Origin of the sequence: Microcoleus sp. EPA2 (assembly GCA_020882975.1) — a bacterium.
Lineage (GTDB): Bacteria > Cyanobacteriota > Cyanobacteriia > Cyanobacteriales > Microcoleaceae > Microcoleus.
In genome coordinates, this window is record JAHRFD010000014.1 from 1 (window position 1) to 57671 (window position 57671).

Below are 57671 nucleotides of genomic sequence, written 5' to 3' on the forward strand. Positions count from 1 at the left end.
GCATTGTTGAGTTTGAGTTCTAGCTTCAGGGCGTACATAGCCAGGGAGCAAGTCAGGAGTGCCAACATTGATACTTATTTTACCAGTTACAGACAGCGATTGCGACAAGAACACCGTGTTTTTTGGACCTGATGTCTTTAATGTCAGGAAAAGTCTATGAAACTGCCGTTTAGTATCATCTCTTGACGCTCTCGAACAGATTTAGTCAGCAAGTACGTTGCCAAACTGCTAACGGATCTGCTTTCTTCTTCTGCCCATTCTTCCAGAGCTTTTTGAATTTCCTCTGGCAGATATGCGGTAACTCTTCCCCGTGAAGCCATTCGTTGCACTACAAAACATATCAACACAGTCCATCTTACGCTGTGCCCATCGCTTAAGTGCGATCGCTTTCTGATTCTTCCTTTTTCTGCTCTTGGCGATCTCTGACTGCTTTAGCTGCCACATGGGATAGCAGGTTTGCAAGGGTTCTATCTTCTTCTTCTGCCCATTCGGACAGGGCCTGATGAACGTCTTCTGGCAGTGTAACTGTAACTCGCATTCGTGAAGGCATGGGCTGGCACGGTTTTACTTCAATTGTCTTTAATTTTACACTCTAACATCATTTTATATATTTTTATGTTATCTGCATCTTATAACATCAAATGATGCTATAAGTGTATATAGGGTTCAGACCCTAAAAAGTCAGAAGCCAGCCCCTTACTGTCCAAGGTTCCGGGCTGGCTCTGGCTCCAAAAATATCAATGGAGTGTATTCAATTATGACTTATAAAGACCGCTTGCACTGTTGGGCGATCGCCCGTTTGTTACCGACTCAGCAATGGATAATTGTCGCCCGCTTCCGCAGTCGTTCCGATGCAGAGGGGCATTTTCAGTTTTTGCGACAAACTATACCCCACGTTAAGTTTGAGGTTGTGTTCGATATAAGCGGGGACAGTCACCGTTTATCGGCGTTGGGCCGTCCTTCCAATCCCGTCACCAGCACGTTATAAATGGTAATTTTCGCGGCGGTTTCAGTTAATTAAACATTGGCGATCGCACTTTTTTTGATAAGTGCGATCGTCCGTACCCTCTCAGCCAAATCAGAATTTACACTGGGGTGGCCTCAAGACTGAAATTCTCCGAACAGGACTTTATCAACCTTGGGCTGTGGTAAAATTATCATATCCACAACACTTTCTCGTTACTTAAAAATATGCGCTCGAAACTAGAACAAATTACGCTTCAAGACAGAAATGCTGCTGAAATGGAAATTCGCGACAAGCAGAAGCAAATTAATTACGACACGAAAGAGTATCCAGTCGAAATACTCGTTCAAAAATATATGGAAGGAATTAATGATAATACTAATAAGTTGTTTATTCCGGACTACCAACGTGAATTTGTTTGGGATGAAGCAAAGCAATCAAAGTTTATCGAATCCGTAATTTGGGGGCTGCCAATACCTTCTATATTCGTTGTTGATATCGGTCATGATGAAAATGATGAACCACGTTTAGAGATCGTAGACGGTGCACAACGCATTCTTACCATAACTAGATTTGTTAACAACGAATTAACCTTAAGTGGACTCGAAAAAATAGAGCGTTTAAATGGATTTAAGTTTAGTGATTTACTCCTGCCTCGGCAGAGGAACTTCAACCGAAAGACAGTTCGGACGATCCAATTAACTGAAGCTGCAAATAAGGAAGTCCGAAGAGATTTATTTAAACGGATACAATCATTTTAAGTGCAATGTCAATCCATTTTACATACTGCACACAATCTGAGGCAACCCGTTTTAGAAATAAAGTAGTGGCGCGTATTAAATATTTCCGCAATTAACTGCCATGTCACACTCATGAATACTGTATTTTTAGACTTTAATACACGCGCCAAAGAGGTGAATGATTACTTCATTTTTCTGGAGAGCTTGGAAAAACAGACAACGAAGTTAGCTTTATTCGATACTCGTGGCAAATACCAAATTCAAAGCCTCGATCCAGAGTTAGCAAAAACTCTCAAAGCTAATGGTTTTTTGTTGCTGTATAATTTAGTTGAATCCACTATGCGAAATGCCATTGAAGCCATATTTGATGAGTTTAAAAATCAAGCAATCTCCTTCGATCAACTCAAACCAGAAATCAAAATGATTGTTCTTCAAAATCTTAAAAAGCGTTCTCCTAAGAAAATTCATTTACATATCAACCAAATATCTACAGACATCATCATAGCTACATTTGAACGCAAAGAACTATTTTCAGGGAATGTGGATGCTAAGGTGATTAAAGAAATAGCCGAAAAATACGGTTTTTCATATCAAACAGACTTTGCTAAGACAAAGAACGGGCAAAACCTTGTAGTTATTAAACACAACAGGAACGACTTAGCGCACGGACTTAAGTCTTTTGAAGACGTGGGCCGAGATAAGACTATTGAGGAACTTTTAGAGATTAAGGAGGAAGTCAGAGAATACCTACGTCAAATACTGGAGAATATTAAAACTTATCTTGACAATCAAGAGTATTTGGACGTAACTACAGGTAATCCTTAATTTTAGGCTAAGAAACCGGGTTTCTGGGATGATTTAGGTTGGGTGGCGAGATATCTCGGAAGAAACCCGGTTTCTGGGAATGATGGGAAGGCTACTTCCGCACCATCACAGACTTAATTACAGCATTCGGTTGATACTTGTTAGTCTCAAAAAATCCCCCTTGACCCGCGCCATAAACTCCCGCAAATTGCTTTCCTTCAGCCTGGGGAACAAACATAATTTTTCTACTCGGTTGGTTGGCAAAAACTACATTTTCTCTCATTTCATTATCAACATTATAAGATAAAGTAGTCTTGCCGTAAATTGCCTCGGCTTGTTTGAGAGTCATTCCTGCCCCCACGCCCTGAGCTGTTTTATAATTGGCATTGTCTGTCATCAAAATTTCAATGACATCTGTATCCTTTAGCTTTGTACCCGCAGCATAAATAATCCGATATTGCACTTTTCCCGACTGGATGAGGGCCACAGCATCAAAATCAACCATAAAAGGAGACTCAACCTTAAACTGCGCCGTCGCACCCAAAGTCTTTTTTAGTTGTCCGAAAGTCATCCCGACCTTGGCTGTTCCCATTGTGCGATCGCTAATTGCTACACTTGCAGAGGCAGGTTTTTGAGCAGCATTAGCCACTTTTGGCTGCGCGTTGGTACTGACACGCGCCACAGCGACACCGGGATTTGATATTGCTCCCAAATAAGAGCCGATCGCCAATAAAACAGCTATCATCGATCCAGACAAAACTTTAATATTGAACATGACTAATTCTCCTAGATTTCAAATGCGACTATCTACCCGCGTCTTTTGGGCTATATTGGGCATCACCTTGTTAGTTTGGATTCTCAGAGGCGTTGGCCTCTTGACATTCATTCCGGGTGTGGTGATGTGGATACTGATTTTGCTGTCTTTTGTCGCGGGTATCCTCAGCACTATACTGCGTAGATAATTTCGTGTCCGGTAATAATAGTTTGTTAACTGTTAACTGTTCACTGTTCACTCTTGTCATAAAAATAACTAATAACAAATAACCAATAACAAATAACCCATTATTTTAATTTCATTGCCTTTCCAACAGTCACATTCAATTGCGCTCCTATCAGCATCACCAAACAACAAAGATCCAGCCACAATAGCAAAACAATAAAAGTGCCGATCGTCCCGTAAGTCCAACTGTAATTGCCCAAATGCAAAACGTAGAAGCGAAACAAAGCTGAAATCAGCGCCCACAAAACAGCCGCAAAGACAGCACCAGAAAAAATCGGTATATTTCGTTGGTGGCGGCTCGGTCCGTAGCGGTAAATAAAAGCAAAGGCAACTGATATAATTCCCAAAGCAATCGGCCAGCGCCACAACCGCCAAACAGCCAACAGTTGCGACTCCAAAGGGCAATTTTTCACCAACGATAAGCAATTTTTAACATCTTTTAAATTGCAATTAGCAACGGACTCCAGCAGACAACTCTCGCGGGCAATAGCTTGTACAATTAAGTCGCTGACAAAGACTGCTCCCGATGCCATAATTAATAGTATAATTGTACCGATACTCAGGGTCAAAGAAATCAGTTTTGCCTTCACAAAAGAGCGAGTTCGATCGGGCGGAATTTCATGGATGCGATCGAGGGCAGCCATGGCCGCGCTCATTACTCCAGAAAAAGCCCACAAGGATGCTACAAAACTCAGAGAAAATAGTTGTTGGTTGCGATATAAAAGGATTTCTTTGAGGGAACTCCGAATCAAATTGCGCACATCATCGGGTATGACTTCGCCTAAAAGACCGGCGATTTGATACAGTGTTGATTGCAAAGGTTCAAAAAGCGCGATCGCCGATAACATAGCCAACAACCCCGGAAACAACGCCAGCATAGAATTGTAGGCCATTTCCGCCGATAGCCCCGGCAACCGCTGCTCTCCTGCCTTCACGCAGACCTCCCGAAGCGTCCCCCAAGTCAAACAGCGACAAAATAGCCAAAAGTGACTAAATTTCTGTTTGATAGCTCTCAGTACCTTCCAAAGCACCCGAAATAAAGCTAAAATCAGGTAGCGCAGCCAGTAATAAATGTTCATAATTAATTAAGCTATTACCAATTCCCAATTCGCAATTCGCAATTCGCAATTCGCAATTGCCAATTCCCAATTCCCCAATCTAAAATCAATATGGTTCAAGATGTCAGACAGTGGTTAGATGAAATCAAGCGGCTGCAACAGCAGTTAACAGAAATGACGCGCGATCGCGATGAGGCCGGCGAAAGTGCGGCTCAGTGGCGTCAACTCTACAATACCGAAGCCGAACAGCGCCGGAATGATACTAAACTCACTCAGCAAACGATCGCCAATTTAGAAACACAAATACAGCAACTCCAAACTTTCTCTCCCATTGTATCGGAAGGCGAAGCAACTGGAATTGCCCGCCTGGAAGAAGTGGAACAACTGCAAACAGTGGGGGAACTTAAAGCTAAATTAGTTATGGTACTCCAAGAGCGCGATCGGGCGATCGAACAAATCAAACAACTGACTCAAGCCCTCAAACAAGAAGAAGCGCGCCACGCCGAAACTAGCAAAAATTTAACTAGCGCCCTAGGAGACGCCGTGGACTTGCTCACGAAAGCCAAAAATCCTGCCCCTGCAAAAACAGAGACAGCCTATTCTTTGGAGATAGTACCTGTTACCACGGGAAATCCCGGCGAAACTGCGATCGAAATCCGCCACAATCCGGCCCAACTTCCACCTTCTAAAAATCCGTTACTTCAGCTACCACCTTTTGAAAGTTAGTAGTAATTAGTCAGTATTTGTGGGTGCTAAATGATACTATCTGCAACTATCCCAGCCATGATGGGTTCATTGCCGTACTATCAAATTGACTACTGGTCTTATAAAGTTCGTACTGCCCTTTCAGCGCCGCCTCGCGAGTGCGATTCAACATCGCCGCCACTTGTGCCCGATCCATCGGCACAAACGTGCGGACTGCTTCAAAGGCTTGATCCAAGAGTTGCATCGTATCAATACCAGTAATCACCACTGAAGTAGGTAGATTCATCGCATAGTGAAGACATTCGATGGGGGTAACAGTATTGCTTCTAAGTACATAGGAATCGCCCATAGATTTCATCCCCAACACACCCATTTGGTTCTTCACCAGCACCGGCAAAACTTGTTGCTCAAAACTTCTGAAATGACCATCCATCACATTCAGCGGCATCTGTACCGTGTCAAAACGGAAATTGTTTTGAGTGGCAAGTTCCAGCATCCGCAAGTGAACTAAAGGGTCTTTGTGTCCTGTAAACCCGATGTAGCGAATCTTGCCCGCCTTCTGCGCTTCCACCACAGCTTCCATTGCCCCACCAGCCCCAAAAATGCGATCGGGGTCTTCCATCCTAATAATTTCATGATGCTGCATCAGGTCAATGCGATCGGTCTGCAACGACTTCAACGAGTCGTCAATCTGCATCATCGCAGCGCCCTTAGTGCGACCGTCGATTTTGGTCATCAAAAACACCTTTTCCCGATAGCCATCCTTAAGGGCTGCACCCATCCAGCGGTGGCTGCGTCCGTTGTGATAGTCCCAGGAGTTGTCCATAAAATTGATGCCACGATCGATCGCACTTCGGATCAACTTAATACTATCTTGCTCCTCTCGCAGGCGTCCGATATGGTGTCCCCCAAGGCCAATAGCAGACACTCGCTCTCCAGTCCGCCCCAGAGTTCTGTAAGTCATCTCCCCGCTTTTAGTTTGAGCTTGGCTAACTTCACCTTGGGCTAACACAGGTTTCAAAAACCCTTCGGAAGCAGCCAGCCCTGCTGCTACCACACCGGAAGCAGAAGTTACCTTTAACAACTCGCGTCTGCTGATACCCATAAATCTTTCCTTCAAGCAACTACTAACGCCGACAGCAGCTCTCTTGCCACCCTAAGCACGGCCTAGTATGCCCTAACTGCGGGCTGTCAACTTTTACAATGGTAAGAAGGCAGTCGCTTCATTTCCTCTTTCTAAAGAAGGAGTGTGATTGGCGATCGATCTGATGGCACAAGCCCTTGGTAACAACTTAAGATTGGTCGATCGGCCAAATCTGAGTTTTCTCCCCATAAGTATTTCCTGAATAATGTAGCTAATCTAATGGGTATATTAATAAGTTGTAGCGGTTTGCGATCTTAGTCTAAATTTGATGATTGAGAAACATCTTAGAGTTCTCCCGATTTTTCTCTCGCCCATGCTCGCACGGCTTTACGCAAAGAAATGCGCCCATAATTACGATTTTGCTCGATTAATCCCGGTATTTCTTGTATCGGAAGAGTTGGAAAAATAGAACTATTTTGTACTTCTATATATTCTTTCCCCGACCGTTGGTAGATTTTGAGTTCACCCGAATCATAACACCAAATTTCTGGCACACCCAACCGAGCATAAATGGGAAAACGACTGAGAGATTTACTTGTTACGTCTATTTCTAAAGCCAAATCCGGTGGTGGATCTTGTTCCAAATTAAACTGGAGTTTGCCGCGAATTTTTGACTCATTCTGGAAGTAGAAACAATTGTCTGGTTCTACCCCAGCTTTTTCGATTTCTCGCTTCCAAGTGGTTGAGCCTAAGCTTTCATAATCTTGCTCCAACACTTCTGCGATATCTTGAATGGAAATGCCGATCGTTTCTTTGTAGTATTCATGTTCGGGTAATGGTGTCATAATTTCTAAAGTTCCATTATCATAGGCGAATCTAGCAGCACGGCTTTCACCGAGATCCGCAAGCAACTTCTCAAATTGTTGCCAACTGATATTATATAGAACTACTCGATCGGCACGAGGTTTGGTTAGTAGCATAACTTTTTCTCAAAACTTTTTGATAGGTAATCCTATTATAGCCGAAGGAAATTCGGCAACGGATTTGGCTCCCATCAAGGACATCCCCTTGACAGAAGAAGAAAAGACACAGAAAAGGACAGAGAGTATTCATATCTCCTGAAATAAAACTCAGTTAAATTCATCCGTCTCTCCCTGTCCGAATCCGTGTCGTTCCCGAATTCCTTCTTCTTAAAATCCCATCGCCCCAGCTACCGCATCCAAAGTCGGAGCAATGCCATTTTTAAACTGATTGTTGCTGTGATTAATTGCCGTATCTGGGTCTTTTAAACCATTACCAGTCAGCACGCAAACTACCGTTGCTCCCGTGGGAACTTGGTCTTTTACCTTCAGCAAACCGGCCACAGAAGCTGCACTCGCAGGTTCGCAGAAAATCCCTTCCTGGGATGCTAACAAACGGTAAGCATCCAGAATTTCAGCGTCGGTGACAGCACTAAAACTGCCGCGGCTGGCTTCCGAAGCTGCCACAGCCTGTGTCCAACTAGCTGGGTTGCCGATCCGAATCGCTGTCGCCAGAGTTTCTGGGTGCGACACGGGCGATCCACTCACCAAAGGTGCAGCCCCCGCCGCCTGAAATCCCATCATCTTTGGCAAGCGGGAACATTTTTTCGCTTGATGGTATTGACAAAAACCCATCCAGTATGCTGTGATGTTTCCCGCATTTCCTACGGGAATGCACAGCCAGTCTGGGGCATCGCCCAAAGCATCAACGACTTCAAAAGCGCCGGTTTTTTGGCCTTCCAATCGGTAAGGATTCACCGAATTGACCAACGTCACCGGGTAGTTAACGGCCATTTCCCGGACTATTTCTAAAGCCCGATCGAAATTTCCTTGAATCGAAATCACTTCCGCACCGTAGAGCAAAGCTTGGGCCAACTTGCCCAAAGCCACGTAACCTTCGGGAATCAATACGAAAGCTCGCATCCCCCCACGTCGGGCGTAGGCGGCTGCTGCTGCGGAAGTATTGCCCGTACTGGCGCAAATTACTGCCTTGGCACCTGCTTCCTTGGCCTTGGAAATCGCCATTGTCATCCCCCGGTCTTTGAAACTACCAGTGGGGTTGAGGCCGTCGTATTTGACTAGGACTCGCACGTCTCTACCGATGAGAGCGGCGATCGCAGGTGCTGGAATCAGGGGAGTGTTGCCTTCTTGGAGTGTCACTACCGGCGTAGTTTCCGTCACCGGCAGGTAGGGGCGATAAGCTTCGATTAAGCCCGGCCAGCCGTAGTGTTTTGGCATGACTGCGCGGGCAGCAGGGTTATGAGCAGAGTCAGTTACAGGTAGAATCAGGGTCACGATGTCAATGGTTTTGAGGCAATGGCCAAGGAATTTACACCAATTTTAGCTCGATCGGTTAATTTGATGTTTAATACGATCGGTTCAGGTTAAAGTAACTTAATGGTGTGAATGTGTAGATATGTCTACCCAATTACTAATGTCAAATAATTCATCCACTCTTTCTCGGCCTCAAATCACGGCTAGCAATCCCGAAATGGCTAGTGCTTCTGCCCTACCGACCGGTTTGACCCGGAAAGTAGAGTCTGCGAAGTCTCCGTATCAAGCCGACCACCAAGTTAAATTTCTGCACCTGCAAGCAGAAATCGAATCCTTGCTGCTACAAGTGCAAACCCTCAAACAGCAACGCTCTGTTGCTGGCTCTCAAGTTGCGATCGGCCAAAATTCTGCAGGTAGCAACAACAATTAGTAGTAGCAACTCGTGCTAATTGTGCCGCCCCTGTGGTATAAAAAGTAAAGTTTTGTTGACCGCAGTGTTTTTTTAACCAAAAGCGCTAGCCAATTAATCTGCGGCTAGCGATAGCTAGCATTTGTTAAAACGCGCTTCTTAAAACGCGATCGCCTACCTAAACTAGCCTGGTGCTGACTTGCAGCAGGCGACATGGTACTGCGTTAATTTTGTGACCGGTTCTACTGGTACAGGGAAAATCTAGATCGATCCCCAACTTCTAGTTGGGGATTTCCAAACATTCCAAGAGAGTTTATGACAGCATCGATCGAAAAACCACTAAATTTGACATCCGCAAGTGACACTTCCAACTTGCGCCTCAAAGATATTCTCAAAACCCTGCCGCGGGAAGTATTCGTCAAAAACCCCCGCAAAGCTTGGACAAAAGTCATCATCAACGTTTTGCTAGTTGCTGTCGGTTACTGGGGCCTAGCAGTATCCCCTTGGTTTCTACTACCCCTGATGTGGATTTTCACAGGTACTGCATTGACCGGTTTTTTTGTGATCGGCCACGACTGCGGACACCGGTCATTTTCTAACCGCCGCTGGGTAAACGATTTAGTCGGACATCTAGCATTTTTGCCATTAATTTACCCGTTTCACGCATGGCGTCACGGACACAATTATCACCACAAGCATACCAACAAAATTGGAGAAGATAATGCTTGGCAGCCCATGAGAGCAGAAGACTACGCTGCTGCTCCCAAGGCTTTACAAATAGCTTATAGTTTAATTTTTGGTCCGCTATGGTGGGTAGGCTCGATCGCCCATTGGGCAAAAGTGCACTTCATGTGGTGGCGCTTCAAAGGCCAACAGAAACAAGAACAAGTCCGCTTTTCTGTGTTAGTGGTTTTAATCGGTGCTGCGATCGTATTTCCCACACTAATTGCCACAACAGGCATCTGGGGATTCGTCAAATTTTGGTTACTGCCCTGGATGGTTTACCATTTCTGGATGAGCACATTCACGATTGTTCACCACACCGCACCAGACATTTCATTCAAAGAACCTTCAGAATGGAATGAAGCCCAAGCGCAACTATCGGGAACAGTTCACTGCGATTATCCTCGCTGGGTAGAGTTCCTATGTCACGACATTAACGTCCACGTTCCCCACCACTTGTCAACAGCAATTCCCTGGTATAACTTGCGGCTAGCCCACAGTAGCTTGAAAGAAAATTGGCAAAATCATCTCTATGAAACCAAATTTTCTTGGTCTTTGATGAAGCGGATTGCCGACAACTGTCACCTCTACGATCCCGCGGGTGGCTATCTGACATTGGAAGATTTTAAAGCTCAAGCTAAGTAGTCAGCAGTCATTAGTCAGCAGTCATTAGCTATTGGTTATTGGTGTCGCCCTGAGCGAAGCGTCGAAGGGTTATTGGTTATTGGTTATTTACTGTACCCAGCCCTTCGACTAGGCTCAGGAACCGCCTAGCGTCGCCAGCCAGCGAAGCGTCGAAGGGTTATTGGTTAAGAATTCCCAATTCCCAATTCCCAATTCCCAATTCCCAATGAAACATGACTTTTAATCCCAATAACTGTCGCAACGAAAGCGAAGTAGAAACCAAACTAATTGTCAGCTATCTACTGCCAAAACTGGGCTATACCCCCGACAATTGGTACCAAGAAATAGCCTTTGGGAATATCCGTCTAGACTTCCTATCCTTCGCCACCCAAGTTCTCCCCATAGTCATCGATGCCGACTCGCCAATGAGCGTAGTAATTGAGGCGAAACATCCGAAGGAAAAATTAGACCGCCACATCAGGAGACTGAAACGTTACTTAACAAGCTTAAACATTCGCTACGGACTGATCACCAATGCGAAAGAAATTAGAATATATGAAATAGCAGCCTCCGAGATTCAGCTAGTATTCAATTGCTCTGGCCAAGAACTTGAAACCAGAATCGATGAAATTATTGCTTTAATTGGCAGAGATAGTTTAAAAATAATCAAAAGTCCAGAAAATCTCGAACTAAAAGATAGTCAACTAAATTTAGTTACTCGTGATTTGACTAACGAAATAGCGATCGCTCTAAATCATCCAGCCAACGTCGAACCGCCACCAAATCCAATCTCCCAACCGGAAAATGTGCCAGAAATAGTGCCATTCGCTCCCGAAATTGTACCAAAAATAAAATTAGATCTAGTTGAACCCACAACCAGTCAAAATACTATGAAAATAATTGCTGTTTACCACAATAAAGGCGGAGTCGGCAAAACTACAACCGTAGTCAATTTAGCCGCCGCCCTCAGCAAGCAATGTAAAAGAGTCTTGGTGATAGACTTAGACAGTCAAGCTAATACAACCTTTGCCACAGGTTTAGTCAAATTTGATGACGAAGAAGATGATGATTTGAAACAAAAAAATATTCTGCACATCTTACAATCAGAGGATTTTTATTCAATATCAGAAGTAGCTAGAAAGTCTAATTTTTGCAGTCCAGCAATAGATGTAATTCCTTCTCACATTGATTTAATGCAATATGAAACAGAACTAAACTCACTGGATTACAGTAGAATGATTCTGATACAGAAACTAGCAGAAGTACAAGATAAATACGATATTGTATTGATTGATACGCCACCGTCTTTAAATTTTTATGCCAGAGTTGCCCTGATTGCAGCCGATTATTTAATTATTCCTTCTGACTTAAAGCCTTTTGCGAATCAAGGATTAATTAATGTCAAAGATTTTATCAAAAAAGTTAATGGATTTAAGAAACAAATCGGCAAAAATCCTCTACAGGTTTTAGGTGTACTTCCTTGTAAAATCTCAACTAACGGTAAATTTATACAATACAGTTTGCCTAGGCGGAGGGATGCAATTCCCAAACGTTACGGTATAGAAATTATGGAAAGCGTAATTTATGAAAGAGATGATTTGGCTAAGTGTGCAGAACAAACTCAAATATTCGGAGATATCGAAATTGCCGACCCTATCTCCGTGTTAGACTTTAAGCCAGATTCAATCGCATCCCAAGAGTTTGAAGTATTAGCAATGGAAGTCTTGGAAAAGATAGGTGAAAAATAATGCAAAAATTATCCCCCTCGTTGGTAGCAGTAAAAAAGATTACATCTAAAGTTCCTCGTGACAATTTTGCCGATCGCGATTTGGAGAAAGTCGCCCAACTAATTTTAGAATTAGGAGGATTGATCAACCCCATAATTCTCCGGCGCAACGGGATGGAAGCCTACGAGATAGTAGACGGAGACTTTGAATACTATGCGGCGGCGAAAGCCAGGGAAATCAACCCTATGAAAGGCGAGACCATCGGAGCATTTATTCTGGAACCAGAAAATGAAGAACTTCTCCTAGAGCAGGTTAAAGCGCTGAGGAAATCAGCCCAAACTGGCAATTTAGTTGAAAGTCCAGAAACCGGGTTTTTTGACGAAAATACTTCATCGCAGCCCGCAGACTCCATAAAAAACCCGGTTTCTTTAGTCGAAGTCCCTAATTTATGTGAAAACGAAACTCCCGAAGATTCATCCAGTTTAGAACAGCGACTAACAAATATTGAAACTAGGTTAGAAAATCAAATTAATGAATTAAAAGCCGAGTACGCCCGCGAACAACAGGTTTTAGCCCAGAGTATAAAAGAAGTTGAAAACCGAATCTTACAACAAGTACCTCTGTTAGTTGAAGCTGGCTTAGCAAATAGAATTAATGAGTTGAAACCAGAGTCGCCGCCCAAAAAACAGGCGGTTGAAAACGTAACTTCCCAACCAATGTCGCTGTTATCAGCGCTCAATACTCTAGAGAAATCTGAACTTTCGGCGACTTTTAAAGATGCTGGGCTGAAGCCTAAAGTAATCGAAACAATACTCGAAATAATACTCGAAGAGCGAGATGTGCGGCCGTTTGAGTCATTTACAAGTGCGGTGAAACGTATTGACGGGTTAACCGACAAAACAATGATTAAAATAATTGACAAGTGGCACAAATACTCATAACTCGCAATTCCTGTAGCGTGTTTTCTTGCCTTTCCAATTAGGTTCAGATCCCCCTAAATCCCCCTTAATAAGGGGGACTTTGAATGCTCTTGTTCCCCCCTTGTTAAGGGGGGCTAGGGGGGATCTCCGGGTCAATAAAACACGCTCTGCGCCCACTGGGAACGTTAGCCCAGTGAGGCTCCACACTAACAAAAGTAAAGATGAGTTAAGCAATGTATCATTGGTGTCCCCCAGCCAGTTAAACTCATCACAGTCGCTTGTTTTAGGAATTGCAGTAACTTTTGTCGATCGCCAGGGATGTCGCCCCACGGAAGCCGCGTAGATATACATAAATCCCTAAAACACCTAATTTTTATAAAAAAGGGGGTTTTTAACAAGATGGAGCGATCGCAAGATCAAAACCGAATAATTGAATATTTGCGGATTAAGCCAATTAGTCACAGTCAAATTTACACTTCCCAAATTGCGATACCAGAGACTCAGCGGGGCGAAATTATCCGCGATCGCCGCGAAGCTCTCAGAAGAAGTCTAATTGAGCAAGGGAGCAACTTGATTCCTTTAATTGTACGCCCCACAGAAGCTTACAGCAACGAAGAAGAATACGAAGTTGTCTGCGGTGCTGATTGGTGCATAGTTGCTAAAGAACTTGGCCTCGCACAAATGTGGGCTTGGGTGTTTGAAATGACCGATGAGGAAGTAGCTGCTGCTCAAACAGAAATGGAACTTTTAGCTCCACAGCCAACTCAAAAAACAGCCCAAATTGAGAGTCTACTGCAACAATTTGAGCTATCATTTCAAAAAAAAGTAGAAAGTCTAACAAAACAAATAGAACACTCAATAAAAAAAAATGAAGACCTGCTCAAAAAACAAGTAAAAGCTCTAACTGAGCAGAAGTTAGAGGGCGACAAAATAGAACAGATTAGGATTGTAATCGAAGAAATTGAACAAACATTTAACAAAAAGGTAGACAAATTGGCTAAAAAAATTGAGCGATCTGGCATCAATATTCCTCCCACGTCTGCTGCGATGGATGAGATGAATCTGGAAGGTGCGTTAACACTGTTGGATGAATTCGAGAAATTGCTGTCAATTAAATTAGAATTCACCGTCGAAACAATTAATCAGTTTGTGGCGGAGGCAATTACAGGTCTAGAATCAGACCTGAAAAATCAAATTGCAAGGCTCCGTCACCAACTTGGAGGCACCGTCCACAACTCTGGAATACCACCAGAGACCAAGCCGAAAACTAAGTCTAAAACACAGCCCAAAAAACCGTTTTTGCCACAATTACCGCCGTTGCAATCCCCACCAGAAGACTACGACAGTCTCTCCCTCAGACGCTTGAAGGCGATCGGCAAAGAGCGGAAATTGCGAGGTTATGCACGGATGAAACGACCAGAAATTCTGGCTGCTCTCAAACGCATTGACGGTAAATAAAATCGAGGGAATACCAAGCTACCCGAATTCTTAAATAATTCGGGTATTTAACACAGATATTAAAACATTGCTAAAATACTGTATCAAAACAGATTAGTGCCGAGTATATCGATGCTTCACACCCATAGGAAAATACTCCGAATCCCCCGTTGCAGTTAGCGTCACAATGGGTAATTGATATTCTGGCGGTACATAGTTGGCAAATTCGCTGTTTAGCCGCCGCAATTGTGAGAGAATAGAAGATGCGATCGCCCTTTTTTTCTCCTCATCACCATCCACCCCCGGTGCTAATTCCACAACCACAGATAAAAACCGATTTCGATCGGAATCCTCCCTAACTTGCAGCACAAACTTTCCCGTCACCCATTCCCGAATGGTGGGAACCTCTAAACCGACGGTGACATTTTCTGGGTAAATGTTAGCACCGAAGTAGGAAACCGTAAAGTGCGATCGCCCAAATACATAGACAAAGGGTAGCCGTCGAATCCCTCTAGGAAAATCTGAATTTGGCAATAAATTTAAAGCTGCTGCTGCTTGCAAATGTTCCCCAGGGTTAAATCCCCATGCAGCTAAAAAATCGAGCATTGCTTCATAAGAAATTAAGCCACCATTGTCAGAAATATGATAACGTATTAATGGGATGCCATTGTCTCCAGAAAATAGCAATGTACCATCATCATTCACTTCAAAAAAGCGACTGTTCGGATCGTACTGCATCAAGCTGGGCAACCGCGATTCTCCAAATAAATTGCGTGCAGCTTCAGGATTATTTGCTAAAAAGTGGCGGATGCAAATACTCAGCGGTGTCTCGTTAGCTAAAACTCCTGCATCGGCAGTGCCGTAAAGGCTAGCAGAGTTGTAATATAGATTGGGAGAATGAGTGCGATCGCTAACCAAACTCCGCCATTCTTCGCTAAAAACTTCCCCCGCAAACACCATCTTAATTCCATATTTTTCCCACTCCACACCCGCAGCAATGCCACTATCAATGACATCCTTAATAAAGGGTGGATATCCTAACAATACCACTTGCTCAAAATCCGCTCCAAGTTCCTGCACAACCCGCAATATTTCTGTTTTATTATTTCCCGGTGTTACCACCGTCACTGGATAACCTTTACTCGCTAAATGGCGGCAACAATTCGCGGTATACATTCCCCCCACCCAAGTCCCCAACGCAAAGCATATCACAGCTAAAGTTGAACGAGTATCGGCGTAAAAACTGTCATAAAATATTTGTTCAAAGCGAGTAGCAATTTGCAACTCATCGCTGAGGAAGCGCGGCCAAAAAGTGGGTTTTCCTGTGGAACCAGAAGAAACAGCAATGAAATCGCAAGTTTCTAATTTACCACCGCGACACAACTCAGCTAGTCGGTGACAGCGCAAATAATTGTCTTTAGTAATTAGTGGCAATTTTTGGAAGTCTTCAAAGCTTTGAATCTCCGCAGGATTAATGTTATGTTTAGCTAAAAAAGTTTGGTAAGCGGGAACAGTTACAGCGACGTTTTGAAAAAGTGCCTGAAGCCCAGCTATTCCCCAGGGAATCTCAACTGTTTCAGGAGAAGCTTCCTGCTGTTGTTGCAATCGTTTTTCCAGGGCTGTGTTCCAAAACTCTTGATATGCTTTCTCAGCTCGTTGACGCTGTTCTTTCTGCATTTTTTCCTCCTGAAAATACACATATATTGTTAGCCAAATTTTGATTTAATCAAGTTTTTTATAGGGCTAAACTTAAGTCTTGATTATTGCCGATAGGCAGTTCTATGATAAATTCTGTACTGTGATTTTCTCTTGAAATACATTTGAGTTTACCTCCATGCTTTTGGACTACTATTTGATGACAAATATATAATCCTAAACCCGTGCCTTCTCCCACAGGCTTAGTCGTAAAAAAAGGATCAAAAATTTGATTTTGAAATGCTTTCATAATCCCCATTCCATTGTCTAAAATACTAACAGATACACATTTACTATCTAAAATATTTGTACTAATTTTGATAGTAGGCAAAGTTTCCCCATCCTTCAGGTCTCTTTTCATCCGTTTGTCTGCCAAAGCATCGATCGCATTAACAAGTATATTCATAAACACTTGATTTAACTCAGAGACATAACATTCTATTTCTGGTAAACTACTATATTCTTTAATCACTTGAATGCTAAAATTTCCGCGATTAGATTGCAAGCGGTTATCCAAAATCATGAGGGTACTATCCAATCCCTCATGAATGTCTACTATCTTGACTTCCGACTCGTCCATCCGGGAAAAATTACGCAAAGATAAGACTATATTTTGAATTCTGTTTGTTCCTTTTTTCATAGAAGCTAAAACTTTCTGCAAATCTTGCATCGCAAACTCTAGATCTACTGCTTCTATGGCGTTTTGAATTTCTGGGGCTGGTTGAGGATAAAAATTTTGATACAATTTAACCAGCTCTAATAACTCTTGAGTATATCGATTAGCGTGAGCTAAATTTCCCCCAATAAAAGTAATCGGGTTGTTGATTTCGTGAGCAACTCCCGCCACTAATTGTCCCAAACTAGACATTTTTTCGTTGTGGATTAATTGAGCTTGTGCCTGCTGTAAGTCTAGTAAGGTTTTTTTCAGCTTTTGACTTTGAACTCGTAATCGATCCTCTACTTGCTGCCGTTGTGCGATCGCAGCATACAACATTAAATTAGTCAGTACCACAACCCCGATAAAAGACTGCAATAACACCAGAGATTCATTCAGATCGGGACGTACAAACGGTCCCCCACCGTTAACTGTTCCTAAAACAGCAATAGCCGAAACAATAAATATTAATAATGTTGACCCTTTGATGTCAAAACGAAATACGGCCCATAGGATAAAAGGAATCATCATATACTCCACCGGATAGCCACCACCAAAAGCAACTTTACCGACGGCACATACCAGCAATATTAATAGAATAAATTCAGCCTGCTGTAACTGAAATGACAGAGATTTAAAATGTTTAAATCTCCGGTGGTATTTTTGCTGGATTTGGGCATTGCCGAATTCAAACAATTCCTGAATAAGCTCTAAAAGTAGTGGACTCCAGATTAACAACAGAGGTGTAAAAATCAAAATCCCGCCTACATTAGACATCCACCATGTAAACCAGTTAGTTCCCCAATTTTCCAGAGGGACGATACCTCGCAAATAGAGAGTGGTAATACCGACTGTGGCACTGACAATGGGCCCACACATTCCCCCCATAATGACAAATCTGAACACACTTTGGGGGCGATCGAACAAATGGCGACTTCCGACAAACTTATGTAGCAGAAAACTGCCTAAGATTGCCGATCCGCTAGTTCCCACAGCGATGCTAGAAGCAATGGCGATGGAAATAGCCACAGAAGCTGGATTTGTTTTGTCCAAAAAAGCCCAAATATTGGCAAAAAATGAACCGATCCAAATTCCAGGCCAAACGCGATATCCTACTAACAGGACGGCTGCTAAAGCGAATCCGTCAGGAGGCCAAACGGGAGTCACATTGTCAGGGGTGGATGCCAAAAATCGTCCCAATTCAGCGGTGCTGTAGTAGACAGCAGCTAAAACGGCAACTGCTGTCGAGTGCAGCAACCATTTTGGTAGGGATAAAAAATTCATTAACAACCCTCGAATTGAATCGGATTTTTTTCACTATACTGCAAGCCCATCACCAAGCTGTTGACAAAATTGCTTTCTGCCTCCATCGATGCAGCCTTTGCTTCAGATTTCTGGGTTTCTTGAGTTTCTTGCCCTCGATCGCACATCCTATCAAAATATCAGACGCAACAAGTTCCAATGACTAATCCTATCTATCCCGGCATTACTCTAGGCAACCACTACCGCATTGTCCGCGAATTGGGACATGGTGGCTTCGGGCGCACCTACCTCGCTGAAGATGCTCACCGATTTAACGAGCCTTGTGTTTTAAAAGAATTTGCGCCCCAAGTACAGGGGAGTTACGCTTTACAGAAATCCGAAGAACTCTTTGAGCGGGAAGCCGGAGTGCTCTACAAGCTCAAACACAACCAAATTCCCAACTTCCGCGAACTGTTTCGGGTGAATATTAGCGATCGAGGCTACCTATTTCTCGTCCAAGACTACGTACCCGGTCAAACCTACCGCTTTCTGCTAGATGCCCGCAAACGTCAGGGTTTGCGCTTCATAGAAGCCGAAGTCAACCAACTGCTGATCCAGCTTTTGCCAGTGCTGGAATATACTCACGCTCTGGGAGTCATTCACCGCGACATCTCCCCAGATAACCTGATTCTGCGACTGTCTGACGGGATGCCGGTACTCATCGACTTCGGCGGAGTCAAACAAGTCGCCGCCACCGCAGAATCTCTGTTTGCAGAGACTAACAGCACTCCCGCCCCCGCCACTCGCATCGGTAAACTCGGCTACGCCCCCGCCGAACAGATGCAGATGGGCATTGTGTATCCCCACAGCGATTTGTACGCTTTAGCAGCAACGGTTTTGGTATTGCTGACAGGGAAAGAACCCCATCAGTTGCTCGACAGCCACACCCTAAATTGGCATTGGCGATCGGAATGTTCTGTGTCTCCCAATTTGGCTCTAGTTTTGGATAAAATGCTCGCTCACGGGCCTAGCGATCGCTATTCCTCGGCTCGCGAGGTAATGCAGGCTCTCTCTGGCAATCCCCCTTCCTGGCCTCACTCACAACCGACACCAACACCAACATTTCCGGCAACCCAAGCGCCGCCGGAGTTACAGCCCATACCTATCGTGCCCCCGAAACTGCCGGGAGTTCCGGTTTCCATGACTAATATTCGCAGTCAGGAAAAGTTGCCTGCTTGGAAAATGGCGTTGCTGGTGGTGGCAGTTTTGTCAAGTATGGGAGGATTGGGCTGGTTTGCGGGTAATTATTTGCTAAATCTGCAATCTAAAGTGCAGAAAATTCCCGTGGCCACGGGCCCAAAGCAGCAGCAGGAAGATGCTTTGCGCGATCGCTTTCAAAAATTAGAAATAGACGATAGATTTTATAATGGTTACGTGAGTCTGGTGGACGAGACTTTCTATGCTAAATACCCGGAATTGGGAGGACGGCTGCTAAAAGAAGGTGAGGGCGATCGCACTTGGCGAGAAAGGTGGCAAAAAATCGGTGACGAATTACTTGACAAATTGGAAAATATCAGCAGTAACGCTAGAAAGAAGTTAGGCAGTTACGACACCACCGATATCAGTACCTGGAAAGTAGAAGTCAACAAGATCAATTTGAGCAGTCGGGCGCTTTATGATTTGGCTGATGCTAAGTTTTTCTATCTGTTTCCAGAACAACCGCGCGATCGTAATATAATTGGTTTGGCGATCGGACAAATTTGGCAAGCAATTACAGCAGATGCCCTCGCAGCCTTACAAGCAGGAGCAACTATCGAAAGGGTTGAATTTGAAAACCGAGCTTCCCAAAAAACCCTCAAAGGCAATCTCAAACCAGGAGAAGGGAAAGCTTACATAGCCAGACTAGCTCAAAATCAAACTCTCCGAGTAAATTTGCAAGCTCCCCCTAAATCTACTCTGCTGTCAATTTATACTCCGGGGCGGACAAACAAGTCGCGAGCTTTGCTAGAAGATGCAGAGGGCCTTAGTTGGTCAGGATTGTTGGATGATGCTGGTTATTATGAATTCGTGGTAGTTTCTAAATCCTCAAAGCCTATTTCCTATGATTTGAATATGGCGGCAGAATAAATAATAGCCCCAGGATTCATCCGGCGCGTAGCTTGCTGCATTTTTCCCATCTAAAATCTCAAATCGATTGACGTTGCACAAAACCCAGACAATAATAGAGAATAGTAATCAAGTGAATTTTCCGGTTTAAAAAAGAATATGCTGAGATTTGCGATCGTAGCTTTAGTGACCTTAGAGTTAGTATTGCTGACAGCACTAGGTATGAATCCAGCCACTGCGACAGTCAGCAACCCCGAATTTTACGCTTGGAACTTTGCCTCTGTAGGCAGCAGCGAACTTGTGTGTAAAAAAATGGTAGTAGCCCCCCAAGACTTAGTTCTACCCTCATCGCCCATGCAGGCGGTTAATATCAGTTCAGCTATTGTGGACGAAAAATTTTGTGCTAATTCCACTAAACCTTTGAAATCAGAGGGTTAATCGGTTTTTGCCGCTAGCAACCGAGTGATGTTGTTGGCGGCAATTTTTAGGTAAATTCACTGAAAGGAAGCGTGAATATAGTCATATTCTGAAGGCTGAATAATTAAAATTCAAAACTACACTTGAGAAAGCAAAAAATCGCGTGAAACTAAATCATCTGAAAGTTTTCCTTCTGAGGGTAAATATATGGCTACAGGAATATCAATAGAAGTCAAATACTTACACATCAAAGGACCAACATCTCGCCACTCTAAACCACCTAGTCCGCATCCAAGTGCCGGCATTGCTAACGACTTTATCCCTTCACTTTTGTAGTTTTCACAAAGCCACTGCAAGCCATTCTCAATGTCAATAAGAGTTGAATTATTTTTCCAGTGATTCTTGGTGGGAAACAATAAAAACCATGTTTGAGAGTTATCATTTAAATTTTCTGAAGGCAATAATGTAGGCTCAGCTAATTGTTCTATAACCGATGACTCACGTTTGTATAAGTAAGGTTTTCCTATCTGCAAACTCTTATTTCTGCACACTTTTTCATACCTGACATATACATCAGGAAAACGATCTTTTGCTGTTGATGCCAATCCTTTGCCCATGACACCTACACAATTAACGCTAACAGTAAGAGTTTGCATTTTTGAAAAAAACATATCTCCGCGAATCAGAGAAACTGTTGGAGTAAGTCTAGCACTCCAGACTGGTTGAAAAAATCTTTCTGGTTCAACAGTAATAGGTATCTCCGAAAAACTAGGCTTGTCACAAGCAAGCAGCTTTTTTCCTAAATCTTCTCTGGCGCGATCGCAAGCAACATAAATCATTTGAATATAACTTGGCACAATCCGTTCTGGAACCAAGCATTCAGCCATCATTTTTCTTTTTGACCCATCTTCATTATTCCACCATGTTTTATTTATTTCCTTCCTGATTTGAGGTAAAACTTTTTCACTTTCCTCAATGGGAATGATTTGCGAATCCTGACTAGCAGCATTACCTGTAGTAATAAAAATGTTTTTTTTATCTAATATTTTCTTTTTTATGCAGATAATTGCCACTTGATGAACGGCTGTTTTATTGATAACTGAGTAAAGCATTGCATTGCGCGGCTGAAAGTAAAGATTAGCGAAACTCCACAAGGATTTATTATCGCTAACTATTCTTCTAGAACGAATATCAACTATTTGACTGTTGTATATAGGCGTGTTATTCAATCCCTCTATCTCGATAATTTCGTGAGATAAAATACCCTTTTCTAAAATAGAAATAATATTGTCAAAATGAACAATATAGTACAATCCTTGAATGCCCATTTTTTGAACCATTTTTTACCTAAATATCCAATATTTTATGAGTAAATAGATTGATAAAATTATACCGACATCAAAATTTAGCTGACTTGCACTAATCAAACTAGGTTTACTGGCATTCTATCACAACCACACAAATAGTGCTTCAAAGGGCGATCGCACTTCCCTACATCCTCCAAGACTAAAAAACAGAAAGTCCGCGCAGGCGGACTTCGTTTGTCTAGAACCACACATCAGTCTAGCCGACTAATCACTCCAAATTCAAAACACAATCAGGAAAACGAGTATTCACACAAACCACCGGGCCCACATTCGTCCCCCGTAAATTGGCACGTTCCAAATCAGCCTGACGAAAATCCCTCACCGCCTCTATATTTGTACCACTCAATTGAACTTTAGTCAGCCTAGTATTAGACAAAATAGCATTCTGCAAATTCGTATCGCGCACATCCGCAAAAGACAAATCAGCCCCACTTAAATTCGCTCGACTGAAATTAACTCTAAACAAAAGCGATCGCCTCAAATCAGTATTCGACAAATTAGCTTGCAACAAATAAGATTCCGCCAAATTAGCCCCAAAAAGTTTAGCACCACGCAAATCAGCCATCGTCATATTTGCCCTACCCAAAAAAGCATTAGACAAATTCGCACTGCGCAGATTAGCACTCTCCAAATCCGCACCATACAAATCAGCATTAACTAAATTAGCACCAGCCAAATTAGCATCAGTTAAATCCGCTTGAATCAAATTAGCTTCATAGAGATTTGCTCCGCTTAAATCAGCTCCTTTCAACTTAGCTCTATACAAGCTAGCCTTGAACAAATCAGCATTTCTCAAATCACAACCCTCACACTCCTTAGTTTCCAACAACTGGCGGACATGATCGGCATTTTGAGCTTTCACCGGAACTGCTAGCCAAAGCGAGGCTAAAATTGTCGTTACAGTTGCTAAAATCTTAACTTTCATAAACAAACCTCACAGATTCCATGTTTTTCATCAAGTATATGCCAGATCTATAAATCCCCCTAGGGACACGGCATTGCCGTGTCCTAATTAATTAAGTAAGGAGACGGCATTGCCCATTGGTGTCAACTTAACGTCAAATGTAGTCAGAGACTTCTGTTTGACTCTTAGATTTTGATCCCCCCTAGCCCCCCTTAAGAAGGGGGGGACAAGAGTCTTCTCAAAGTCCCCCTTCTTAAGGGGGATTTAGGGGGATCTAGACTTAGGTAAAAACGAAATTTATCAAGGCTTTCAGGCTTAAGTTGACACCTATGGGCGAAAGCCTTTGTCCCTACTACTTAATTAAGCCTCATCTAAAGCAGCAACACCAGGCAATTCCTTACCTTCAAGCAACTCCAAACTAGCACCGCCACCAGTAGAAATGTGGCTCATTTCTGAACCCAAATTCAACTGTTCCACAGCAGCCACCGAGTCACCACCACCAATAATAGTGGTAGTACCAGTCTTAGTCAGTCCAGCCAAAGAATGAGCGATACCTTCAGTACCGGCAGCAAACTTCTCCATCTCAAACACGCCCATCGGCCCGTTCCAGATGACAGTTTTGCAATCAGCCAAAGCCTCTTGGAAAGTTTTGACAGAATCCGGGCCAATATCCAAACCCATCCAACCATCAGGAATGCTCTCAACCGAGACAGTTTGAGTATTAGCATCACCAGCAAACTTATCAGCAACTACCACATCAGTAGGTAACAGAAAAGTAACTCCCCGTTCCTTGGCCTTGGCTTCCAAAGACTTAGCCAATTCCAGCTTGTCATCTTCCACCAAAGACTTACCAACGCTCAAGCCACGAGCCTTGTAGAATGTGAAAACCATGCCACCGCCCAAGAGCAATTTGTCGCACTTCTCCAGCAGTTTTTCTATGACTCCAATCTTGCTCGAAACCTTAGAACCGCCGATAATGGCAGCTAAAGGACGTTGAGGATTGTCGATCGCACTACCAAGATACTGCAACTCCTTCTCCATCAAAAAGCCAGCCACAGAAGGGCTCAGATACTTAGTAACACCCTCAGTAGAAGCATGAGCCCGGTGAGCAGTGCCAAAAGCATCATTGACATACAAATCGGCCACAGAAGCTAACTTCTTAGCAAATTCCGGGTCATTTGCCTCCTCTTCTGGGTAAAAGCGGACATTTTCCAGCAACACCACATCGCCATCTTGCATCGCCGCGACAGTAGCAGCGACTTCATCACCGATGCAGTCGTCAGTCTTTTTGACTTCTTTACCCAACAATTCCGACAGTCGCTTAGCAACAGGAGTCAAGCGCAACTTCTCAGTCACGCCCTTGGGACGGCCGAAGTGGCTGCACAAAATCACCTTAGCGCCCTTGGATGCTAAATCTTGAATTGTCGGCAGAGCAGCCCGGATGCGAGTATCATCGGTGATACTGCCGTTGTCGAGTGGCACGTTAAAGTCCGCCCGCACCAATACCCGTTTTCCCGATAAGTCCGATGCCGATAAATTTGCTACAGTTTTTTTTGTCACAGGATTAACCTCCTAAATATGTGTCTTTTTGTTGAATTCCGTTGTAATGGTGGCACTGGTCACTGGTACTTGGGCCTCGGACGCATTCAACCGCGCCCGTACAAAAAACGGAAGATGGAACAAACGGCACTAATTGGTTCAACCTAAACATTTTATCGGAGTCCGTGTCCCGGAGATGTGCAGTATGTTCAAGACTGTCTTATTTCCAGTAGATCAAAGCCGAGAAGCCCGCGAAGCTGCCGAAAAGGTTGTCAATATCGTGAAAACCTACGGTGCTCGTTTAGTGATTCTGTCGGTAGTCGAACCCCCAGCCGAGGGTGGCGAATCCCCGCCGCGAGAAACAATGGCTTCACCCGAAGCCGTCGCCAAACTGCTTTCTGATGCTCAGGCGATGTTCTCCCAGCAGGGAATTGAAGCTGAAATCATTGAACGGGAAGGCAAGCCTGCCTTCACGATTTGTGATGTGGCTGACGAAATTGGGGCTGATTTGATTGTAATGGGCTGTCGAGGGATGGGTTTAACTGATGATGGGGCGTCTGACAGCGTTACCAGTCGGGTGATAAACTTATCTCCTTGTGCAGTTTTGATTGTGCCTTAGTCATTGGTCAGTAGTCATTGGTCAGTAGTCATTAGTTATTAGTTATTGGTTATTGGTTATGAGTTATTGGTTATTGGTTGAATGATAACTGCCAACTGACTACTGCCAACTGACTAATGCCAACTGACTAATGCCAACTGACTAATGACAGTTGACTGTTAACTGTCAACTGTTGACTAATAACTGTTGACTGTTAACTGTTAACTGTCAACTGTCAACTAATGACTAATGACTAATGACTAATAACTAATAACTAATAACTAATAACTCATGAAAATTCACTGGTATCCCGGTCACATTGCCAAAGCTGAACGGGCATTAAAAGAACAACTAAAGCGAGTAGATGTGGTGCTAGAAGTCCGAGATGCCCGCATTCCTTTGGCTACTCACCATCCCCAAATGCTGAATTGGGTGGGCAGCAAAGCACGCATCTTAGTTATTAATCGGATGGATATGATTTCGCCTCGGTTGCGGGAGGAATGGGAAAACTGGTTTGAAGCAAGGGGGGAATCGGTTTATTTTACTAATGCCGAACATGGACACGGCATAAATGCTTTGGCGGATGCTGTACAGAATGCTGGGGTGCAATTGAATCAAAGAAGATTCGATCGCGGTATGCTTCCTCGTCCTGTCCGAGCGGTGGTGATTGGCTTTCCCAATGTGGGAAAATCTGCTTTAATTAACAGGCTGTTGGGACGCAAAGTCGTAGATAGTGCGCGCAGGGCTGGAGTAACTCGATCGCTCCGATGGGTTCGCATTTCTGACCAAATTGAGTTGTTAGATACCCCCGGAGTGATTCCCACCCGCATTAACAATCAAGACAATGCTCTCAAGTTAGCTATTTGTGAAGATATTGGCGAAGCAGCTTACGACAATCAGGTAGTAGCAGCGGCGATGGTCGATTTGCTCCTGGGGCTGGAAGCTACTGATGATACTTTGATCTCAGTATCTGGTTTCAAATCCAGATATAAATTAGATGCTTTATCTACTAATGGTGAAAATTATTTACACGAGGTAGCTAAAGAAAGACATCAAGGAGATGTGGAACGAATGGCACGGCAAATGTTGAATGATTTTAGAACTGGTGTTTTGGGTCAGCTTCCTTTGGAGTTACCGCCGATTTGATCTAGCCGTTTAAAAATCCAAATCCACACTTGACTTGAGGTTGATGATTTTCACTTCATCTCCTATGTGTAGTATTTTTCCTGATAAGCCATCGGGTACTCGCGTGTTAATATTAAGTTGCGACAAGTGATTTAAAGGCAATCTTCTTGCGGAATCAGCTAGGGTTTTATTCCGCTTGGCTGTGAATACCTTTTGAAAATTGGGATAAACTTCTTCCCTCAAATAATTGGGCGGGGATAGGATAGAGCGTTGGCTGGGATTAAGAGCTTGAAATAGGGTTGTTCCTATTTGCAAGCGCACAATTTCTTCATTTTCTGCAAACAGTTGGTCTTCCCAAAACGGCGGCACGTCTCCAATTTCAATATTAGCTCGTAAGTGCTGTCGCATTTCATTGACACAAACTCTGGGAAACCAAGATGCAATTTCTGCAATTGTTTCGGTACTGATGATGGTTGGTCCCGGTGCTGCGGGATTTTCGGGAAAGCCGGTTAGCAAGTCCTCAACTAACTTGACACGGAAACCGAAGTAGCTAGTCAACCAAGATTGTATTCTGGTACGTTCTCGATCGATGTGAAAAAATATTTCTTGTTCAGTGCCTTGAATTTTCAGACCAACGATGTTATTGCTGATGTTAAAGGATAAACGCAGAAAACAAGCTCCGTTGTGGCGCTGGCAGTTCACAAATTCACCTTGCTCGTCATAGATAGCAAAGGAGCGATCGCCTTTTAGAGCGCCGCTAGGAAGAAGAGTTGCTTGACTGACAGCTATGCCGTCTAGGGATTTGATTGGATAGATATGAATACTGGCAACGTAAGCCATTTCGATTTAGTGAGCAAAATTATTGTCAATCTCTAATCATACCTTTTATTTGGTATTAAGGTGAGAATAATTTATAATTATTCATGAGTTTATTTTAACTTAGTGAGAGACTGCTTATAAAGAAACAATAAAAAAATTAGTCAAAATTTATTGTACATATTATGCTCAGAATGTTTAACGCTTAAAGAGAGTTAAAAATAATGATCGACCCAAAAAAAACAGGCGGGATGTCGAGGCGGAATGCCATCTTGATGACTGGTGCAGGGGCGCTGGTGGCAGCCATTGCACCAGGAGTCTTAAAAGTGGAAGCGGCAAATGCTAGCACAGAGGCCAGCCCAAACATCACTTCTGATGCAGCACTCCAGAAATTGATGGACGGGAATCGGCGCTACATTGAACAAAAACGGACATTTCCTGACCAAGCCCGATCGCGCATTGTAGAATTAGCAAAGGGTCAACATCCCTTTGCGATCGTTCTTTGCTGTTCCGATTCGCGGGTGGTTCCTGAAATTCTTTTTGACCAAGGATTGGGGGATTTATTTGATATCCGAGTAGCTGGAAATGTCCTAGACGATGCTGTTATCGGAACCATGGAATATGGTGTCGCAGAATTGGGTACTCCCTTGGTTATCATCCTGGGTCACGAACACTGCGGTGCTGTCAAAGCAGCTTTAGATGGTAAACCAGTCCCCGGTAAAGTTGGGAGTTTGGTGGCGGCGATTCAACCGGCGGTTGATTCGATCAAAGGTCAACCGGGGGATGCCTGGGATAACGCAGTCAAAGCTAATGTGAAAATGAACGTAAATAAGTTAAAACAATCATCACCAATTATAGCTGAAGCAGTTAAAGCAGGCAAACTTAAAGTGGTTGGGGGACGCTATGATTTGGATACTGGTACGGTAGAGATGGTTGGTTAATTTGCTTGATTGTATCTGATATTTTGACTATGTTTATGAACAGGCAAGATGTCTGTTCCACGAATAGGGAATTTGATTTTGGGGTGGGCCGGAGAACCCGCCCATAAAAGCCTTCAACTCAGTTAGATTAACCCCATCTCTTGCAGTCCCCGGCGCAGGCGTTCTGCTTCAAAAGGACGGCGCTGTTCGTGAAGGGCGATCGCCCTTTTGAATTCTGCTAAACTCTCAGGCATTTTACCAATTTTCAGCAGCGCTACGGCCAAGTTTTGATGTGCTTCCGCGTGTTCGGGAGCGATTTTAATTGCTTGTCGATAATAGGCGATCGCATCTGTCAAATTCCCCGCGGCTTTCAGTGTTAGTCCTAAATTATAGTGACCAGTGGCAAAAGTGGGGTCAATTTTCAAAGCAGCTTTGTAAGCCATTTGGGCACCGGTCAAATCTCCCTCATCTTTGAGCAAATTTCCCAAATTATTGTAAGCACCCAACTTAATCGCTGGGAATACTTTGGTATTAATTGCTGCTTGATAGTGTTCCTTGGCTTTCACAAATTGCTGTTGGTGGCGGTAAGCAATTCCCAAATGATAGTTAAGTTCGTAAATGATAGAATCATCAATGGGGATAAGGGTCAAGCCCTTAGTTAATAAATCAATTCCTCGCTGTATTTGTCCGCTTTCTACATATAAAGCGCCTAATTTACTACAAGCATAGGCATCGTTTGGATAATAGGTGATATATCTTTCCATTGCCACTTGAGCTTTTTGGAATTTGTGTTTAGTGGCGATCGCATCTTGTTGATAACCAGAGTGCAAAATCGCTACATCCGCCAAAGCAACTATTTTCCACTCCGGTTCCCTCTGCAAAATCTCAGCCACGCTGTCGTCTACCATGGCGTGATAAGGTCGAGAAAACCGGATATCGTGGCGATGGCGAAACAACCGCGACACCAGGGAATAGGGAGATTGAGAAGCACCGATTTCTTGACGGATGAGATTGATTACTAAAGTGCGATCGCTCTCAAGAGCCTGCTTTATTTGAGGTAAAATCTCCGGTACCAGCACTTCATCGGCATCCAACACTAAAATCCAGTCACCCGTGGCGTACTTGAGACACTCATTGCGGGCTGCTGCGAAATCATCGCCCCATTCAAAGTGATAGACTCTCGCCCCGAATTCTCGTGCAATTTCACAAGTGCGATCGCGCGAACCAGTGTCCAGCACCACAATTTCATCAACAACATTCTTAACGCTAGCCAAAGTCCGCGGTAGGGCTGCTTCTTCATTCTTTACAATCATACACAAACTTAGATCCATCGGGCCCAATCTTTCCTATTTTTAAAGAATTATTGTAGTTTTATTGAGAAGTAAAAAACCAACACCTCAAGCCAAAGTTGTCATTTTCCATTCAGACTCCAGCCTAGTTAGTTTCTAGCTTTTACCTTTCTTCGCTAAAAAGGTGTGGTTAACTCTTTTGACATACTCAACGACCTCAAAATTTTAACTATTCTTGATAAATCGTACCACTTTAGGTTCCTCCCTACGGTAGAGACAACCAATCAATATCTGTTGTTATTCTAAGAACATAAGACAAGGCACAAAACAGTTTAGGATTCAGGAGAAAAGAAATGGGCATTATTGCATGGATTGTTTTAGGACTCATTGCCGGCGCGATCGCTAAAGCTATTTACCCCGGACAACAAGGCGGCGGTTTCCTCGCTACAACAGGTTTAGGAATTTTGGGAGCGCTAGTGGGAGGTTATTTAGGTCAAGTCTTCCTGGGGACGAGCGGGGGAGCATCCTTCGGCGCATTAACGATACCTAGCGTTGCATTTGCCGTCCTAGGTGCGATCGTTCTACTTTTCATCTGGGGTTTATTAACTCAACGTACCGTATAAAAAATCTTGTAAATTCCCAGTCAATAATTTTAACAATCCTCCAGGCAGAATACTGGAGGATTGTTATTTGAGTAAGAATTAATAGCAGTTGCCCTGGGGCGCGGTTGCTATATGACTCATCTCAATATCAATTAATCAATCCGAAAATTGAAAGGCAAGCGAACATAAACTCCCTGGGGATCGTTCATCGACTGCACCACGGCAAGTTCCTGCTGCATTTTATGCACTTCTGCCGTCAGGGGATCGAGTTTGACTGCTGCTTTGGTGGCGCGCACGCCGGACAGTTTTTCCAACAGGCGCTCCTCCAAACTGCGACGTTTTGGATATTCTTCCAATTGCCAATCATTGCCTAGTTTAGCTTGTTTGACGGCTTCTTTGACAGCATCTTCCAGACCCCCAATGCGATCGACTAAACCCAACTCCTTAGCGGCCGCGCCAGACCAAACCCGACCTTGAGCAATTTCCTGTACCTTATTTTTGGGCAGTTTGCGAGAATCGGCGACTTTAGTAATAAATCGATCGTAAATGCGATCGACAACCCTCTGAATATTAGCCAATTCTTGAGGATTTTTCGGGCGAGAAATCGTGTTAGTATCAGCAAAGCGGCCTGTTTTCACGACATCCCAAGTTACGCCGTTGTTGGTAGCTAATTTTTCGACGTTGGGTAGCATTCCAAAAACGCCAATCGAACCAGTAATCGTATTAGATTCCGCAAAAATCAGGCTGGAACCCATGGAAATCCAATAGCCACCGGAAGCTGCTAAATTACCCATGGAAACAATCACGGGTTTTTTCTTAGCAGTGAGTACCACTTCCCTGGCGATGATTTCAGATGCCGTGACACTGCCTCCGGGACTGTTGACGCGCAAAACTACTGATTTTACGTCGTTATCATCTCGGATTTTACGCAATTCTTGAGCGATGCGATCGCCTCCTACTTGACTCACGCCCCCTTCGCCGTCTACAATTTCTCCTTCGGCATAAAGTATAGCCACTTGCTTGTGATTATCAGCGCGATTTGAATTTTTATTTTCAGCAATTTTGGCGTAATTTTTAAGACTAATTTGTTTGAAAGATTTGTTTTCTCCATCGGTTCCAGTTAGTTTCTTAAGTTCGGTGACAATTTCGTCAAAGTATGCAACTTTATCAACTAACTTGCTTTTGAGAGCTTCCTCCGCCATCAACGTGCCACCATTATCTGCGATCGCCTGCAATTGCGGCACAGTCAATTTGCGGTTTGGCCCCACCGTTGTCAGATATTCACCCCAAATATCTCCCAACAACTTTTGAGTTTGCTGGCGATTTTCTGGGCTCATTTTTTTCAGCAAAAATGGTTCGACGGCTGACTTATATTTGCCGACGCGAGTAACTTGCACTCCCACTCCATATTTTTCTAGTGCGCCGGCAAAAAACGTTGTCTGACTGCTAAAACCGTTGATTTCCACAGAACCAAAGGGATTGATAGCAATGGTATTGGCAACGGAACCAAGGTAATATTCTCGCTCGTTCCAATCCATTTCATAAGCAAAAATTGGTTTTTTGGCATCTCGAAAACGCTGCAATGCCGATCGCACTTCTTTGAGATTAGCAAACCCACTACCGGCAGAATCAGAATTACCTTCGAGATAAATACCAACGATTTTCGGATCTTTTTTCGCAGATTCGATCGCATCTAAAACAGTACGCAGCGTCACAGCATCCGAACCATCATCAGAAAGCACTTCTTCAATAGCCGCCCCGGTACTGCGGCTGGGTTTACTGTCAGTAATATTCAGAGAAAGATCTAATACTAATACAGATTTATCTTTAACTTGCGGGCCTGCGTCTTTAGAAGAAGAGGCAGCCACAGCAATTAGCACTACCAGTCCTCCCAATCCTAGGGTACCCAGCATTACCAGTCCTAGGAGGCTTCCTAGAAAACTGGCAAAGGTATATTTTAGGAAATCTTTCATTTAACTAATTGGTAATTGAGCATTAGACCTTGGTTATTAGTTATTGTATTGGTAGCAACTAACAACTAATAAATAACCAATAACCAATAACATCCTTCTATCTTAACCTTTCCAAAACTCCAGAATGTTGTAACTCATCAAGGTTAGCGCAGCCGGTACAGAACATCACTGTGGCAATCTCTGCAATTAAAACCTCAACCAAAAGCTCTAAAGCTGATTCCGATTCCGCTGCTGCTTGCAAAAACGGCCTCGCCAGCCCCGCCATATCCGCACCTAGGGCGATGGCCTTGGCTGCATCCAAACCATGCTGCAAGCCTCCAGAAGCAATCAGAGGAACATCAGGCGCTGTGGCGCGGGTACTGACAATGCACTCGGCTGTCGGTATCCCCCAGTCAGCAAAGGTTGCGCCCAATCGGCGCTGCTTACCATCAAGCGCACGCTCTCCTTCTATTTTCGCCCAAGAAGTGCCTCCAGCTCCAGCAATGTCGATCGCACTCACCCCTGCTGCGAGCAATTTTGTTGCCATTTTTCCTGAAATGCCATTACCAACCTCTTTCGCAATTACTGGTACTGGCAATTTTTCACACAATTTGGCAATCTTATCCAGCAGTCCTTTAAAGTTAGTATCACCTTCAGTTTGAACACACTCTTGCAGAGGATTGAGGTGCAAAATTAGAGCATCTGCTTCCAGAAGATCGACAATTTTTTGACACTGTGCCAAACCGTAATTATAGTTTAATTGAACTGCACCGATGTTAGCAAATAGGAGAATATCAGGAGCGCGGCGTCGGACTGCAAAGGTATCGGCGAGTTGAGGATTTTCGATGGCGATGCGCTGGGAACCGACACCCATGGCAATTTTGTATTTTTGAGCGACATCGGCGAGGCGATAATTAATAGTCTGGGCTAATTCAGTGCCACCAGTCATGGAGGAAATTAGCAGAGGTGCAGCTAATTTTTTTCCCAGAAATGTTGAGGTTAAATCGATTTCAGTGCGATCGAGTTCTGGCAAACAGCAGTGAGTAAAACGGTAGCGTTCAAATCCGCTAGTAGTTTCGCGGAATTGTACATCTTCTTCGATGCAGAGCCGGAGGTGGTCTGCTTTACGGGTTTCGATGGGCGAGGGTGGGGTTAGGGACAAGTTCACAGGGGAGTTCACAGGGGGAATTTTGGGGTTAAAATATCATCTTAATTCTACTCTTTTATTACGCTCCAGGAACAGTCATTGACACGCCATTATCCGTCGGCTTAAACTTCAATAAAAAAGGGACAGCTTTTTGCGCCCAAGCTTTGACAGGCGTGTAATTTCTAGCATCTTCTCCGAAACAAATTTCCAGCATATCCGTGTGAATTATCCCCGGATTTAAAGGAATCGCCGCCATCCCCCGTGGCAATTCTTGAGCTAAGGCTTTGGTCAGTCCTTGACTTACTCCTGTAATTAAAATGATTTTTTTCATAAATTTGTGTGAATTGTTAAATAAAGTAATAGAATACATTGTACATAGGTAATTGACAATTTTATAGGCAGGAATAGATTATGAAAGTAAAAGCAGCGGTTGCTCGTAGCGCCGGGAAACCTTTAACCATTGAAATGGTCGATTTATCAGGTCCCGAAGCCGGAGAAGTGCTGGTGGAAATTAAAGCCACGGGTCTGTGCCATACTGACGCTTACACTCTTTCGGGTGCCGATCCTGAAGGTTTGTTTCCGGCTATTTTAGGTCATGAGGGAGCTGGTATTGTCGCAGAAGTAGGAGCGGGAGTAACTAGCGTCAAAGTGGGCGATCGAGTAATTCCACTATACATTCCCGAATGTCGCAACTGCGAATATTGTTTGAACCCAAAAACCAATCTCTGTCAAGCAATTCGAGTGACTCAAGGACAAGGCGTGATGCCCAATGGCACTAGCAGGTTTTCCCTAGACGGGGAGAAAATCCATCATTACATGGGAACTTCCACCTTTGCCAATTATACTGTATTACCAGAAATTGCGGTAGCAAAAATTCGTGACGACGCTCCCTTTGACAAAGCTTGTTTAATTGGTTGCGGAGTAACAACAGGCATCGGCGCTGTCATCAATACAGCCAAAGTAGAACCAGGCTCTAATGTGGTAGTTTTCGGTTTAGGAGGAGTAGGTTTGAATATAATTCAAGCCGCTCGGATGGTAGGAGCTAATATGATTATCGGCGTAGATATCAATGCCGACAAACGAGTAATGGCGGAAAAATTCGGCATGACTCACTTTGTAAATCCCCGCGAAATTGAGGGAGATTTAGTTGCTTATTTAGTAGATTTAACCAAAGGGGGAGCCGACTACAGTTTTGAATGTATAGGTAATATTAATGTCATGCGCCAAGCCTTAGAATGCTGCCACAAAGGTTGGGGAGTGAGCGTCATTGTCGGCGTAGCAGGAGCAGGTCAAGAAATTAGTACCCGCCCCTTTCAGTTAGTAACGGGCAGAGTGTGGAAAGGCACAGCTTTTGGCGGAGCCAAAGGCAGAACCGATGTGCCAAAAATAGTGGATTGGTACATGAACGGTAAAATTGATATTGATAGTTTAGTAACCAATGTAATGCCAATCGAGCAAATCAATGAAGCTCTGGATTTAATGAAAAAAGGCGAAGTAATTCGCACAGTTTTAACCTTTTAAAGGAAGTCAACGATGCCCAGCAATCTTGGCAGAGTCCTTACAAGCAAATCAAACTTCTCAATTATCTCTTCCTCTGCGCCCTCTGCGCCCTCTGCGGTAAAAAAATCCATCCCCAAAAAAAAGAGAATTCAAATGATATCCCAATCCCTAAAACTCCACCAACAATATAAAACCTGCGGCGGAAAACTCGGCTATTATAGCCATCAATCCTCAGCCTGCAATAGCGAAATGAAATTCGCCGTTTACCAACCACCACAAGCCGAATATCAACCCGTACCAATTCTATATTTCCTCTCAGGATTAACCTGCACAGAAGAAAACTTCACGATCAAATCTGGAGCCCAACAATTTGCAGCAAAATATGGATTAATGCTAGTAGTACCCGATACTAGCCCACGCAATACAGGCATTCCCGGCGAAGACGACAATTCGGATTTAGGAAGTGGCGCGGGTTTTTATATTGATGCCACAGCAGCACCTTGGAATGCTCACTATCGGATGTACAGTTATGTTGTCGATGAATTACCTAAATTAATCGCTGAAAATTTTCCAGTCATCCCGGAAAAACAGGGAATTTTTGGTCATTCTATGGGCGGACATGGGGCTTTAATTTGTGCGTTAAAAAATAGCGATCGCTATCTTTCAGTTTCCGCTTTTGCGCCTATTTGCGCGCCCATGCACAGCCCTTTAGGACAAAAGATTTTCACTCACTACCTCGGTGAAAATCGGGAGGATTGGCGGGCTTGGGACGCGAGTGAATTAGTGCTGAAAGCACCATATAATGGTTCAATTTTAATTGATTGTGGCACGGCAGACTCCTATCTGGCTGACGGGCAATTGTTGCCGGAAGTTTTTGCAGAAGCTTGTGCAAAAGCGGGACAGGTGTTAAATTTAAGAATGCAGGAAGGTTACGATCACAGCTATTATTTTGTTGCGAGTTTTATGGAGGATCATATTCAGCATCATGCTGCTGTTTTGTGCGGGTAGTTTGTAGCAGGGGAAGCCGCCGCATGATAACTGGTTCCTAGGAAGAGCCTCGAATGACTGCCATCAAATTTGGAGGCAGAGCCTCCGGATCTGCGTTACCAGGCCAGAGCCTGGTAACGAGTGAAACGAGGGAATGCGTAGATTATGGATTAATTTAGGTTAATCGGAAATACCCAATCTTTGTACTTGCTATCGCGATTTTCGATGATTCCAGTCAATTTTTCCAATATCTTTTCAGTGATTGGTCGCTCTTTTGGTAAATGATAGTTTTCGATGCGCTTAATTGGGGTAACTTTAGCTGCGGTGCCGCACAGGAATATTTCATCAGCAATCAATAATTCTGATTTGTCAACTGGTCTTTCTATGACTTCAATTCCTAAGTCTCTGGCGATAGTTATTATGCTGTCTCTGGTGATTCCTTCGAGAATATCTTGCTCGAAACCTGGTGTCACTAATTTACCGTTTCGGGCGACAAATATATTCATTCCTGAAGCTTCGCTGACTTTTCCTTGACTATTCATCATGATAGCTTCGTCAAAGCCAGATTGTACTGCTTCTGTTTTGGCTAAGGCTGAGGTGATGTAAGCACCGCTAATTTTTCCTCTCAAGGGTAAACTGCGGTCTTCTTGGCGATACCATGAGCTAATTCTACAGTTGACTCCTTCCTTGGGCAAATAGTCGGAAAGTTCTAATCCGTAGACAAAAAAGTCTGTGTCTACGTTGTGGAGTCTGGGGGCGATTCCCAAACTTGATGTGTAGACAAATGGGCGGATATAAAAAGATTTGGTGGGCTGATTTTTTTTGACAAAATCAGTGATTATTGATTGTATTTTGTCGGCGGGCAAATCGCATTGCAGGAAGCTGGCACTTTGGCTTAATCTTTGACAGTGGCGGTCTAGTCTAAATAGTAAGATGCGATCGCCATTTTCGGGATCGGGAATTCCGCGCAAACCGCCCAAGACTCCGGTTCCGTAGTGCAGTGCGTGGGTGGCTATGGAGATTTTGGCGTCGGTAAATGGCAGGAATTGATTTTGAAAGTAGGCAATGGGGAGAAAACTATCCATGATTCAAGCTAGCGATGAGTTTTTCAGTCCGCGAGGAAAGGTGAATTTGGTTATATTACCATAAGTTATTATTTTGTTGTTTAAGAGAATTGTAAAACTTTAAAAAGTTATCTCCTTTTGGTTGATAATTGTTTTGGGAAAGATTTGGTTAAATTACAAATAAAGAGGTAGCTATGGCGCGGAAATGTTTTATCATTGAAATGGGCATGGGTATCGACCAGCACGGGCAAGAACCGACGGTAGCGGCGGCTAGGGCGGTCCGAAATGCGATCGCCAATAATGCTTTACTCGGTGTCTGGGAAGTGGCGGGTTTGACCGATCCAAATCAAATGATTGTGGAGGTAAAGGTGGCCGTTCCTTATCCGGAACAAGTGCGAAGGGATGAGGTTTTGGCGGTATTGCCTTTTGGGGAAAAATCTCTGATTGTTGAGCAAGGTGGGATGGTGGTGGCTGGAAGGGCGATCGCATCTCTGAATGATAAAAATGATGAAATGTTGATTGCGGTAGCGGCGGTGACAGTTTTTGTGGACACTCAAGACTAATTTTCGACTGTTTGAATGGATGGGTGAAGTGCGAAGTCCGATCGCGCTAACCCCGATCTAGTAAAACAATTTAAACAAACACAACTATAAAATCATAACACCATGTTAAAAGAAGTTAGAATAGAAAATTACAAATCGATTCACAAGCTGAAACTGGAGTTAGGACGAGTAACCGTGTTGATTGGTGAGAATGGTTGCGGCAAGAGTAATATCTTAGAGGCGATCGCCCTAGCTTCTGCGGCGGCTGATGATAAACTGGATAACGAGTTTCTAGCATCTAGGGGTATTAGAGTTACGGAACCTCAATTAATGCGATCGGCTTTTGAAAAAGAGAATCTTACTAAAGAAATTAAAATTGATTTAATAGGAAATGATCGACAACCATTTAGTTGTGTTTTAGAAAATGATAACTCTCCCTATTCTAAGTGGCTTAACAAAATCGATTTTTATAGTTTTATTGTTCCAGCGATAAACTTTATCAATGACAATAAAAATCATCTAGAAAATACTTTTAATATTCAGGAAGAATACGAGAACGAGCCAAATAAATTGTCTATAGAACAAGCAAGCCAGGAATTAAAACTCAGAGAGTTAGTAAAAAGCGGAGATAAGATACTACAATCATTGCAAAGACATTCTAAAATGTTTGCTATACGTGAATTTATCATTTATTCTCCTGAAAACCAAGCATTACGAACTTTTGAAAAAGAAGGACAAATTCAACCATTAGGAATTAATGGAGAAGGCTTATTTAAACTTTTAAAAGTTTTGAATTCAGATGAAAACCAAGAGCCACTTAATGAAATCAAGAAAAAACTGCAATTGATAGATTGGTTTCAAGATTTTGAAGCTCCTCCAAATTTATCCAATATTCAAAACTATCTCCAAATTAAAGATAGATACTTAGATCCAGATTTAGCTTACTTCGACCAACGAAGTTCTAATGAAGGCTTTTTATTTTTGCTTTTTTACTTGGCTTTATTTATTAGCGATATCACACCTAAATTTTTTGCAATTGATAACATTGATGCTTCCCTCAACCCTCGATTATGTCGCAGGTTAATCCAAGAATTAGTTGAATTAGCAAAAAAACACGACAAACAAGTTATATTTACAACCCACAACCCGGCAGTTTTGGATGGTTTGGATTTAGATGATGATGAACAACGCTTGTTGGTGATTTATCGTAACCAATTAGGTCATACTAAAGCCAGACGTATTCTCAAACCTAAACCTCTCGAAGGACAGGAACCTGTTAGACTGTCCGAGGCTTTTTTGAGGGGCTATATTGGAGGACTTCCTAAGAATTTTTAATATGATTAATTTAGGATTAATTACTGAGGGATTGACTGACCAGATTGTGATTGAAAATATTTTACGAGGGTATTTCAACAATCCCGATCTAGATATTACATGGCTTCAACCAGAAAGAGATGAAAATGACGAAAACAAATTTACAGGTTATGGTAGTTGGAGTCAAGTTTTTGCTTATTGCCGTTCAATAGATTTTCAATTATCCTTTCAATCTAATGATTATATAATTATCCAAATAGATACGGATGTTTCAGAAGAGTATGGTATCCCACAGCAAGATGAAAATGGTGAATTTACTCCTGAAGAGTTGATTGTAAAAGTGATTGAAAAGTTTAAACAGGAAATTGGCGAAGATTTCTACAGTAAATGTCAACAGCAAATCATTTGGGCTATATCAGTACACTCTATTGAGTGTTGGTTGTTGCCACTTTATTATCAAGACAAGAAGAAAAAGTCTAAATTAAAGAATTGTTTAGAGACGTTAAATAAGGAACTTATAAAGAAACATAATTTTAGAATTGACGCTAAGAATCCCGAATATTATAGGACAATTTCCCAACAATATAGCAAGCATAAAGTTTTGATGGCTTGTTACCAAGACAATCCCAGTTTGAACAGTTTTGTGGTAGAGATTGCAAGCAAAGAAATTGTGATGGTTTTAGAAGACGAGTGGTAAACTTAGCAAATTTTGGATAAACTTTTCCACTGGCTAAACTTCCGACTCCAATTCACTCACCCGCAACTGCACCGGTAACTCTACAGGATTCAATTCAGATGACTCTAATAAACCTGTAGCTTCTTCCTCAGCATTTACTTCGCCGTCGCGCACTTTTCGCCATTTATCAGCCAAAGTATCCCGCTGATTAATCAAATAAATGCTCACCAAAGTTAACCCAACTCCCATCGATTGCAGCGGATTCAGGACTTCACCCAAAAACAAATTGCCGAACAATAAGGCAAAAACTGGTGTTAAAAATGTTAAAGAACTTAAACTGGTGAGACTGCCGCTTGAAGCAAAATAAAAGAACAAACCGTAGGCGATCGCACTTCCGAACACTGTAGAATAACCTAACGCCATCCAACCCGAAAAATCGATATTGACAAATTGCTCAGATTCTGTTGCAGCCGAAATTGCTAACAGTGGCAAACCACCCAAAATCATGTGCCAACCAGTCGCCACCACTGGGTCAACATAACGGCAAACCCAGCGCACCAAAACCGTACCCACAGCCATCGACAAGGCTGCCAACAGCATCAGCCATTCTCCACCCTCAAACAACTGTCCGACATCAGCAGAAACCTGGACATTTTCAGGATGAAACAGTCCCAAAATCCAGCTATCCGGCAACCCAATTAAACTAATCCCAATCACACCAATAACTAATCCCAACCAGCCCCAAAAACCAATTTTTTCTTGAAACAGCCACAAACACAATATCGCCACAGCTAGCGGCTGAGAGTCAATCATCACCGAACCTAAACCCGCACCGGTTCTGGCCAAACCTTCTGCTAAAAAGCCTTGAAACAAAGTACCGTCAACTAAGGCAAACAACGAAATCCACAGCCAAGCTTTCCAGCCCTGGGGCTGTGATTTTCCCATAAAGGCGGCGGCTAGGAGCACCAACACGCCTGCCGGCATCAAACGCACGACAGCCACAAACAGCGGAGTCGTGTGGGGCATGACTCCTTTCATGGCTACCATGGCGGTTCCCCACAGGAAAAACGGCGCAATTAGCAACAGTGGCGCGAAAGGCAGTTTGGAATCGGTAATTTTTAGCTGCATGGCGGAGGGCTCCTGATAATTGATGAGAGTGACTCTCGTGGTGATGATGTAGTTTTGTTAAGCAATTTTTACAATTATATATTGATGTTGGATGAAGTGCGATCGGACTCTGTGGGGGTAAGGGGGTAACTTCTTCGTTGTTCCTGCTTCGTTCTTCCTTCGGATAAGGCACACTATAAGTTAGCTACACAATTTCACATTGCGCGAAAACTGCCCATGATTTGGCCATTCAAGCCTCGCTACCGTAAACAAATCGCTCACATCGAAATCACTGGCGCCATTGCTGGAGAAACTCGCAAACGAGTTCTAGAAGCCCTCAAAACCGTTGAAGAACGCAAATTTCCCGCTTTGCTGCTGCGGATAGACTCTCCTGGTGGCACTGTGGGGGATTCCCAGGAAATTTACAGCGCCCTGAAGCGTTTGGGCGAAAAAGTCAAAATAGTTGCCAGTTTTGGCAATATTTCGGCTTCTGGGGGAGTTTACATCGGTATGGGTGCCGAATATATCGTGGCTAATCCAGGTACGATTACCGGTAGCATTGGTGTAATTATCCGGGGTAATAATCTAGAACGGCTATTGGAAAAGGTCGGTGTTTCTTTTAAGGTCATCAAATCTGGGCCATATAAAGATATTTTGTCATTCGATCGCGAATTAACCTCACCAGAACAGCAAATTTTGCAAGATTTGATCGACACCAGCTATCAGCAATTCATAGAAACAGTGGCGGTAGCCCGAAAACTGCCTATTGAACAAGTTAAAAGTTTTGCCGATGGTCGTGTTTTCACGGGCCAGCAAGCCTTAGAGTTGGGTTTGGTGGATAGATTGGGTACTCAAGAGGATGCCCGTCGCCAGACTGCCGAACTGGCGGGACTTGACCCGGAAAAAACTGAGTTGTGCACTCTGGAAAAACCAAAACCTTTCCTAAATCGCGTCTTGGGGAGTAGTCTGGATACATCGGGGCTTTCAGCTTACAAAAGTTGGCTGGAATTCGAGCTGTCTGCTAGTGGTTTGCCACTGTGGCTGTATCGCCCGTGATTAAATAAATTAGTTATTAGTGATTAGTCATTAGTCATTAGTCATTAGTCAGCAGTCAGCAGTCAGCGGTCATTAGCTAACAAGTCAAGATTGCTGAGCGCAAATACCTAACAGCTAACGAATAACTAATGACCAATAACTAATGACCAATAACTAATCACTAATAACTAATGACTAATAACAAAAAAATGGAGAATATTTGCGTGGAATGGCAAGTGCGGGCGATTCGCGGGGCAACTACTGCCAGCGACAATTCGGTAGAAGCAATTCGAGATGCGGTGAGAGAATTATTAGATGAATTAGAAGCAAGAAATCATTTAGATCCTGAATTAATTATTAGTGCTACGTTTTCTGTCACTCGTGATTTAGATGCTGTGTTTCCTGCCGCGATCGCCCGCGAACGTCCCCGTTGGTGTAATGTTCCCTTATTGGACGTGCAGCAGATGTATGTCCAGGGTGCTTTGGAACGTTGCATCCGGTTTTTAATTCACGTCAATTGGCCAGCACATACCGAAATTTATCATCCTTATTTGCGGGGAGCTCAAAATTTGCGGCCGGATTGGAATTTAGCAGTTGCGGTGGCTGGGGAGAAATAATAAATTTTTGGCTTAGAGAAGCGATCGCATACTGGTTAATTTTTTTTAGACAAGACTTACGCACGCTTCTACCTAAAAAAACCCGGCTTCTTGGAGAAACCGGGTTTTTGTCAATCAGACGCTTTCTTGTGATGCAACCTAATCCCTAAAAAGATGTCATATATAAAACTCCAAAAGTCCTTTTTCCCTTCTAATATTCCCAAGCTTTGAGGAGAACCTTTTTCATCTAATAGCGGCTTGACAGCTTCATAAGCTGGCTTGTAGTTGTACCAAGGAATTGAAGGCCACAGGTGATGAATCAGGTGATAATTCTGACCCAAAATTAAGATATTTAGAATTGGACTAGGATATACTCTGGCATTTTTCCAGCGATCGCGCTCGTGAAATGGACGGTGTGGCAAATAATCAAAAAATAACCCCAAGGCTAACCCCACCACTAAAGCAGGAGAAAACCAAAAATTCAGCACGTAACCTAAATGGTCGTATTGAATGGAGATATACACCACTCCGATCACAAATAAACGGCTGAAAAACCATTCCCAAAGTTCGTTTTTTCGCCACAGTTTGCGCTTAAAGAAGAAAATCTCGTGGTAAAAAAACCTCGCAGCAATTAACCACAGAGGCCCGCCGGTAGAAACATAATGGTCTGGATCGTTATCTGGATCGTTAACGTGAGCGTGATGCTGCATATGTACCCGTGTAAACACGGGAAAAGCAAAACCCAACATCAGGGCGCTACCGTGTCCCAAAATAGCGTTAATGGCGCGATCGCGGTGCGCTGCATTATGAGACGCATCGTGAATCACTGTTCCAGCCATGTGCAAAGCCAGAACATTCAGGAAAAAACAGCACCATTGGGGCCATTCCCCATACCAGAAACCCCAGTATGAAATCACGATAATCGCTAATGCACTCAAAAATAGCAACAGCGTCGGATTGAAGTCACCTGGAGGACTCAGAAACTCTTTCGGCACTGTCAGTGGCCGTCCTGCCTCCGACATTTTTGTTAGCACTCCTTAATATTTCACACTTGCGTAGTATAAGATACAAGGCTCCCAATAGTAAAGTTTTGTGAAATAAGTGTATCTAATCTCGATCGCCACTCCTGTACACCAAATTCCAGTCACAGGAGAGTCACACCAAGCTGTTGGCAAACTACCAAAAAATAAATGGGTATATTTGTAAATTTGTCAAGTAGTATACAAAAAATATTGGGAAGCTGTGGCGATCGAAAAGAAAAGATTACGGATGGGTAAAAAGTCAGATATTGTATATATTGGTCAATACCTGCGGTCTAAACCATCGAAAAATTTTTAAGAATTAAGACAACTAGCGTCATTGCTTTTACTCAAACATGAAACGTTAGCCGAAAATTACACAATAAATCCTCCAGCCACCCCATCTCAATTCATGCAACTGCCAAAAGCCTTACGCCGGACTAAAATCGTCGCCACCATTGGCCCCGCCACCTCTGATCCACAAGTGCTGCGGAACCTCATAGAAGCAGGTGCGACAACTTTGCGACTCAACTTTTCTCACGGCTCAGAAGAAGACCACCAACGGAGCATTCGCTTAATCCGGCAAACATCCTTTGAACTAAATCAGCCGGTGGCAATCCTGCAAGACCTCCAAGGCCCGAAAATTCGCTTAGGTCGCTTTGAAACAGGGTCGATTGTGGTCAAAAATGGCGATCCGTTCATTTTAACCAGTCGCCCAGTTCCAGGGACTGAGATGATTTCCTCAGTAACCTACGAACCCCTAGCAGACGAAGTTCCCGAGGGAGCGATGATTTTGCTAGATGACGGGAAAGTGGAAATGCGGGTGGAAAAAGTAGACCGGGTGTCGCGGGAATTGTACTGTCGCGTTGTGGTCGGCGGGCCACTTTCCAACAACAAAGGCGTGAATTTTCCAGGAGTATACCTGTCAATTAAAGCGCTGACCGATAAAGACCGCAAAGATTTAATGTTCGGACTCGACCAAGGTGTGGATTGGGTAGCTCTGAGCTTTGTGCGGAATCCCCAGGATATGTTGGAAATTAAAGAGCTGATTGCCAGTGCCGGTAAGCAAGTACCTGTTATTGCTAAGATCGAAAAGCACGAGGCGATCGAACAAATGGAGGCAATTCTGGCCTTGTGTAACGGAGTGATGGTTGCCCGCGGGGACTTGGGAGTAGAACTGCCGGCAGAAGACGTGCCGATTTTGCAAAAGCGACTGATTGCGACTTCTAACCGCATGGGAATTCCGGTGATTACCGCTACCCAGATGCTCGATAGTATGCTTCACAATCCTCGTCCCACCCGCGCCGAAATTTCCGACGTGGCCAACGCGATTCTCGACGGGACTGATGCGGTGATGCTCTCCAATGAAACCGCCGTAGGCGACTTCCCAGTGGAAGCAGTGGCGACGATGGCAAGAATTGCGGTGCGGATGGAGAGAGAAGGAATTCGGGGCAATATTAGGAATGTAGAAGATATTGGTCGATCGATCCCCAACGGCATCAGTCAAGCTGTCAGCCAAATTTCCGAACAGTTGAATGCAGCGGCGATTATGACGCTGACCAAAACCGGTGCTACAGCCAGAAATGTGTCGAAGTTCCGACCAAAAACTCCGATTTTGGCAGTTACTCCCCACGTAGACGTGGCGAGACAACTGCAACTGGTGTGGGGAGTAAAACCGCTGCTGGTGCTAGATTTGCCCTCGACCGGTCAGACATTTCAATCTGCAATCAATGTCGCCCAGGAAAAAGAGTTGCTCTCCGACGGAGACTTGGTAGTGATGACCGCCGGTACTCTGCAAGGGGTAGCGGGTTCAACGGATTTGATCAAAGTTGAGGTAGTGACAGCGGTTTTGGGTAAGGGAACCGGTGTGGGGCTAGGCTCAGTCAGCGGTATGGCCAGGGTAGCTCACACTGCTGCGGATGTGGCGAATTTCCACCCAGGAGACATTTTGGTAGTCAACCACACTAGCGCTGACTTTGTGGAGATGATTCGGAAAGCAGCAGGTGTGGTGACGGAGGAAGAAAGTTTGACTTCTCACGCGGCGATTATTGGTTTGCGTTTGGGCGTACCGGTGATGGTGGGCGTCAAGAATGCCACCCAAGTGATTCGGGACGGCACTATGCTGACGCTGGATATGCAGCGGGGTTTAGTTTATTCCGGTGCTAGAGGTGGCGGGACTGACGGCGAACTGGATGTTTGATGGCAGTTCTGAGTGATGAGTTGTAGGGTTTAAATTCTACAACTCATTGCTTTTTTTCTGGCGGTTGTGCTAATATTTTTAATTGTCTGTGCCGATGTAGCTCAGTGGTAGAGTAACCGATTCGTAATCGGTCGGTCGCGGGTTCAAATCCCGCCATCGGCTTACAACAAACCACATATTTTCAAGGGTTATACAGCATTCACGAGCTGTATAACGTTTATTTTGTCTAGGACTTGTCTATGGTTTGTCTATGATTTAGGTGTGGTTTGGTGGGCGAGTCTGACGAGCTTTTAAGGGACTGAGGATTTGATTTAGTACGCGCAATTGTTCCGCAGTACCCAAACAAATCAGCATATCTCCTCCACAAATCGCGGTTTCTCCGGTTGGCCCGACAATCAAAGTCCCGCTAGCGCGCCGCACTGCTAAAACTAAGGCCCCCGATTGCGATCGCAATTTGGCATCTCTCAAAGTTTCTCCGACGTAGACACAACTCTTGGGATCTACCAGAAATTCTTCCATGTAAAAAGAACTCTCGGTACCGGTCAAAACACCGTCTAAAAAATCCATAACTTGAGGGCGCAAAGCAGCCGCCGCCATCCGCTTTCCCCCAGTGATGTAGGGGGATACGACAGCATCGGCACCACCCCGCTGCAACTTCTGTACTGCTTCTTCTGTGGTGGCGCGGGCGATCGCCCGTATCTTAGGGTTCAGGGTTTTCGCTGACAGCACAGTGTATAAATTCTCAGCATCCGAAGGCAAAGCTGCTACGATACAAATTGCCCGATCGACTCCCACACTCAGCAAAATTTCATCGAGAGTCGCATCCCCTTGCACCGCCGTATATCCCAGGGCCAAAGCTGCCTCCACCGACTGCACCGCCGAATCTATCACCACAAAAGAGATATTTTCTGCCTGAAATTCCACAGCAATCTGACGCCCAGTGCGCCCAAAACCGCAGAGAATGTAATGCCCAATCAAAGAATCTACCAAGCGCCGTTGTTGCCTAATTCTTGCTCCTTCCTGAAAATATCCTTGAATGAGGGCTTCTGTAAAGCGGTTAACAATAAAACCAATAGCAATAACACCCATCAAAATTAGGCACATGGTAAACATTCGCCCGCGTTTACCGAGGGGATGAAGTTCGCCGTAGCCCACTGTTGCTAGGGTAAATACGGTCATGTAAGCCGCATCGAGTAGGGACCATTGTTCCACCAGCCAATACCAGAGAGTACCTGTGCAGAAAATGCCACCAAGGGCCATGACACCGCCCATTAACTCTTTTTGCAGTCGCTGATACTTTTGTTCGAGGATAGAATACACTGATGGGGCTGACCTATTACCGATTATGTGTTACCAAGTTTAACTATTTTTGGCGTACTTATGGCGATCGATTAATATTCAGGCGATCGCCCTTTTTCTCGATCGCTAATTCCGTCGCATAAGTGGCGATCGCTTTCATTAAGCACAGACTTAACCTGAAGAGAATTGCGGGTTAAATTGCAACCCTCCACCAGCAAATTATCCACATTCAAATTCCACAATATCACCGTACCATCCGCTGGTTAACTGATTTAGATTTCGTAGTAAAATTTAGGCTATGACCACAAGCGAGGGGAGAGATTTATTAAATTTGAGACTGACATCACCGAGGGTATAGTCAAATATCTATCAAGAGAAAGGTGTATTGGGCAAAGATATTAGCTATTTTGAATAGTAGTAGCCGCAATCCTCAGCAATCGCTAAAGATTGGCTGTTTGGATCGAGAGTAAACTGATTAAAATTAGCATAATTTGATTTCATGCACAGCACCCTAGATATATCATCAAAAACTGAATCGTCGAGTCTGCAAAAGCAACAAATAACAGCTACAACCTACGAAACAGCAGAGCAACAATTTGTCAACTTGTTAGATGTTGATGATTTAGACAAAACGGTGGCGGCAAAACCGTTACTTGTTAGTGATTTGGAAAGTGCGATCGCTGTGGCTGTTCGATCGGCTTACCAGGAATCCTCAAACGATGATGCGGCACACCGCTTTTTGCAGCGGGTGCTGTACCGCATCAACAGACTCAACTTATTTTGGTACGACGATTTGCGTCACTACAACAACGAGCGATCGCACTATTTGCGTTCCGTGCGCGATCGGATTGAGGAACCTTGGCAACAGTGGGAACTGGCACACATTGACCTCCCACGGCTGCACAAGTTAGATGTCAAGCAAGCTCTACGCGATCGCGCTGCTGCTGATGTCGATCCTCCGCTAACTTTTGCCGATCGCTATTTGCGGGAAGAGATGACTGTAGAGGGATATCGGCACTTGCTGGCGATCGCCTCTTTCGATGGTTTAGTAGAAGCCAGCCGCCTTTCCCGCATCCTCGGCGGTGCCGCCAACGAAATCCAATGTACCCTGACACGGGTGCTGATCGAAGAATACGGTGGCGGTCGTCTCGCCCGCAAGCACTCGACCTATTTTGCCCAAATGCTGGCAGAATTCGGCATGAGTACGCAACCGGAAGCATACTTTGACTTAGTGCCTTGGCAAGTGCTTGCTGGCGCCAATCACAACTTCTTGCTGACAGAACGCAAGCGCCATTTTCTGCGCTACAACGGCGGACTGACCTATTTTGAAGTAGCTGGACCAGTCGCCTACAGGAATTATCTCGCAGCGGCCCAGCGTTTGGGTCTTTCCCAGGCTGCAATGGGTTACTGGGAACTGCACATCCGAGAAGACGAGCGTCACGGGCGCTGGATGTTGGATGAAGTAGCTCTGCCACTAGCGGACAAATACCCGGAGGATGCCTGGGAACTGGTGTTGGGCTACGATCAGGAGAAACTGATCGGCGATCGGGCTGGGGCTGCTGTGGTGCGATCGATCCAAGCCGCCGAACAAAATTAACAGGTAGATGGGGATTAGCCGTTGGGTAGGGGCGGGTTCACAGACAATAATTGCCGATCGACCCACAATCTCATAAACCCGCCCCCACCCATAAAACTTTTACAACACAGTCATCAACTGCATTAACTCCCCGGATAAATCCCTGTGGGACTTTTGCTGCTGCTTAAACAAAACACCGGCCAGCAGATAGATGTTTCGAGAATAAAAAGCCTTTCCCTGTTCTCGGAGAGTGGCGATCGCATTTTTCACCTTGGGTTCGGAACTGTAATAGCCAAAACTCAAAGGTGAAATCTCAAAACCCGCCACGGAGTAACCTTGAGCCAAGGCATAATCAATCAAAGCCAGCGGATTAGAATAGCTAGAAACCATCAGTAAAACTTTTTCACATCCCGTAGACAAAAGTCGCTTAGCAATGGTCGAGCCATCAGTTCCGCCATGCAATAGTGGCTGGTAAATTTTGTCATCCGCAGCGGGCAGATAAGGCGGATTTGAAATCAAACAATCCGCTTGCTTATATAAAGGTGAATCAAAAAAAGAGCAATTGTGAACGACATATTGTTCGGTCAGCTCATATTCTAGAATCTGAGATTGAGCAATTTTCCAAGCCACATTATTTAGCTCAAAACCGTGAATTTTTCCCTCAAAGCTAGTTCTCAACAAAGACTTAATAACTGGGCTTCCCTCTCCAGAACCAAACTCTACGATGAGTTGAGAATTGTCGCTAGCATTTAACACTAAATTTTCCAGGCACTGCGCGTAAAAATTAGATTCTTCAGGACAGTGGAATACCTGTTTCAGAGGGTAAGATGAAGTGATCATATAATATGTAACAAGAACTACTTTTTTTCAATTTAACGAATTAGCAATATTCAAACCATCTGTCATAAGGGTTATCTTAGGCAATTAGGAAATCGCTATTTTGTGATTGTCGTAGTAGCCCTCAAAAAATAAGTGTTACAGCCTAGCTGTTCTCATCAATAAAGCTAAAATCCTACAATCAAAAGAGTAAAATTAAGGCGATTTCCCCAAATCTTCCTAAAGATGAATGGCGAGCCGATAGCGGAAGTTATAAGGTAGAAGCTATGAACTTAGAGGGGTAATTGTTCAGTGGGTAAATCATCAATGGAAATGGGCGAACTTTCATCTTTTATTTTCATTATTTCCCACTGAATGTTGGAAAAATTGCAGGTTGTGCTGTCAACTCGACCCTGCGGTTTGGGAATATTAAGCGATCGCAGAACTCTACAAGGAAAAAGCAAGCACGATCATGAAATCTTCTAAATTGTTGAAGTTTGTTTTAACAGGCGCTTGTACTTTTAGTCTAGCCACGGTTGGCTTGGGAGTGCCTGCTTCTGCACAGTCGGGAGGGGGCGGTGCAGGTACTGGCGCGGGTACAAGCGGTAGCACGAGTACGACGGGTACGAGTCCGAGCTCTACTGACACAACGGGTACTGGTGGGGGTACAAGCGGTAGCACGAGTACGACTGGTACGACTGGTACGAATGGTACCAATAGTACGAGTCCGAGCTCTACTGGCACAACGGGTACCGGCGCTGGTACAAGCGGTAGCACGAGTACGACTGGTACGAGTCCGAGCTCTACTGACACAACGGGTACCGGCGCGGGTACAAGTGGTAGCACGAGTACGACTGGTACGAGTCCGAACTCTACTGGCACAACGGGTACCGGCGCGGGTACAAGCGGTAGCACGAGTACAACTGGTACGAGTCCGAGCTCTACTGGCACAACGGGTACCGGCACCACGAGTACGACTGGTACAACTGGTACGAATGGTACGAATAGTACGGGTACAACTGGTACAACTGGTACAACTGGTACAACTGGCACAAGTGGCACAACTGGTACAAGCGGTATCACTGGTACGGGCGCTACAGATACAACGGGTACAACTGGTACAAGCGGTACGGGAACCAGCGGTGCGGGCACTACAGGTACAACGGGTACAACGGGCACAACGGGCACAACGGGCACAACGGGCACAACTGGCACAACCGATACCGGTGCGGACGCTACAGGTACAACGGGTACAACGGCAGCACCCGCTGGGGCCAATTCTGGTGTTTTGAGTGCGAGGCGCGATCGCCCGCATAATTACGGGTGGCTTGGTGCCCTGGGCATCTTTGGTTTGCTCAATTTGTTTCGGAAAAGGGGTACACCTTCCCAACTTTAGTTGCGCGATCGCGTCCGTTTTTTCACCCATGCCCTGAGTGGGATCTATTTAACAGACAATCTCGCACGATCGCACTTTTGCCCCCCATCGGTAAATAATTCTGGTGTCGCCATGCAGCATAGGCGATCGTGCTTTGAAAAACTTAGAGGCTTAGAAATTCATGAATCCACTTAATCGTTCAAATTTTTTCAAACAATTGGCTACTTTTACCGGCATTGCTGGCGTTAGTTCCTTAATGGCTCTGCCGGGAATCGCAGAATTAAACCCGCATCCTCAGAGCTTTAATCAGTCTGGCGATCGAGTTTTGGAGCTGGCTCAAAACACTCCCAACACTCCTGATTCTCCCGCCTATCCTGGGAGTGATATCAACAACAATAATAACAATGGGACTCCTTCTGACAACGCTCCCAATACTCCCAGCAATAATAACAATCCCGGTCGTTCTCTCAACACTCCGACGGGGGATAATTCTCCTAGTTCTCTCAGCAGCACAGACAGAAACTTTGTTCTCCAAGCTGCTGGAAGTAATATGTTGGAAGTACAGCTAGGCAGGCTAGCTGTGGAGCGCGGTGCTAGCAATGCTGTCAAACAGCACGGTGCAAAAATGGTTGAGGAACACACCCAGGTAACTCAAGAACTGATGCAGTTAGCCATGGAGAAGGGTGTGCAAGTGCCAACAGAGTTGAGCAGCCAGAATAAAGCGGTGAGCGATCGACTTTCTGGACTCTCCGGTACCAGTTTTGATGCAGCTTACAAACAAGTAATGCTCGACAGTCACAATCAGGCTATTGCTCTGTTTAAGGCTGAGTCTCAACAGGGACAAGATGCGGATGTGAAAGCTTGGGCAACTAATATTTTGCCTAACCTTCAGGCACACTTACAAATGATTAACCAGATGGCAGGAAATACCACCAATCGTTAATCTTAGGTCTAGTCCGATCGCCTTAAATGCGATCGGACTCAACTTGTCTCTGACTTGATTAAAGTTTAAGATTTAAAAATTTATATAAATTAATATTTTTTGACTGATTAAACTTCCCGCTCAAACAGAATATAATTTGATTTTAGTCAGCGACTAACACCCTGCATGAATCTTAAGGAACGCTTGCACACTCATCTGATTCAAATTGTACGCGATCGCCACCCATACCTCGCATCAGGTGGACATTTCTATGTCCAGCAATACATCCGCGAACAGTTGACACAGTGGGGAACTGTAGAAATAGATGATTTTGCGGTGCGCGGCCGGATTCATCACAATTTTATTTTGGATTTACCCCCCCTCAGTCCCCCCCTTAGCAAGGGGGGGAAGCAAGAACAGCTACCCCTTAGCAAGGGGGGGAAGCAAGAACAGCTACCCCTTAGCAAGGGGGGGAAGCTAGAACAGCTACCCCTTAGCAAGGGGGGGAAGCAAGAACAGCTACCCCTTAGCAAGGGGGGGAAGCAAGAACAGCTACCCCTTAGCAAGGGGGGGAAGCTAGAACAGCTACCCCTTAGCAAGGGGGGGAAGCTAGAACAGCCGATTCTAATTGGCGCTCATTACGATACAGTACCCGGTACGCCTGGGGCCGATGATAATGGTACTGGGGTGGCTGTTTTGTTGGAACTCGCAAGGGCGATCGCGCTTCAACCTCTCAAATATCCAGTGAAATTAGTCGCCTTCGATATGGAAGAATCCGGCTATTTCGGTAGCAAGGATTATGCTGATAAGTTAAAAGCACAAAAACAGTCGCTTCGGTTGATGATTTCTTTGGAAATGTTGGGTTATTGCAACCACAATCCCAACTCCCAAAAGTATCCTAGTGGATTGAAATATTTTTATCCCAATTCTGGCAATTTTATTGCTTTAATTGGTAATCTGCGGACTGTTCCAGATTTGATTAATTTGAGTGGCAAAATTCGCAAATCTGGTCAGTTGTGCGAGTGGTTGCCGGTGCCGAATCGAGGTTTAATTGTGCCGGATACTCGCCGCAGCGATCATGCTCCTTTTTGGGATAATGGTTATCCGGCTATCATGGTGACGGATACTGCTAATATGCGCAATCCTCACTATCATCAAGCTAGCGATCGGATTGAAACTTTGGATTTAGATTTTCTTGCTGGTGTTTGTGGGGGGCTGATTGAGGCTATTCGACGTTTATAGGCATTTTTGGGAAACCGCTAAGGTGCTCTCAGGCGCGAAGGAAGAAAAGAGAAGTTATGATTTTTATGAGTTGACTTGCTGGTAACTTTGTTGAATAATTTTAATTTATTCAAATATTACAGTTGAGAAAAAAATATGAATGCTGATTTTGTCGATCGCCAAAGCTGGCAATTTTGGATCGATCGCGGCGGTACTTTTACTGATATTGTAGCTAAAAATCCTGATGGTAAACTAATTATTCACAAGTTGCTATCGGAAAATCCCGATCGCTACACAGATGCCGCAGTTCAAGGAATTCGAGATATTTTGGGAATTCCCACAGATGTTGCGATTCCGGTGGCTGAAATTGCTGCGATTAAAATGGGGACGACGGTGGCGACAAATGCTTTGCTGGAACGCAAGGGCGATCGCACGCTGCTGTTAATTACTAAAGGTTTTGGCGATGCGCTGAGAATTGGCTACCAAAACCGCCCGAATATCTTCGCGCGTCAGATTGTGCGGCCGGAAATGTTGTACGATCGGGCGATCGAAGTTACTGAACGCTACAGCGCCACAGGTGAGGAGTTAATTGCTGTTAATTTCGATTTTATCCCATCTTTGCAGCAAGCCTATGATGATGGAATTCGCAGTTGTGCGATCGTATTTATGCACGGCTACCGCTACTGGGAACACGAACAACAAGTGGCTGAAATTGCCAAGCAAATTGGCTTTACCCAAATATCAGTATCTCACGAAGTTAGCCCCCTAATGAAATTAGTTTCGCGGGGAGATACTGCGGTTGTCGATGCTTATTTATCTCCGATTTTACGCCGCTATGTCGAACAAGTAACCAATGAATTGATCGAGGCAGAGCCTGGGAACGAGGAACTCCCTTCCGATTCCCCCCTAGGGGGGGGCTGGGGGGGGTCAGGAAGTAGTAGCCCCATGCCCAATTCCCCATTCCCTAAATTAATGTTTATGCAGTCGAATGGCGGCTTAGTTGATGCCGCCCAATTTCAAGGAAAAAACAGTATTTTATCGGGTCCGGCTGGGGGAATTGTCGGCGCAGTTAAAACCAGTAAACTCGCTGGTTTTGATAAAATTATTACCTTTGATATGGGCGGAACTTCTACCGATGTTGCCCATTTTAATGGGGAATATGAACGAGAATTTGAGACAGAGATTGCTGGTGTCAGATTGCGATCGCCCGTGATGGCAATTCATACTGTAGCAGCCGGTGGTGGTTCCATTGTATTTTTTGATGGTGCCCGTTACCGCGTTGGGCCTGCTTCTGCGGGGGCTAATCCTGGGCCTGCTTGCTATCGGAAAGGTGGCCCTTTGACGGTGACTGATTGCAATGTGATGTTGGGCAAAATTCAGCCGGATTTTTTCCCGAAAGTTTTTGGATTGGATGCAGATTTGCCGATCGCCTCTGAGGTTGTCAGGCAAAAATTTGTCCAATTAGCGACGGAAATTGGGGGCGAGAGGACACCGGAACAGGTGGCGGAGGGTTTTTTGGCGATCGCCGTGGAAAAGATGGCTAATGCGGTGAAAAAAATCTCGCTTCAGCGCGGTTATGATGTTTCGGAATATACATTGTGCTGTTTCGGCGGTGCGGGGGGCCAACACGCTTGTGCGATCGCCGATGCTTTGGGTATGAAACGGGTATTTATTCACCCCTATGCGGGGGTGTTATCCGCCTATGGTATGGGTTTGGCTGATGTGCGGGCTATGCGCGAAAGGGCGATCGAGCAACAATTAAGTCTCGATTTAATTACTGATTTGCAGCCTATTTTGGCAGAATTGGAGGCTGAAGGAAAGAGGGAATTGAACCGCAGTAGCCCCGAAACCGCAGAGGAAAAGCCAGAGCTTTTAGTTATTAGGAAGCTGCACTTAAAATATCATGGAAGCGATTCGGTTTTAGCAGTAAATTTCGCTCCAACTCTTGAGATAATGCAGGCTGAATTTGAAGCATTCCACCGACAGCGTTACAGTTTTATTATGCCAGAAAAAGCGCTGATTGTGGAAGCAGTTGCGGTGGAAGTTGTAGAAACAATGGATGTGCCGGAGCGGTCAATAATTGCCTCTGATTGTGACACAGACATCTTACCGGTGCAACCAATTTCAACAGTCGAAATGTATGTGGCTGGCGGCTGGCGGGAAACTCCTGTGTATAAAAGGGAGAATTTGCGATCGCACCACTGCATTATCGGGCCAGCCTTGATTGTGGAAGCTACGGGAACCAATGTCATTGAACCGGGATGGGAAGCCGAATTAACTTCCAGAAACGATCTCATTTTAAACCGCAGATGCAGCCAAATAAACCCCGATCGTCCCCGTTTATCTACGGTTGAAGCAGATCCGGTGTTGCTGGAAATCTTTAATAATCTGTTTAGGGCGATCGCCGAACAAATGGGCATCACTTTACAAAATACATCTTCATCAGTTAACATCAAAGAACGCCTCGATTTTTCCTGCGCCATCTTCGACCAAAACGGGCAATTAGTTGCCAACGCCCCCCACATTCCCGTGCATCTAGGCTCGATGAGCGAAAGTATTTCAGCTTTAATTTTAGGAAAAAATGGTACTCTTAAACTGGGGGATGTTTATGTATCCAACAATCCCTACAACGGCGGCACGCACTTGCCAGATATCACCGTTATTACCCCAGTATTTGATAATACTAATTCTCGGCCTCTATTCTATGTAGCCTCGCGAGGACATCATGCCGATATTGGCGGCATCACTCCCGGTTCCATGCCTCCTAACAGTACGATAGTAACTGAAGAAGGCGTATTGCTGGACAATTTTCAGCTAGTAAAAGAGGGGAAATTCCAAGAAGCACAATTACTAGAAATTCTCACCTCCGGCAATTTTCCAGCCCGCAATCCCGCTCAAAATATCGCCGACTTGCAAGCACAAATTGCCGCTAACAAACGCGGTACTGAAGAACTTATCAAGATAGTAGAACATTACGGTTTAGAAACAGTACAGGCTTATATGGGATTCGTCCAAGACAATGCTGAGGAGTCGGTACGCAGGGTAATTGATGTGTTGCAAGATGGCGAATTTACCTATGGGATGGATAGCGGCGGACAGATTAAAGTAGCCATCACTATTGACAAATCAGCCCGCAGTGCCAAAATAGATTTTACTGGTACTTCTCCTCAACAAATCAACAATTTTAATGCTCCCGCAGCAGTGTGCAAAGCCGCTGTTTTGTATGTTTTTCGCACCTTAGTAAATGACGATATCCCTCTGAATGCAGGTTGTTTGAAACCTCTAGAAATCATCAATCCCGTAGGCTGTATGCTGAATCCGCGCTATCCGGCGGCGGTAGTTGCAGGTAATGTGGAAACTTCGCAGAATATTACCGATGCTTTGTATTGTGCGTTGGGAGTGATGGCGGCTTCCCAGGGAACTATGAATAATTTTACCTTTGGAAATCACCGCTATCAATATTATGAAACAATTTGCGGTGGTTCTGGCGCTGGTCCAGATTTTGATGGTACTGATGCGGTGCAAACTCACATGACTAATTCGCGTTTAACCGATCCAGAAGTGTTGGAATGGCGCTTTCCGGTACTGTTAGAAAGTTTTGCTATTCGGGCTAATAGTGGCGGCAATGGATGTCATCGCGGGGGGAATGGTGTGGTGCGGCGAGTGCGGTTTCGGGAGGCGATGACGGCGGGGATTTTATCGGGGCGGCGGGTGATTTTTCCCTGCGGTTTGAATGGGGGAGAAAACGGTGTTTTGGGACGGAATTATGTGGAAAGGATTGATGGGAAAGTTGAGGAGTTGGGGAGTACGGCGACTGTGGAAATGCAGCTTGGGGATGTTTTTGCGATCGAGACTCCTGGGGGTGGAGGATATGGTTTTTATAGCGATTTTCACGGTTGAAAGCCTTCACCCGCTTGAGGGTAATAACTCCCCCAAACGGTATCTAAAAACTGCGACACCTTAATATTATTCAGCTTCTATCCAACCCTTAATTGTTTCAATAGGAACGCTGACTAGCGGATGATTAAATATTGCTTTTAATGCCTCAATACCACCTGCTTTTAATGCACTCCGCAATCGCTGTTTAAGGGTAAGATTTTCCTTTATTTCATGGTGAATTGCTTCAGCTACAACGGATTCAGGCACAGTTGGATTCTGCGCTATTTGATTCAGCAATTGCTGAATTTCTGCTGCTGCATCAACTAAATTCTGAGGTGGATTATTTATGAAATCACCTTCAACATTCCCGGCGGCACCTGTAACGGGGGCGTTAAAATTCATTTGTACTTTGCGTTCTGACATAGTGTTAATGGCTTGATTTAGTACATTAAAAATTATAGCGTTTCTGTAAATCTCTCCTAGGGCGGTAACAGCACTAGCCCGAACACTTGGGTCGCTATCTTCCAATGCAGCTTGATATAGAGTAGCGATCGCCTCTTTGCTGTCAGCACCCATTTTCGCCAAAGCTTCAGCAGCGTTAGTGCGAACGAGAGAAGACGGATCGTTTTGCAAAATATGACATATCAATTGAATTGTCCTGGTTTTTGACTCGGTGAACTCATTTTGTTCGCTCACTGTAGAAGTCTCCCAAGGAAAATACAGCTTTAGCGCGAACAGCAGGATCTTCACTTTCCAAATCTTGCAGTAAGGGAACTATCTCTTTTGGAAATTCCTGGTTTAGCCAGTCGAATTGATTGTCAGCAATTTTGTCAGTGCTGCTGTTGTTCCCTTTAGGGTTGAGGTGCAGGAGCAAATGTTTGTTCGTCGCATCGTCTACTAACTCGAAGTTAGCGATTAATCCTTGATTTTTTATTACTTGTACCAGGTGGATAGTTGCCCATGTTGCTGGAACTTCCGTGGTTAAATTCCCTGCTAGGTTGGCTTCCCGAATGCGGGCGATCGTTTGCGCGATCGTATCTTCAGAATTTGCACTTTTCTCGTATGTTTTGGTTTGCGGATTGAGATGTTCGTAAAACGATGCAGAACCCCAAGTCAAATTTGACCCGGTTATTCCCTGATTTCTTGCAAATGTGATATTTCTATCATTAATATCTATGACACAGTTTTCTGTTTCATTTTCACTCTCGATGAATTTGGATAATTCTGCAATTACTGCTTTGAGCCCCTTTATATCATTTGTAGTAAAGACAGCCTTTTCACCAGAATTCATAGATACTTCCAGTCCATATTTTTTTAGCCAAATATTTGGCATTGCGTATAATGCTGTGACCATCAATAAAAATCCCAGACCTTTTATATCTGTAAAAGCCAAAACCAAGCCGATAAAAAACAAAACAAATATCCCGGTAGTTACTAAGGGATTTATAATATCAACTCCAGTTATTTTAAATCCACTAACGTTACAAAATTGATATACAACATCTCCAAATTTGACTATTTTCTTAGTAATATATATGGTTGTTAACTTAGAATATATCGTTCTAGAGCTAACAGGGGTAGTCGCTTTGCCTCGCACTCCATTACTTATCAGCATATCTTTTACCCTCAAAGTAACTTACTAAATATTAACCAAGAGTGATAGTTTCATAGTATGAATTA

At 44.2% G+C, this 57671-nt stretch carries 53 protein-coding genes, 1 tRNA gene and 1 pseudogene; 30 read left to right on the forward strand and 25 right to left on the reverse strand.

What is annotated here, in order from left to right:
* Positions 1-143 precede the first annotated feature (143 nt).
* Together AAFP14_RS14125 and AAFP14_RS14130 are read right to left on the reverse strand one after the other, a co-directional pair.
* Positions 144-320, reverse strand: a complete 177-nt coding sequence (locus tag AAFP14_RS14125) for a ribbon-helix-helix domain-containing protein (protein ID WP_341732885.1) — start codon at positions 318-320, stop codon at positions 144-146.
* Between the two features lie 53 nt (positions 321-373).
* On the reverse strand, positions 374-550 hold the full coding sequence (locus AAFP14_RS14130; RefSeq protein ID WP_341732886.1) for a ribbon-helix-helix domain-containing protein: 177 nt from the start codon (positions 548-550) through the stop codon (positions 374-376).
* A 207-nt stretch (positions 551-757) separates the two neighbouring features.
* Between AAFP14_RS14130 and AAFP14_RS14135 the strand changes: the two genes are divergently transcribed.
* The 3 genes from AAFP14_RS14135 to AAFP14_RS14145 all read left to right on the forward strand — a co-directional run bounded on the left by AAFP14_RS14135 (position 758) and on the right by AAFP14_RS14145 (position 2529).
* Positions 758-988 (forward strand): hypothetical protein, encoded by a 231-nt coding sequence (locus AAFP14_RS14135; RefSeq protein ID WP_341732887.1) that lies wholly within the window; start codon positions 758-760, stop codon positions 986-988.
* A gap of 254 nt (positions 989-1242) precedes the next feature.
* On the forward strand, positions 1243-1725 hold the full coding sequence (locus tag AAFP14_RS14140; RefSeq protein WP_341732888.1) for a DUF262 domain-containing protein: 483 nt from the start codon (positions 1243-1245) through the stop codon (positions 1723-1725).
* A 111-nt stretch (positions 1726-1836) separates the two neighbouring features.
* Entirely contained in the window at positions 1837-2529 is a 693-nt protein-coding gene (locus AAFP14_RS14145) for an MAE_28990/MAE_18760 family HEPN-like nuclease (RefSeq protein WP_341732889.1), read from the forward strand.
* Between the two features lie 91 nt (positions 2530-2620).
* On the opposite strand, the gene AAFP14_RS14150 is transcribed toward AAFP14_RS14145, so the two are convergent.
* On the reverse strand, positions 2621-3283 hold the full coding sequence (locus AAFP14_RS14150) for a hypothetical protein (RefSeq protein ID WP_341732890.1): 663 nt from the start codon (positions 3281-3283) through the stop codon (positions 2621-2623).
* Here AAFP14_RS14150 and AAFP14_RS14155 point away from each other — a divergent pair.
* Complete coding sequence (locus AAFP14_RS14155) at positions 3282-3470, forward strand: hypothetical protein (RefSeq protein WP_341732891.1); 189 nt, start codon at positions 3282-3284, stop codon at positions 3468-3470. The genes AAFP14_RS14150 and AAFP14_RS14155 overlap by 2 nt on opposite strands.
* A 100-nt stretch (positions 3471-3570) precedes the next feature.
* On the opposite strand, the gene AAFP14_RS14160 is transcribed toward AAFP14_RS14155, so the two are convergent.
* Positions 3571-4587: a YihY/virulence factor BrkB family protein gene (locus AAFP14_RS14160; protein WP_341732892.1), complete on the reverse strand. Its 1017-nt coding sequence runs from the start codon at positions 4585-4587 to the stop codon at positions 3571-3573.
* Positions 4588-4677: 90 nt separating this feature from the next.
* Between AAFP14_RS14160 and AAFP14_RS14165 the strand changes: the two genes are divergently transcribed.
* Positions 4678-5292, forward strand: coding sequence for a hypothetical protein (locus tag AAFP14_RS14165; RefSeq protein WP_341732893.1), 615 nt, complete (start codon positions 4678-4680; stop codon positions 5290-5292).
* 46 nt (positions 5293-5338) lie between these two features.
* On the opposite strand, the gene AAFP14_RS14170 is transcribed toward AAFP14_RS14165, so the two are convergent.
* The 3 genes from AAFP14_RS14170 to thrC form a co-directional block, all read right to left on the reverse strand.
* Entirely contained in the window at positions 5339-6376 is a 1038-nt protein-coding gene (locus AAFP14_RS14170; RefSeq protein WP_341732894.1) for an aldo/keto reductase, read from the reverse strand.
* A gap of 323 nt (positions 6377-6699) precedes the next feature.
* Entirely contained in the window at positions 6700-7335 is a 636-nt protein-coding gene (locus AAFP14_RS14175) for a Uma2 family endonuclease (RefSeq protein ID WP_341732895.1), read from the reverse strand.
* Between the two features lie 210 nt (positions 7336-7545).
* Complete coding sequence (thrC, locus tag AAFP14_RS14180; RefSeq protein WP_472851052.1) at positions 7546-8670, reverse strand: threonine synthase; 1125 nt, start codon at positions 8668-8670, stop codon at positions 7546-7548.
* 139 nt (positions 8671-8809) lie between these two features.
* Between thrC and AAFP14_RS14185 the strand changes: the two genes are divergently transcribed.
* The 5 genes from AAFP14_RS14185 (at position 8810) to AAFP14_RS14205 (ending at position 14510) form a co-directional block, all read left to right on the forward strand.
* Positions 8810-9079, forward strand: a complete 270-nt coding sequence (locus AAFP14_RS14185) for a hypothetical protein (RefSeq protein WP_341732897.1) — start codon at positions 8810-8812, stop codon at positions 9077-9079.
* A gap of 294 nt (positions 9080-9373) precedes the next feature.
* Complete coding sequence (locus tag AAFP14_RS14190; RefSeq protein WP_341732898.1) at positions 9374-10426, forward strand: fatty acid desaturase; 1053 nt, start codon at positions 9374-9376, stop codon at positions 10424-10426.
* Between the two features lie 212 nt (positions 10427-10638).
* Positions 10639-12153, forward strand: coding sequence for an AAA family ATPase (locus tag AAFP14_RS14195; protein ID WP_341732899.1), 1515 nt, complete (start codon positions 10639-10641; stop codon positions 12151-12153).
* A complete protein-coding gene (locus AAFP14_RS14200; RefSeq protein WP_341732900.1) occupies positions 12153-13073 on the forward strand; it encodes a ParB N-terminal domain-containing protein in 921 nt (306 codons plus the stop codon). Before AAFP14_RS14195 ends, AAFP14_RS14200 begins: the two co-directional genes overlap by 1 nt.
* Positions 13074-13451: 378 nt before the next feature.
* Positions 13452-14510, forward strand: coding sequence for a ParB N-terminal domain-containing protein (locus AAFP14_RS14205; protein WP_341732901.1), 1059 nt, complete (start codon positions 13452-13454; stop codon positions 14508-14510).
* Positions 14511-14603: 93 nt separating this feature from the next.
* On the opposite strand, the gene AAFP14_RS14210 is transcribed toward AAFP14_RS14205, so the two are convergent.
* Positions 14604-16166: a phenylacetate--CoA ligase family protein gene (locus AAFP14_RS14210; protein ID WP_341732902.1), complete on the reverse strand. Its 1563-nt coding sequence runs from the start codon at positions 16164-16166 to the stop codon at positions 14604-14606.
* A 58-nt stretch (positions 16167-16224) separates the two neighbouring features.
* A complete protein-coding gene (locus tag AAFP14_RS14215) occupies positions 16225-18123 on the reverse strand; it encodes an MASE1 domain-containing protein (protein ID WP_341732903.1) in 1899 nt (632 codons plus the stop codon).
* A gap of 177 nt (positions 18124-18300) precedes the next feature.
* On the opposite strand from AAFP14_RS14215, the gene AAFP14_RS14220 reads away from it, so the two are divergent.
* Both AAFP14_RS14220 and AAFP14_RS14225 read left to right on the forward strand, forming a co-directional pair.
* Complete coding sequence (locus AAFP14_RS14220; protein WP_341732904.1) at positions 18301-20208, forward strand: serine/threonine-protein kinase; 1908 nt, start codon at positions 18301-18303, stop codon at positions 20206-20208.
* 138 nt (positions 20209-20346) lie between these two features.
* Positions 20347-20625 (forward strand): hypothetical protein, encoded by a 279-nt coding sequence (locus AAFP14_RS14225; protein WP_341732905.1) that lies wholly within the window; start codon positions 20347-20349, stop codon positions 20623-20625.
* A 116-nt stretch (positions 20626-20741) separates the two neighbouring features.
* Here AAFP14_RS14225 and AAFP14_RS14230 read toward each other — a convergent pair whose 3' ends face one another.
* From AAFP14_RS14230 to AAFP14_RS14240, 3 genes are all read right to left on the reverse strand, one after another.
* A complete protein-coding gene (locus AAFP14_RS14230) occupies positions 20742-21944 on the reverse strand; it encodes a DarT ssDNA thymidine ADP-ribosyltransferase family protein (RefSeq protein ID WP_341732906.1) in 1203 nt (400 codons plus the stop codon).
* Positions 21945-22179: 235 nt separating this feature from the next.
* Positions 22180-22896, reverse strand: a complete 717-nt coding sequence (locus tag AAFP14_RS14235) for a pentapeptide repeat-containing protein (protein WP_341732907.1) — start codon at positions 22894-22896, stop codon at positions 22180-22182.
* Between the two features lie 339 nt (positions 22897-23235).
* A complete protein-coding gene (locus AAFP14_RS14240) occupies positions 23236-24435 on the reverse strand; it encodes a phosphoglycerate kinase (protein ID WP_341732908.1) in 1200 nt (399 codons plus the stop codon).
* A gap of 184 nt (positions 24436-24619) precedes the next feature.
* On the opposite strand from AAFP14_RS14240, the gene AAFP14_RS14245 reads away from it, so the two are divergent.
* Complete coding sequence (locus AAFP14_RS14245) at positions 24620-25033, forward strand: universal stress protein (RefSeq protein ID WP_340517187.1); 414 nt, start codon at positions 24620-24622, stop codon at positions 25031-25033.
* A 270-nt stretch (positions 25034-25303) separates the two neighbouring features.
* Positions 25304-26158, forward strand: a complete 855-nt coding sequence (gene ylqF / locus AAFP14_RS14250) for a ribosome biogenesis GTPase YlqF (protein ID WP_341732909.1) — start codon at positions 25304-25306, stop codon at positions 26156-26158.
* A gap of 9 nt (positions 26159-26167) precedes the next feature.
* Here ylqF and AAFP14_RS14255 read toward each other — a convergent pair whose 3' ends face one another.
* Entirely contained in the window at positions 26168-26977 is an 810-nt protein-coding gene (locus AAFP14_RS14255) for an MOSC domain-containing protein (RefSeq protein ID WP_341732910.1), read from the reverse strand.
* A 200-nt stretch (positions 26978-27177) separates the two neighbouring features.
* On the opposite strand from AAFP14_RS14255, the gene AAFP14_RS14260 reads away from it, so the two are divergent.
* Entirely contained in the window at positions 27178-27894 is a 717-nt protein-coding gene (locus AAFP14_RS14260; RefSeq protein WP_341732911.1) for a carbonic anhydrase, read from the forward strand.
* A gap of 122 nt (positions 27895-28016) precedes the next feature.
* Here the strand turns inward: AAFP14_RS14260 and AAFP14_RS14265 are convergent, their stop codons facing one another.
* Positions 28017-29204 carry a glycosyltransferase gene (locus AAFP14_RS14265; RefSeq protein WP_341732912.1) on the reverse strand — a complete coding sequence of 396 codons (1188 nt, stop codon included), beginning with the start codon at positions 29202-29204 and terminating at the stop codon, positions 28017-28019.
* 311 nt (positions 29205-29515) lie between these two features.
* Between AAFP14_RS14265 and AAFP14_RS14270 the strand changes: the two genes are divergently transcribed.
* A complete protein-coding gene (locus tag AAFP14_RS14270) occupies positions 29516-29785 on the forward strand; it encodes a GlsB/YeaQ/YmgE family stress response membrane protein (RefSeq protein WP_341732913.1) in 270 nt (89 codons plus the stop codon).
* A 131-nt stretch (positions 29786-29916) separates the two neighbouring features.
* Here the strand turns inward: AAFP14_RS14270 and sppA (AAFP14_RS14275) are convergent, their stop codons facing one another.
* The 3 genes and pseudogenes from sppA (AAFP14_RS14275) to AAFP14_RS14285 all read right to left on the reverse strand — a co-directional run.
* Positions 29917-31737, reverse strand: coding sequence for a signal peptide peptidase SppA (gene sppA, locus AAFP14_RS14275; RefSeq protein ID WP_341732914.1), 1821 nt, complete (start codon positions 31735-31737; stop codon positions 29917-29919).
* Positions 31738-31834: 97 nt separating this feature from the next.
* Positions 31835-32884: a type 2 isopentenyl-diphosphate Delta-isomerase gene (gene fni, locus AAFP14_RS14280; RefSeq protein ID WP_341732915.1), complete on the reverse strand. Its 1050-nt coding sequence runs from the start codon at positions 32882-32884 to the stop codon at positions 31835-31837.
* A gap of 58 nt (positions 32885-32942) precedes the next feature.
* Positions 32943-33161, reverse strand: a pseudogene (locus AAFP14_RS14285) (oxidoreductase); the annotation flags it as partial.
* A gap of 113 nt (positions 33162-33274) precedes the next feature.
* On the opposite strand from AAFP14_RS14285, the gene AAFP14_RS14290 reads away from it, so the two are divergent.
* Together AAFP14_RS14290 and fghA are read left to right on the forward strand one after the other, a co-directional pair.
* Positions 33275-34384 carry an S-(hydroxymethyl)glutathione dehydrogenase/class III alcohol dehydrogenase gene (locus AAFP14_RS14290; RefSeq protein WP_341732916.1) on the forward strand — a complete coding sequence of 370 codons (1110 nt, stop codon included), beginning with the start codon at positions 33275-33277 and terminating at the stop codon, positions 34382-34384.
* Between the two features lie 132 nt (positions 34385-34516).
* A complete protein-coding gene (gene fghA, locus AAFP14_RS14295) occupies positions 34517-35371 on the forward strand; it encodes an S-formylglutathione hydrolase (RefSeq protein ID WP_341732917.1) in 855 nt (284 codons plus the stop codon).
* A gap of 149 nt (positions 35372-35520) precedes the next feature.
* Here fghA and AAFP14_RS14300 read toward each other — a convergent pair whose 3' ends face one another.
* Positions 35521-36435, reverse strand: coding sequence for a branched-chain amino acid transaminase (locus tag AAFP14_RS14300; protein ID WP_341732918.1), 915 nt, complete (start codon positions 36433-36435; stop codon positions 35521-35523).
* A 173-nt stretch (positions 36436-36608) separates the two neighbouring features.
* Here AAFP14_RS14300 and AAFP14_RS14305 point away from each other — a divergent pair, with 173 nt between their 5' ends.
* The 3 genes from AAFP14_RS14305 (at position 36609) to AAFP14_RS14315 (ending at position 38967) form a co-directional block, all read left to right on the forward strand.
* Positions 36609-36977, forward strand: a complete 369-nt coding sequence (locus AAFP14_RS14305; protein ID WP_341732919.1) for a Lin0512 family protein — start codon at positions 36609-36611, stop codon at positions 36975-36977.
* Between the two features lie 102 nt (positions 36978-37079).
* On the forward strand, positions 37080-38291 hold the full coding sequence (locus AAFP14_RS14310) for an AAA family ATPase (protein WP_341732920.1): 1212 nt from the start codon (positions 37080-37082) through the stop codon (positions 38289-38291).
* A gap of 1 nt (position 38292) precedes the next feature.
* Positions 38293-38967 (forward strand): phage tail protein, encoded by a 675-nt coding sequence (locus AAFP14_RS14315; protein WP_341732921.1) that lies wholly within the window; start codon positions 38293-38295, stop codon positions 38965-38967.
* A 33-nt stretch (positions 38968-39000) separates the two neighbouring features.
* Here the strand turns inward: AAFP14_RS14315 and AAFP14_RS14320 are convergent, their stop codons facing one another.
* Positions 39001-40074: a DMT family transporter gene (locus tag AAFP14_RS14320; protein WP_341732922.1), complete on the reverse strand. Its 1074-nt coding sequence runs from the start codon at positions 40072-40074 to the stop codon at positions 39001-39003.
* Between the two features lie 216 nt (positions 40075-40290).
* Between AAFP14_RS14320 and sppA (AAFP14_RS14325) the strand changes: the two genes are divergently transcribed.
* Positions 40291-41109: a signal peptide peptidase SppA gene (sppA, locus tag AAFP14_RS14325; RefSeq protein WP_341732923.1), complete on the forward strand. Its 819-nt coding sequence runs from the start codon at positions 40291-40293 to the stop codon at positions 41107-41109.
* A 188-nt stretch (positions 41110-41297) separates the two neighbouring features.
* Positions 41298-41705: a chorismate mutase gene (aroH, locus tag AAFP14_RS14330; protein ID WP_472851053.1), complete on the forward strand. Its 408-nt coding sequence runs from the start codon at positions 41298-41300 to the stop codon at positions 41703-41705.
* A gap of 110 nt (positions 41706-41815) precedes the next feature.
* Here the strand turns inward: aroH and crtR are convergent, their stop codons facing one another.
* Complete coding sequence (crtR, locus tag AAFP14_RS14335; RefSeq protein ID WP_341733007.1) at positions 41816-42706, reverse strand: beta-carotene hydroxylase; 891 nt, start codon at positions 42704-42706, stop codon at positions 41816-41818.
* Positions 42707-43115: 409 nt separating this feature from the next.
* On the opposite strand from crtR, the gene pyk reads away from it, so the two are divergent.
* Positions 43116-44903, forward strand: coding sequence for a pyruvate kinase (gene pyk / locus AAFP14_RS14340; RefSeq protein WP_341732924.1), 1788 nt, complete (start codon positions 43116-43118; stop codon positions 44901-44903).
* 90 nt (positions 44904-44993) lie between these two features.
* A tRNA-Thr gene (locus AAFP14_RS14345) sits at positions 44994-45065 on the forward strand.
* Between the two features lie 93 nt (positions 45066-45158).
* Here AAFP14_RS14345 and AAFP14_RS14350 read toward each other — a convergent pair.
* Together AAFP14_RS14350 and AAFP14_RS14355 are read right to left on the reverse strand one after the other, a co-directional pair.
* Complete coding sequence (locus tag AAFP14_RS14350) at positions 45159-46223, reverse strand: potassium channel family protein (protein WP_341732925.1); 1065 nt, start codon at positions 46221-46223, stop codon at positions 45159-45161.
* Positions 46224-46294: 71 nt separating this feature from the next.
* A complete protein-coding gene (locus tag AAFP14_RS14355) occupies positions 46295-46450 on the reverse strand; it encodes a hypothetical protein (RefSeq protein WP_341732926.1) in 156 nt (51 codons plus the stop codon).
* 251 nt (positions 46451-46701) lie between these two features.
* Here AAFP14_RS14355 and AAFP14_RS14360 point away from each other — a divergent pair, with 251 nt between their 5' ends.
* The gene (locus AAFP14_RS14360) at positions 46702-47799 is read left to right on the forward strand and encodes an iron-containing redox enzyme family protein (RefSeq protein WP_341732927.1); all 1098 of its coding nucleotides are present in this window, start codon (positions 46702-46704) and stop codon (positions 47797-47799) included.
* Positions 47800-47898: 99 nt separating this feature from the next.
* Here the strand turns inward: AAFP14_RS14360 and AAFP14_RS14365 are convergent, their stop codons facing one another.
* The gene (locus tag AAFP14_RS14365; RefSeq protein WP_341732928.1) at positions 47899-48618 is read right to left on the reverse strand and encodes a class I SAM-dependent methyltransferase; all 720 of its coding nucleotides are present in this window, start codon (positions 48616-48618) and stop codon (positions 47899-47901) included.
* Positions 48619-49066: 448 nt separating this feature from the next.
* Here AAFP14_RS14365 and AAFP14_RS14370 point away from each other — a divergent pair, with 448 nt between their 5' ends.
* The 4 genes from AAFP14_RS14370 (at position 49067) to AAFP14_RS14385 (ending at position 56012) form a co-directional block, all read left to right on the forward strand.
* Positions 49067-49990 carry a hypothetical protein gene (locus AAFP14_RS14370; RefSeq protein ID WP_341732929.1) on the forward strand — a complete coding sequence of 308 codons (924 nt, stop codon included), beginning with the start codon at positions 49067-49069 and terminating at the stop codon, positions 49988-49990.
* Between the two features lie 160 nt (positions 49991-50150).
* Entirely contained in the window at positions 50151-50912 is a 762-nt protein-coding gene (locus AAFP14_RS14375) for a DUF4142 domain-containing protein (RefSeq protein ID WP_341732930.1), read from the forward strand.
* Positions 50913-51077: 165 nt separating this feature from the next.
* The gene (locus AAFP14_RS14380; protein ID WP_341732931.1) at positions 51078-52133 is read left to right on the forward strand and encodes a M20/M25/M40 family metallo-hydrolase; all 1056 of its coding nucleotides are present in this window, start codon (positions 51078-51080) and stop codon (positions 52131-52133) included.
* 135 nt (positions 52134-52268) lie between these two features.
* Complete coding sequence (locus tag AAFP14_RS14385) at positions 52269-56012, forward strand: hydantoinase B/oxoprolinase family protein (protein WP_341732932.1); 3744 nt, start codon at positions 52269-52271, stop codon at positions 56010-56012.
* A 66-nt stretch (positions 56013-56078) separates the two neighbouring features.
* On the opposite strand, the gene AAFP14_RS14390 is transcribed toward AAFP14_RS14385, so the two are convergent.
* Together AAFP14_RS14390 and rpsH are read right to left on the reverse strand one after the other, a co-directional pair.
* A complete protein-coding gene (locus tag AAFP14_RS14390; protein WP_341732933.1) occupies positions 56079-56687 on the reverse strand; it encodes a HEAT repeat domain-containing protein in 609 nt (202 codons plus the stop codon).
* Complete coding sequence (gene rpsH, locus AAFP14_RS14395) at positions 56671-57606, reverse strand: 30S ribosomal protein S8 (protein ID WP_341732934.1); 936 nt, start codon at positions 57604-57606, stop codon at positions 56671-56673. The genes AAFP14_RS14390 and rpsH overlap by 17 nt, the downstream gene beginning before the upstream one ends.
* Positions 57607-57671: the final 65 nt, after the last annotated feature.

What these genes read in the sequence shown, in the direction of transcription:
- AAFP14_RS14125 (WP_341732885.1), bottom strand. Translation starts at nt 320, where the DNA reads ATGGCTTCACGGGGAAGAGTTACCGCATATCTGCCAGAGGAAATTCAA.
- AAFP14_RS14130 (WP_341732886.1), bottom strand. Translation starts at nt 550, where the DNA reads ATGCCTTCACGAATGCGAGTTACAGTTACACTGCCAGAAGACGTTCAT.
- AAFP14_RS14135 (WP_341732887.1), top strand. Translation starts at nt 758, where the DNA reads ATGACTTATAAAGACCGCTTGCACTGTTGGGCGATCGCCCGTTTGTTA.
- AAFP14_RS14140 (WP_341732888.1), top strand. Translation starts at nt 1,243, where the DNA reads ATGGAAATTCGCGACAAGCAGAAGCAAATTAATTACGACACGAAAGAG.
- AAFP14_RS14145 (WP_341732889.1), top strand. Translation starts at nt 1,837, where the DNA reads ATGAATACTGTATTTTTAGACTTTAATACACGCGCCAAAGAGGTGAAT.
- AAFP14_RS14155 (WP_341732891.1), top strand. Translation starts at nt 3,282, where the DNA reads ATGACTAATTCTCCTAGATTTCAAATGCGACTATCTACCCGCGTCTTT.
- AAFP14_RS14150 (WP_341732890.1), bottom strand. Translation starts at nt 3,283, where the DNA reads ATGTTCAATATTAAAGTTTTGTCTGGATCGATGATAGCTGTTTTATTG.
- AAFP14_RS14160 (WP_341732892.1), bottom strand. Translation starts at nt 4,587, where the DNA reads ATGAACATTTATTACTGGCTGCGCTACCTGATTTTAGCTTTATTTCGG.
- AAFP14_RS14165 (WP_341732893.1), top strand. Translation starts at nt 4,678, where the DNA reads ATGGTTCAAGATGTCAGACAGTGGTTAGATGAAATCAAGCGGCTGCAA.
- AAFP14_RS14170 (WP_341732894.1), bottom strand. Translation starts at nt 6,376, where the DNA reads ATGGGTATCAGCAGACGCGAGTTGTTAAAGGTAACTTCTGCTTCCGGT.
- AAFP14_RS14175 (WP_341732895.1), bottom strand. Translation starts at nt 7,335, where the DNA reads ATGCTACTAACCAAACCTCGTGCCGATCGAGTAGTTCTATATAATATC.
- AAFP14_RS14185 (WP_341732897.1), top strand. Translation starts at nt 8,810, where the DNA reads ATGTCAAATAATTCATCCACTCTTTCTCGGCCTCAAATCACGGCTAGC.
- AAFP14_RS14190 (WP_341732898.1), top strand. Translation starts at nt 9,374, where the DNA reads ATGACAGCATCGATCGAAAAACCACTAAATTTGACATCCGCAAGTGAC.
- AAFP14_RS14195 (WP_341732899.1), top strand. Translation starts at nt 10,639, where the DNA reads ATGACTTTTAATCCCAATAACTGTCGCAACGAAAGCGAAGTAGAAACC.
- AAFP14_RS14200 (WP_341732900.1), top strand. Translation starts at nt 12,153, where the DNA reads ATGCAAAAATTATCCCCCTCGTTGGTAGCAGTAAAAAAGATTACATCT.
- AAFP14_RS14205 (WP_341732901.1), top strand. Translation starts at nt 13,452, where the DNA reads ATGGAGCGATCGCAAGATCAAAACCGAATAATTGAATATTTGCGGATT.
- AAFP14_RS14210 (WP_341732902.1), bottom strand. Translation starts at nt 16,166, where the DNA reads ATGCAGAAAGAACAGCGTCAACGAGCTGAGAAAGCATATCAAGAGTTT.
- AAFP14_RS14215 (WP_341732903.1), bottom strand. Translation starts at nt 18,123, where the DNA reads ATGAATTTTTTATCCCTACCAAAATGGTTGCTGCACTCGACAGCAGTT.
- AAFP14_RS14220 (WP_341732904.1), top strand. Translation starts at nt 18,301, where the DNA reads ATGACTAATCCTATCTATCCCGGCATTACTCTAGGCAACCACTACCGC.
- AAFP14_RS14225 (WP_341732905.1), top strand. Translation starts at nt 20,347, where the DNA reads ATGCTGAGATTTGCGATCGTAGCTTTAGTGACCTTAGAGTTAGTATTG.
- AAFP14_RS14230 (WP_341732906.1), bottom strand. Translation starts at nt 21,944, where the DNA reads ATGGTTCAAAAAATGGGCATTCAAGGATTGTACTATATTGTTCATTTT.
- AAFP14_RS14235 (WP_341732907.1), bottom strand. Translation starts at nt 22,896, where the DNA reads ATGAAAGTTAAGATTTTAGCAACTGTAACGACAATTTTAGCCTCGCTT.
- AAFP14_RS14245 (WP_340517187.1), top strand. Translation starts at nt 24,620, where the DNA reads ATGTTCAAGACTGTCTTATTTCCAGTAGATCAAAGCCGAGAAGCCCGC.
- ylqF (WP_341732909.1), top strand. Translation starts at nt 25,304, where the DNA reads ATGAAAATTCACTGGTATCCCGGTCACATTGCCAAAGCTGAACGGGCA.
- AAFP14_RS14255 (WP_341732910.1), bottom strand. Translation starts at nt 26,977, where the DNA reads ATGGCTTACGTTGCCAGTATTCATATCTATCCAATCAAATCCCTAGAC.
- AAFP14_RS14260 (WP_341732911.1), top strand. Translation starts at nt 27,178, where the DNA reads ATGATCGACCCAAAAAAAACAGGCGGGATGTCGAGGCGGAATGCCATC.
- AAFP14_RS14265 (WP_341732912.1), bottom strand. Translation starts at nt 29,204, where the DNA reads ATGGATCTAAGTTTGTGTATGATTGTAAAGAATGAAGAAGCAGCCCTA.
- AAFP14_RS14270 (WP_341732913.1), top strand. Translation starts at nt 29,516, where the DNA reads ATGGGCATTATTGCATGGATTGTTTTAGGACTCATTGCCGGCGCGATC.
- sppA (WP_341732914.1), bottom strand. Translation starts at nt 31,737, where the DNA reads ATGAAAGATTTCCTAAAATATACCTTTGCCAGTTTTCTAGGAAGCCTC.
- AAFP14_RS14290 (WP_341732916.1), top strand. Translation starts at nt 33,275, where the DNA reads ATGAAAGTAAAAGCAGCGGTTGCTCGTAGCGCCGGGAAACCTTTAACC.
- fghA (WP_341732917.1), top strand. Translation starts at nt 34,517, where the DNA reads ATGATATCCCAATCCCTAAAACTCCACCAACAATATAAAACCTGCGGC.
- AAFP14_RS14300 (WP_341732918.1), bottom strand. Translation starts at nt 36,435, where the DNA reads ATGGATAGTTTTCTCCCCATTGCCTACTTTCAAAATCAATTCCTGCCA.
- AAFP14_RS14305 (WP_341732919.1), top strand. Translation starts at nt 36,609, where the DNA reads ATGGCGCGGAAATGTTTTATCATTGAAATGGGCATGGGTATCGACCAG.
- AAFP14_RS14310 (WP_341732920.1), top strand. Translation starts at nt 37,080, where the DNA reads ATGTTAAAAGAAGTTAGAATAGAAAATTACAAATCGATTCACAAGCTG.
- AAFP14_RS14315 (WP_341732921.1), top strand. Translation starts at nt 38,293, where the DNA reads ATGATTAATTTAGGATTAATTACTGAGGGATTGACTGACCAGATTGTG.
- AAFP14_RS14320 (WP_341732922.1), bottom strand. Translation starts at nt 40,074, where the DNA reads ATGCAGCTAAAAATTACCGATTCCAAACTGCCTTTCGCGCCACTGTTG.
- sppA (WP_341732923.1), top strand. Translation starts at nt 40,291, where the DNA reads ATGATTTGGCCATTCAAGCCTCGCTACCGTAAACAAATCGCTCACATC.
- aroH (WP_472851053.1), top strand. Translation starts at nt 41,298, where the DNA reads ATGGAGAATATTTGCGTGGAATGGCAAGTGCGGGCGATTCGCGGGGCA.
- crtR (WP_341733007.1), bottom strand. Translation starts at nt 42,706, where the DNA reads ATGTCGGAGGCAGGACGGCCACTGACAGTGCCGAAAGAGTTTCTGAGT.
- pyk (WP_341732924.1), top strand. Translation starts at nt 43,116, where the DNA reads ATGCAACTGCCAAAAGCCTTACGCCGGACTAAAATCGTCGCCACCATT.
- AAFP14_RS14360 (WP_341732927.1), top strand. Translation starts at nt 46,702, where the DNA reads ATGCACAGCACCCTAGATATATCATCAAAAACTGAATCGTCGAGTCTG.
- AAFP14_RS14365 (WP_341732928.1), bottom strand. Translation starts at nt 48,618, where the DNA reads ATGATCACTTCATCTTACCCTCTGAAACAGGTATTCCACTGTCCTGAA.
- AAFP14_RS14370 (WP_341732929.1), top strand. Translation starts at nt 49,067, where the DNA reads ATGAAATCTTCTAAATTGTTGAAGTTTGTTTTAACAGGCGCTTGTACT.
- AAFP14_RS14375 (WP_341732930.1), top strand. Translation starts at nt 50,151, where the DNA reads ATGAATCCACTTAATCGTTCAAATTTTTTCAAACAATTGGCTACTTTT.
- AAFP14_RS14380 (WP_341732931.1), top strand. Translation starts at nt 51,078, where the DNA reads ATGAATCTTAAGGAACGCTTGCACACTCATCTGATTCAAATTGTACGC.
- AAFP14_RS14385 (WP_341732932.1), top strand. Translation starts at nt 52,269, where the DNA reads ATGAATGCTGATTTTGTCGATCGCCAAAGCTGGCAATTTTGGATCGAT.
- rpsH (WP_341732934.1), bottom strand. Translation starts at nt 57,606, where the DNA reads ATGCTGATAAGTAATGGAGTGCGAGGCAAAGCGACTACCCCTGTTAGC.